Genomic DNA, 56460 nt, shown 5'->3' with positions numbered 1-56460 from the left:
CAAGGCCGACCTGATCGCCGGCTTCAACGAGTTCTTCCATGACCTGAACCGCGACGAGCGCCGGCAGATCGTCGGCGTCACCCTGCCGGCGGGCGAAAGCGAACTGGGCGATGCCGGCATGGCGACGCTGGGCAGCGAGTTGGACGGCATCGCCGGCCGGCTGTCCGGCCGCGCCGTCGACCGCATCCAGCAGGAGCATGCGCAGGAGCGGCGCGGCGCCATCTTCGCCTTCCCCTCGCAGTTCGCTTCCCTGAAGGAACCGCTGCTCGACTTCGTATCCGCCGCCTTCAAGGCCAACCGCTACGAGCCGGCGCTGCGGCTGCGCGGCATCTATTTCACCAGCGGCACCCAGGAAGGCACGCAGATCGACCGGCTGATCGGCGGGCTGGCCGAAAGCTTCGGCCTGCCGGCGGCGCCCTTCCGCGGCGGTGCCGTCGCCGCCGGGCAGCAGCGCAGCTATTTTCTGGGCGGCCTGCTGAACGATCTGGTGTTCCGCGAGGCCAACATGGTCGGATTCGACCCGGCGGCGGAACGGCGGCGCATCTGGGTTCCGCGCATCGCCTACAGCCTGTTCGGGCTGGTCACCACCGCCGCGACCGCCGCCTGGGTCGCCAGCTATCTCGGCAATGCCGGGCTGATCGACCGTGAACAGCAGGCGGTCGACGCCTATCGGCCCAAGGCGGAGGCGCTGGCCGCCGGCACCGTCGCCGACGACGACATCCGCCGCGTGTGGCCGGTGCTGAACGAGCTGCGTGCCCTGCCGGCCGGCCATGACACGCTGGCGCTGAAGCAGAAGCTGGCGCTCGATTTCGGTCTCTACCAGGGCGACAAGCTGGAGGAGGCCGGCGACACGCTCTATCGCCGCGCGGTCAACGGGCTGCTGATGCCGCGCCTGCTGGTGCGGGTGCAGCGCGACCTGCGCGACCGGCTGATGGCCGACGACGCCCCGGCGGTGGAGGCCCTGCTGCGCCTCTACCTGACGCTGGGCGGCGCCGGTCCGGTCAACGCCGACGAGGTGAAGGGCTGGACCGTCGGCTGGCTGCGCCGCGTCTCGCCCCCGCCGGGCGAGGACGAGACCAAGGCGATCCTCGGTCACATCGACGCCGGGCTGTCCGCCCCCGCCGGCCTGCCGAAGGCCAACCTGGATGCCGAACTGATCCGGCAGGCGCGCGAGGTGCTGGCCCGCACGCCGCTGGCCGCCCGCGCCTATGCCGTCGTGCGTGACGGCGAGGCGGCGCGCAAGCTGCAGGACTGGCGCCCGTCGGAGCAGGCCGGTCCGGAAGGCGACCGGGTGTTCCGCCGGTCCTCCGGTGCGCGCCTCAGCGACGGCGTTCCCGGCTTCTATACCCTGCAAGGCTTCACCTCCGTCATGCTGCCGGGCCTGCCCGGCGCGGCGCGCTCGGTGCGCGACCTCAGCTGGCTGCTTGGGCCCCCGCGCGGGGAGGAAGCCGGTCCGGAACTTGAGGCGGCGGCACTGACGCTTTACCTGCGCGATTACGCCGGCCGCTGGGACGCGCTGCTGAACGACATCACCCTGGTGCCGGCCGCCAACCCGCAGGCGCTGGCCGAGGAGGTCAACATCCTGTCCGGCCGCAGCTCTCCCCTGCAGAAGCTGCTGACGGCGGTCGCGAACGAGACGACGCTGCAGCGCGTGCCGGAGGCGCCGGCCGGCGCCTCGCCCGCGGTGGCTGCGGTTGCCGCGGCGGCGGCCGACAGCGGCGTGGCGAAGCTGGTCACGCAGATGGTGGACGACCGCTTCCGCCCGCTGAACGACTTCACCCGCAACAGCGGCAACGCCCGGCTGGAGGAGTTGCTGCGCCAGCTGGAGGCCGTGCATGCCGTGCTGGCGCGGCTGTCGCTCGGCTCCGGCGGCGGGCAGAAGCTGTTCGATCTGGCGGCCAACGGCGGCGGCGAGGTGTTCCAGAAGCTGGCCACCGATGTCGGCTATTTCCCCCAGCCGGTCCGCCGCTGGACCGAGGAACTGGTGGAGCAGGGCACGGCGCGGACGCTGAGCGGCGCCCGTGCGCAGATCAACGCTGAGTGGCAGAGCACGGTCGTGCCCTGGTGCCGGCGCGCGCTCGACAACCGCTATCCCTTCGTGAAGGGCGCCTCGGCCGATGTCGGCATGGATGATTTCGCCCGGATGTTCGCGCCCGGCGGGCTGATCGACGCCTTCTTCACCAACCGGCTGCGGCCGTTCGTCGACACGACAAAGGAGCCCTGGCGCTGGCAGCCGTCGGCCGCCGACCTCGGCATCCCGGCCGCCGTCCTGCCGGCCTTCCAGCATGCAGCGGCGATCCGCGACGCCTTCTTCCCCGACGGGGGCCGGGCGCCGTCGCTGCGCTTCGAACTGCGCCCGACCTATCTCGGTCCGGGGGTGGAGCAGGTCGATCTGGACATCGACGGCCAGCGCCTGACCTTCGCCCGCAACGCCACGCTGGCGCAGGGGCTGCAATGGCCGAAGCCGGGCGGGGCGGGCGACTTGCGCGTGACCTTCACCGGGCAGCCGACCGAACCGCCGGAGATGACCCAGCGCAGCGGAAGCTGGGCGTGGTTCCGCACGCTGGACGCCAACCGCGGCCGCAAGGGGGCGGTGCCCGACCGCATCCCGCTGAGCTTCGGCGCCGCCGGCAAGTCGGCCGGGTTCGACGTGCGCATGACCAGCGCCGTCAACCCCTTCTCGATCCGCGACCTCAAGGACTTCCGATGCCCGGACAGCCTGTGATGGGACATGCGGGCTGTTTCGGCAAACTGCCGGCGCGCGGCGATTTCTTGCTGCGCGGACTGCCGCGGACCTTCGCCGACCCGTGGCACGAGTGGCTGCTCGACGGGTTGCAGGCCAGCCGGGCGGCGCTGGGCGAGGGGTGGATGGACCGCTACCTCAACGCGCCGATCTGGCGTTTCGTGCTGGAGGCCGGCGTGTGCGGACCGCAGGCGGCGGCCGGCGTGATGATGTCCAGCGTCGACAAGGCCGGCCGGCATTTCCCGCTGACCCTGGTGGCGCTGCTCGCGCCCGGCCACTCCGCCGACGGGGTGGAGGCCGACGACCCATGGTTCGAGGCGGCGGAGGAGTTGGCGCTGTCCGCCCTGACCCACACGCTGGATGTCGAGGCCTTCGTCGGCTCCGTCGGTGCCCTGTCGGTACCGCAACCCTGCGGGCCGTCGTCGTCCGCCGCCGCCCGCTGGTGGACGCTGGGCGGCGAGGGCGTGGCGGAGCAGGGCTTCACCGGCGCCGGCCTGCCGCCCGCGGCACGCTTCGCCGATTTCCTGACCGGCCGGGCCGGGGAGGGCGCGTGATGCAGTTCGTCCAGGATGACCGCCTGCTGTCGCTGGAAACCCCGGCCGGCCCCGACGTGCTGCTGGTTGAGCGGGTCCAGGGGCGGGAGTCGCTGTCCAGCCCCTTCCTGTACCGCATCGATGCGCTGGGGCCGATCGAACCGCTGGCGCCGGAAGTCATCGTCGGCAACAGCATCAACATTGGCTTCCGCCAGCTGGACGGCGAGCGGCATTACGTCAACGGCATCGCCCGCTCGCTCGGCGTCGGCGTGCCGGTGGGGCGCGACCAGCGCTATTACACGATCGAGGTGGTGCCCTGGCTGTCGCTGCTGTCCTACACCAGCGATTGCCGTATCTTCCACAGCCTGGGCAACGGCGGCCCGATGGCGGTGCCGAAGATCGTCGAGACGATCTTCCATGAATTCGGCTTTTCCAACTTCGAATTCCGCAGCCTGACCGGCAGCTACCAGCCGCGCGAATATTGCGTCCAGTACAACGAGAGCTATTTCGACTTCGTCAGCCGGCTGCTGGAAGAAGAGGGCATCTATTATTACTTCGTGCATGAGCGCAATCGCCACAAGCTGATCCTGTCGGACAGTGCCGCCGGCTATGCCAAGCTGCCGGCGGCGACTCTGCGCTTCAACCCCAGCGGCCAATATGCCGACCAGATCGAGCGGTGGCAGCGGGTCTATTCCATCGCGTCGGGGCGCTGGGCCACCAAGGATTATGATTTCCAGGCGCCGCGCACGCCGCTCGACAGCGGCGAGGCGTCGGTCGCCAAGGTGCCGGTGTCCACCAAATACGAGCTGTTCGAATATCCCGGCCGCTTCGCCACGCGCGATGCCGGCTCCACGCTCGCGCGGCGCCGGATGGAGACGGAGGAGCGCGGGCTGGAGGGGGTGCGCGGCGTCGGCGCCTGCCGCACCCTGCATCCCGGCATGACCTTCGCGCTGACCGACCACCCGACGGCGGCCGAGAACAACCAGCCGGTCGTGGTGGCGGAGTTGGAGTTCGACGCCTGCAACGAAGGGTTCCTGCCCGGCGACAAGCGCAAGGCCTCCTACGGCAACAGCTTCCATGCCCTGCCGGCGAAATCGGTGGTGCGGCCGGCGCGGTCGACGCCGAAGCCGTCGGTGCGCGGCATCCAGACCGCCTTCGTCGTCGGGCCGGCGGGGGAGGAAATCTACACCGACAAGTTCGGCCGCATCATGGTGCAGTTCCATTGGGACCGCCGCGGCCGGTCGGACGAGAAAAGCTCCTGCTGGATCCGGGTGGCGCAGAGCTGGGCCGGGCACCAGTGGGGCATGCAGACGGTGCCGCGCGTCGGCATGGAGGTGCTGGTCGATTTCGTCGACGGCGATCCCGACCGGCCGATGGTGATCGGCGTGGTCAACAACGCCGACGCGCTGCCGACCTATGCCCTGCCCGAACACAAGACGCGGTCAGGCATCAAGACGCGCAGTTCGCCCGGCGGGCGCGGCTTCAACGAGATCCGCTTCGAGGACAAGGCGGGGAAGGAGCAGGTCTTCCTCCATGCCCAGCGCGACTACGACCTGCGCATCGGCCATGACAGCCGGACGTCGGTGGCGTCGGGCCAGCATGTGAACGTCGCCGGGGGCCTGTGGGAGTGGGTGGGCAAGAACCACCACGCCACGGTGGACGGCGACCATGTCGAATCCATCGGCGGCGGCGTATCGCGCAGCGTCGGCGTCGATGTGCACGACAAGGTCGGCACCAACTATGCCGTCCATGCCGGGACCAACCTGTGCCTGGAAGCCGGCGCCTCGCTGACCCTCAAGGTCGGCGGCAGCTTCATCACGCTGAACGCCGCCGGCATCTCGATGAACGGCACCATGGTGCTGATCAACAGCGGCGGTGCCGCCAACGGGCTGAGCGCGGCCCCGGCGAAGCCCGACAAGCCGTCGCCCGCCGACAAGGACAAGGGCGGGTCGATCAAGGCACCGCCCAAGGCGAAGCTGCCGCGCGCGGCGCAAAGTCACAGCCCGAAGGCCGCGGCGCAGGCGATGGTGATGCGCAACGCCGCGGCGTCCAACACGCCGCTGTGCGAGATCTGTCAGAAATGATGCCAGAAATGACCCACCGGACATGAACCAGGCGATGACAGGCCCATCCCCCCGCCGCACCCCGCAGGAGGTGGTTGCCCGGCTCGCGCATCATCTGTGGCCGCAGGGCGAGAGAGAGAGCGGATCGGATGGGGAGGAGCGCGGTCTCTACATGATCGTCGACGCCGCACGCGATCCCGGCCTCTATCCCGGCCTGTTGGCGCGGGAGGAGGAGGCGGAGATGCGCGCCCTCTACCAGGGCGAAACCGCGAGCGAGATGGCCGAGGTGGCCCCCTATCTGGTCCGGCTGGATCGCGGCGGCGCCGTTGCCGACTGGCTGGTCGGGGAGGGCTGGGGCCGTGGCTGGGGCATCCTGGTGCAGGCCGGCGGCGACATCGACATGGTGCGCCGGCATTTCCGCAAGCTCACCATCGTCAACGACGCGAAGGGGGCGACCTACCTGTTCCGCTTCTACGATCCGGCGGTGCTGCGCAGCTTCCTGCCGATCAGCGATGCGGCCCAGCGCGGCGCATTGTTCGGGTCCGGCATCCGGTTCATGATGGAGGACGCGGGCGCCAAGGCGCTCATCCTGTTCGAACTGGTGGACGGCGACCTGCGCCGCGTCGAAGTGCCCCTCGGCGCCCCCGCGGGTGCGGCCGGCGCCTCCCCTGTCCGCTGATGCCCGAGCCAAAGGAGATCCCAGCGGTGGAGATGGTGGAATGCTGAGGCTGAGGATCGTGTCGGACCATCGGGCGTCGCTGGGCGGCAATGCCGAGAAGACTCTGCATGGCGGCAGCCTCACCGTCGGGCGGGGGGTGGAGAACGGCTGGATCCTGCCCGATCCCGACCTGCTGCTGTCGCGCCAGCATTGCGTGATCGAAGCGGCCGGATCCGGCTTCCGGGTGACCGACACCAGCACCAACGGCGTCTTCCTCAACGGATCGGAGCAGCCGATCGGCCGCAACGCGACGGCGCCGCTGTCGTCGGGCGACCGCATCCGCGTCGGCCGCTTCATCATCGAGGCGATGGTGGAATCGCTGAACGCCCCCAGCTTCACCGAAATCACCGGGGCCTTCGCGCTGGGCGGCAGAGGCGGGGAGGCCGACCCGTTCGCTCCGGCGCCGGCCCGGCATGCTGCCGAGCAGGATCCGTTCGACGAGCTGTTCGGCGATCCGACGGCACGCCCCTTCGAAGACCAGCCGCTGCGTTCGGAGGCTGAGCCGTTCGATTCCTGGACCTCCTCCAGCAGTGGGGCGGCGGTGCGGGAGCGTGCGGACGACTGGCATTTCGGCACCGTCGACGACCATTCCGATCCGTTGAACCAGGCAGTGTCGGTCGGCGTCTCCTTCCCGGCCCCGTTCCCGGACGAGCCGCAGCGGTCGTCCGGTGGCGGCATCCCCGACGATTGGGACGACGACCTCTTCGGCATGCCGCAGCCGGCGGCCCCGGCCATCCCCGACCCGTTGTCGTTCCCGCCGCCGAAATCGGCCCAGGCGCTGCCGGACGACTGGAACATCGACGAGACGCTGCCCGATCAGGCGGCGCCGGACCTGCCGCTCAACTCCGCCGCCCCGGATCTTCCTTCGGAATCGGTCGCGCCGCCGGAACCCGACCCCCTGCCGGACGATACCGACATCGCTCCCCTTCCGGTCGCGGCAATGCCGGCTCCGGCGCCACCTTCGGCGCCCGATGCCGGTGCGGCGGTCGCCGCCTTCTACGAGGGGTTCGGCGCTCCGCTGCCGCCGGACGGGCTGCCGGATGCCACCGCGATGATGCGCAGCCTGGGCGAGGCGTTGCGCGCCAGCCTGGGGGCGCTGCATGGCAGCCTGCGGGCGCGGGCGCGCTTCAAGGACGAATTCCATCTGGAGCAGACCAGCTTCCGCCCCGCGGGCGAGAACCCGCTGAAGCGCTGCGAAACCCTGGACGAGGCGGTGTCGGTGCTGGCCAACCCGCGTCTGCGCGGCTTTCTGCCGATGGGCGACGCGGTGCGCGAGGCGGCGAGCGACGTGCAGGTTCATCACCTTGCCTATGCCGCGGCGCTGCAGATCGCGCTGAAGCAGGTGGTCGCCAAGTTCGATCCCGGCGCGCTCAGCCAGCGGCTGGAGACCCGGCTTCTCGACAGCCTCGTTCCGGCCGCGCGCAAGGCGCGCTACTGGGACCAGTACGAGGTCCTTTACAAGGATCTGGTGGTCGAGTTGGAGGAGGATTTCGACCGCGTCGTCGGCGATGCCATCGCCCGTGAATACGACCGCTTCATCCGCCGCGATGGCGCGGGCGGTGCCGACGGCGAAAAGCCCGACTGAACCCGTCCGACGCCCCGCCGCATCAACCCCCCTGACCGGACCACGCCCCTTCCATGGCCCAGCCCCCCGACGACAGCCACGAGCCCACCGCCATCCTGCCCGCCGCCGGCGCGGGGGCGGATACGGGCACGGAAACAGGGGTGGATCCCCAGGCCACCCGGCTGACGGCGCCGCCCGCAACCCCGGTGCCGTCCACTCCGGCGCCGACCTCCACCGCATCGGGTGTGGAGGCGTCGGGCGACCGGGCGGGCGTCCGGTCCGTTCCGGAACCGATCGGGCCGGGCACGCTGCTGAGCCACACCTATCGGGTGGAGGGGCTGATCGCCCGCGGCGGCATGGGCGAGGTGCACCGCGCCCGCCATGTCGACATGGACACCTGGCATGCGGTGAAGGTGATCCGCCCGGAGCTGGCGCAGGACGCCAAGATGGTCGAGCTGCTGCGGCGCGAGGCGGCGGCATTGCGGGAGATCCGGCACGAGGCGGTGGTGTCCTACGACGGCGTCTTCCGCGACGAATTCGGCCGGATTCTGCTGTCGATGGAGTTTCTCGACGGACCGTCGCTGCACGAGGTGCTGCAGGCCGGCCCGCTGGACGCGGCGTCGGTCGCCGTCCTGCTCGACCGCATCGCCTCCGGTCTGGCGGCGGCGCACCAGCGCGGCATCATCCACCGCGACATGTCGACCGACAATGTCATCCTGCCCGGCCGCGACATCGCCAACGCCAAGATCATCGATTTCGGCATCGCCAAGCAGACCGCCGCCGGGGTGGGAACCATCATCGGCGACGGCTTCGCCGGCAAATACGGCTTCGCCTCGCCCGAGCAGTTCGGTCTGTTCGGCGGGCAGGTCGGGCCGCAGTCCGACATCTACAGCGCCGGTCTGGTGCTGGCCGCGGCGGCGCTGGGGCATCCGCTCGACATGGGCCGCACGCCGCAGGCGATGATCGAGCGGCGCATGTCGGTGCCCGACCTGTCGGCGCTGGAGGAGCCGTTGCGCGGCGTCCTCTGCTCGATGCTGGAGCCGGACCCGCAGAACCGGGCCAAAACGATGGCGGAACTGGTCGGCGCCCTGACCCGCCGCGCCGCCGACATCACGCCCTTCGAACACACCTCCCTTCCGGTTTCCACGCCGGAAAAGGAGATGAAGACGGTGGTGACGCCGACGGTGGTCACGAAGGCCCAACCGGCGAATGCCCCCGGTGAGACGAAGAAGGCGCCGGTCGGCCTGATCGCCGGCGGGGTCGGCGGTCTGGTGGCGGCCGGCATCGCCGGATTCCTGCTGTTCGGGCAATCGCAGCCGCCCGCGCCTGCCAAGCAGGCCGCTACCCCGACGCCGACTGCAACGACGACGGCACCGCCGGCTTCCACCGCGTCCGCTCCGCCGCCATCGACGGGCATGACGACGGCGCCGCTCGGCACCGCCGCCTCGACTTCGGAACAGCAGCAGAAGCCGCCTCCCGTCGAGGCGACGAACCTGGACGCCCAGCCGCCCAGCCCGGTCAAGCCCGCCATACAGCCCGCCGGACCGGTCACGCCGCCGCTGCCGATCACGCCGGCGGTCCAGACCGTGACCCCGCCGAACCCGCCCCCGGCACAGCCGCAAGTTCAGCCGCAGCCGACTCCGCCGGTCCAGCAGGCGGCCCTTCCCGTCGCTCCACCGGTCCCGCGCCTGACGCCGGCCGAGGCGCGCAAGGCCGTCGAGACGGCCGCCGGTGCCTTCACCTGCGCCGGCATCCGCACGGTCGAGGCCGGGAACGGCCTGCGGATCGGCGGCTATGTCGGCACGGAGGACGATGCCAGGGTGCTGAAGGCGGCGATCACCGCCCTGCCGCCCGGCATCGACGTCGATGCGCAGGTCGCCGTGCGGCCCTGGCCGCTGTGCGAGGCGCTGGGCGCCGCCGGACTGCCGGCGCGGGCCGAGGCCCAGGGGAACGGCGCCTTGGGGCTGGGTTTCAACCGGCCGTCGATGGTCTACCGCAAGGGTGACAAGCTGGAGGTCACCGTGACCGCCGGGACATCGGGTTACCTGACCGTCGATTACATCGACATGGAAGGCAACGCGATCCACATGGTGCCGATGCGGCTGCGCCGCGACGACCGGCTGGAGGCAGGCCGGCCGGTGACGCTGGGCATCGCGAAATCGGCGAGCGACCGCGTCTATACCATCGCCCCGCCCTATGGCCCGGCGATGATCCTGGCGCTGGTGACCCGCGAACCGCTGTTCCCCGCCGACCGGGAGGAGGTGGAGCCGGCAGGCCCCTATCTGGCGAGCCTGCGCGGCGCACTGGCGAAGGCGGAGGCCAAGGGCGGCGTGGTCGCCCAGTCCGCCTTCTTCGCCACCGTCGCCGAATAGCTCCGCCGATGAAAAGTCGTGGCGGCCGGCGTCCTGCCGTCATCGCCGGCCTTCTGGCGCTCTGCGCGCTGGCCGGCGGGCTGCTCGGCCTCGGCATCGACCGGCTGACCGGTCCGACCTCTTCCCCGGCTCCGGCACCGCCGCAGATCGTGGCGGTGGAGCCGCCGCCTGCCATCCCGGCTCCTGTCCCGGCTGTCGTCCCTGCCCCTCTTCCCGCGCCGGTCCCGGCCGCCGCTCCTGTCCCGCCGGCTCTTCCGGCGCTGTCGGAGGCCCGTTGCCCGGACGGTCCGTTGCCGGTCGGGCCGGCGCCGCGCTGCCGGTCCTTTCGCGTGCCGTCCGACTGGCAGCGGGCGGACAGCCTGCCGGTCGATCTGTTCGTGACGATCCTGCCGGCGCTGAACGGTGCGCCGGCCGCCGATCCGGTGGTGCTGCTCAGCGGCGGGCCGGGGCAGGGCGGCAGCGACGATCTGCGCGGCAATGCCGCGATCCTGGCGCCGATGCGGGCCGGCCGCGACGTCATCCTGGTCGATCAGCGCGGCGCCGGCCGGTCGAAGCCCTCGCTGCGCTGTCCGGGGCTCGACCCGCTGCGCTACTGGTTCGGAGGCGTGACGGCGGAGGATGCCACCACCTGCCTGGAGCCGCTGCGCCGCGCCGGCTACCGGCTGGAGGATTTCGACAGCGGCCAGAGCGCGGCCGATCTGCCGGCGCTGCGCCGTGCCCTGGGGGTGGAGCGCTGGAACGTCGTCGCGACCTCATATGGTGGGGTGCTGGCGCAGGCGCTTCTGCGCATCGACGGGGCGGCGGTGCGCAGCCTCGTGCTGAATTCCCCGGCCACGGCTGACGCGACATGGCTCGACCTCGACCGTCTCACCGCCATCCGGCAGGCTCACCGCCGCATGGTCGAGGATTGCGCCGCACAGCCCGACTGCGCCCGCGCCTTTCCCCGGCTGGGACAGGCGGTCGACCGGCTGGCGGCGGCGCTGGAGCGACGACCGCTGGACCTGCGGCTGCGCCATCCCGTCACCGGACGGGAGACCGACCTGCGCCTGGGCTGGCCGATGCTGGCCGGCGTCCTGGCGCTGCGGCTGGGCAGCGGCGACGGGATGGTGGCGGTGCCGGCCCTGCTCGACCGGCTTGACCGCATTATCGGCGATCCTGCGGCGGCGGGGCGGGTGGACGATCCGGCCATCCTGTCCCTGGTAATGCCGCCGCCGATCTGGACCGTGCTGGACAGTCTGGCCTATGGCCTGAACCTGACCGTCGGCTGCCGCGAGAACCGGCCGCACATCGACGCCGCCGCCGCCCGCCGTGCCGCCGCCGACCTGCGCCCCTATGTGATGGCTGAGGCGGTGGAGACCGATTACGACGCCGCCTGTCCGACGTTGGGGCTGCGCCCGGTCGATGCGTCCTTCTACCGGCCGGCTACGTCGGACGTGCCGGCGCTGATCCTGACCGGCGCCTACGACACCTTTACCGCGCCGGCGCGGGCCGAGGCGATGGGGCGGAGCCTGCCGCGGGCCATTCTGCTGTCCTTCCGCGGCCTCGGTCATGACGTGCTGGGCGCCAGCCTGTGCGGCCGCACCGCCGCCGCCGGTTTCATCGAGACGCTGGCCGTGGGCGAGGCCGGCACCTGCGTCGAACGGCTGCTGCCGCCGACCTTTGCAACCCGGCCTTGACCATCCGGCCGTGATCGTCCAAGCGCAGTCTTAACGATTCCACCGCCAGCCGATCCGGCGTCCATTGCCAGACGCCGGCGCAAACACTATGATTCGTCTGCTGCAATCCGGGTGTCCGCAGGGACGGGACCCGTACCGCTTGAGACGATCGGAAGACCCGTATGGACGCTCACGACCTTTCGCTGGATGACAACCGCACGATCCAGGCCATCGGCATCCTCGCCGACGTGCTGGACGGGGTGGAGGGGCCGGGCGGTCTCGACACGGTGCTGGTGTCCAAGGCGCTGCGTCAGGTGATCGCCACCAAATCGCAGCCGGCCTTCGAATTCGCCTCCCGCGCCTTCAACACGCTGGAGCCGTCGGTCCGCCGTCAGGTGGCGGAAACCGCGGACGAGGCGGCGCACCATGCGGTCGAACTGCGCGGCCGGGTCGGCGGCTTCCTGTCCACCGCCCCGAAGAAGCCGGTTCCGCAAGGCCCGGTGGTCGGCCAGCAGCCGAATTTCATCACCGCGTTGAACCTGCGCTCCCGCCGCCGGCCCAACCAGCCGTCCTAAGCAGATTCAGCCTTCCTCCGGCGACAACGTGTCCAGCAGCGCGCAGTCCCAATAGGGGCGCGGGCCGAATCGCTGGACCAGGAAATCCACGAAAACCCGCACCTTCGGTGACAGGTGGCGGTTCTGCGGATAGACCGCGTTGACCGCCAGTTCCGAGGGGATGTGGCGGTACAGGACGCTGACCAGCTCGCCGCGCGCCAGCGCCTGACCGCACAGGAAGGTCGGCGACATGATGAAGCCGACGCCGGCCACCGCCGCTTCGCGCAGCAGGTCGCCGTTGTTGCTGCGGATCGGCCCAGAGACCCGGACGTTGCGGGGCTCGCCATCGACGGTGAAGGGCCAGAGGTCCGGCGTCGGCACGTTGGTGTAGATCAGGCAGTTGTGGTTGGCCAGATCGTCCGGCGTTTCCGGCACGCCATGTTTCTGCAGATAGGCCGGGCTGGCGCACAGAGCCATCCGCGCCGGGGCCAGCCGCCGGGCGATCAGCGAACTGTCGCGCAGCTTGCCGATGCGAACCGCCAGATCATAGCCCTCGTCGACCAAATCGACCGTGCGGTCGTTCAGGTCCATGTCGATCTCGATGGCCGGATAACGCTCCAGGAACTCCGCCACCGCCGGGGCCAGATGCAGGATGCCGAAGCTGACCGGCGCGTTCAGCCGCAGCCGGCCGCGCGGGGCGGCATGCAGGTCGGCGACCGCCTGCTCCGCCTCCTCCAGATCGGCCAGGATGCGGGTGCAGCGCTCGTAATAGGCCTGCCCCACCTCGGTCAGGCTGAGCTTGCGGGTGGTGCGGTTCAGCAGCCGCGCGCCGAGCCGGTTCTCCAACTCGCCGATGCGGCGGGAGACCACCGACTTCGACAGGTTGAGCCGGTCGGCGGCGGCGGTGAAGCTCTTGGTGTCCACCACCTTGATGAAGGCGAGCATGTCGTCGAGGCGATCCATGGCATTGTTGTACACCCGGAAACAATGAGGTGCCAAGATCCGGCAATACCGGAAAGGCCGTTGCGCCCTATGTTTGGTGTCACCCCGCGGCCATGACCGGCTGCGGCGGCCCGATGACGCAACGAAACAGGGAGTGACGGCGATGGCGAAGGTTCTGGTCCTCTATTACAGCAGCTGGGGTCATGTGTCGGAGATGGCGCAGGCGGTGGCCGAGGGCGCCCGCTCCGTCGCCGGGACCGAGGTGACGGTGAAGCGCGTGCCGGAACTCGTGCCGGAGGCCGTCCGCCAGTCCGCCCATTACAAGGACGAGAGCAACATCCCCGTTGCCACGGTGGACGAGCTGGCCCAGTACGACGCGATCGTCATCGGCACACCGACCCGCTATGGCAACATGGCCTCGCAGATGAAGAACTTCCTCGACCAGACCGGCGGGCTGTGGGCCAAGGGCGCCCTGGTTGGCAAGGTCGGCGCGGCCTTCACCTCCACCGCAACCCAGCATGGCGGGCAGGAGAGCACGATCCTCAGCACCCACACCGTGCTTCTGCATCTGGGCTTGGTGATCGTCGGTCTGCCTTATTCCTTCCAGGGCCAGATGGGCGTTTCGGAAGTGATGGGCAACTCGCCCTATGGCGCCAGCACCATCGCCGGCGGCGACGGCTCCCGCCGGCCGAGCGCGGTCGAGTTGGACGGCGCCCGCTATCAGGGCCGCCATGTCGCCGAGATCGCGACCAAGCTGCACGGTTGATGACTCGTCGCAAACGCTGAAGAAGAGGAGGGAGCCGTGGGCCTGCTGATCGACGGACAGTGGCACGACCAGTGGTACGACACCAAGAAGACCGGCGGCGCGTTCGTCCGGACGGAGGCGCAGTTCCGCGACGGGGTGTCGGCCGACGGCTCCACCCCCTACCCGGCGGAGGCCGGGCGCTATCACCTGATGGTGTCGCTGGCTTGCCCCTGGGCGCACCGCACGCTGATCTTCCGCAAGCTGAAACGGCTGGACGGGGTGATCGGCGTCAGCGTCGTCGATCCGCTGATGCTGTCGGACGGCTGGACCTTCGCCGAACCGGAACCCGTCACTGGCGCCCGCCGGCTGTACGAGGTCTATCTGAAGGCCAGCCCCGGCTACAGCGGCCGGGTGACCGTTCCGGTGCTGTGGGACAAGAAGACCGGCAGCATCGTGAACAACGAGTCGGCGGAGATCATCCGCATGCTCAACCGCGAATTCGACGCCTTCACCGACGTGCGCACCGACTTCTGCCCGCCGGAACTGGTGGAGGAGATCGACCGCGTCAACGCCTTCGTCTATGACGCCGTCAACAACGGCGTCTACAAGGCCGGCTTCGCCACCTCCCAGGACAAGTACGAGGCCGCCTTCGACGCGCTGTTCGCCGCGCTGGACGGCATCGACGCCAAGCTGGCGACCCAGCGCTGGCTGGCCGGCAACCGCCTGACCGAGGCGGATTGGCGCCTGTTCACCACGCTGGTGCGCTTCGACGCCGTCTATGTCGGGCATTTCAAGTGCAACAAGCGGCGGATCGCCGACTATCCGCACCTGTCGGGCTATCTGCGCGACCTCTATCAGGTGCCGGGCGTGGCGGAGACGGTGAATTTCGACCACATCAAGCGCCACTACTACGGCAGCCACGCCACCATCAACCCGACCGGCATCGTGCCGAAGGGGCCGGAGCTGGACCTCGACGCCCCGCACGGCCGCGGTGACCTTGGGCCGGATCCTCTGGAATCGTAACGGATCGCTTCCCCGGCGGTTGTCGATAAGAGAACGACAACCGTATGAAGGGGATACGTCCGATGCGTACAGTCATCCTGGCGGCCGCGGCCGTCCTGGCCCTCTCGTCACCGGCGCTGGCCCAGAGCGGCCAATCCCAGAATGGGCAATCGCAGAATGGATGGGGCGGGGCACTCGACCAGCTGAACCGTGCGGTCAACCCCAACGCCTACCCGCAGGACCGCAACGACCGCGCCGCGGAAGACCGCGACCTGAACCGCGACGGCCGCCGCTACGAAGGCTCCTCCGGCAATCGCCGCGGCAATGCCTACAGCGACTATTCCGACCGCGACCTGCGCAACCAGTATGAGCGGCTGAGCGAGGAGCAGCGCCAGATCCGGCAGAACCGCCGCGCCATCGAAGACGAGATGGACCGCCGCGGCATCAGCCGCTGAGCAGAGACTGCCGTCAGGGCTTGTAGCAGCGGGCCATGTCTTCCGGGTTGCCCATCGCCTCGCACTGGAAGCCGTTGGAGAATTTGAAGCGCAGCGGGCCGGTCTTGCGGACGCTGACCACCGGCTTCTTGCCCGCATCCTGGAATTCCACCCAGGCGGAGCTGTCGAAGCGGGTCTGCAGCCCATTGCTCAGCTGCACGCGGCCCTGACGGTCCTTGATGACCTGGATCCCGGTGTTGAACAGCAGATTCGGTCCGTCGGGCTTCGCCGACAGGCCGTTGGTGCAGTTCACCCCCTCCGGCTTGACCGCGACGCATTCGAAGGGATGCGGCTGGCCGGCGGTGAGGACCATGGCATAGACGGCGATTTCCAGGACATTCATCGGCATGGGCGTGCACCAGCGGGAAGGCGGCGGATCCTGTCCGTCTTACCGACCATCTGGTTACGAAAGAGATAATGTCGCGCCCGCGGTTGAATCTTGCGCATGATGCTCCGGCGGAGCGTTCTGCCGCAAGTCCACGCCGACCGGCGCCTGGACTTGCGCGCCCGGGACCGGTAGAAGCGGTGGCAAAGGCAAATTGCTTGTTCAGCCACAGGGGGCGGGCGCAAACCCATGACGTTCCAACAGCGTTTGATCCTGCTGGTCACCGGTCTGGTGCTGCTGGCGATCGCGGCGGTCACCACGACGATGGCCTGGACGACGCGCGCCGCCCTGACCGAGCGGATCGAGGCGGAGGCGCGGCTGACCGCCGGGCTGCTCGCGCGCGGGGCCGCCCAGGCCCGCGACATCCCGCAGGAGGTCGACGCCCTGCTGTCTGAACGGCTGCTGTCGGAAGCGACGCTGACCTCCCATCTGGTGGCGCTGGCGGAAGCGGCGAAGCAGTCGCCGCGCGCCATCAACGACCGGCTGAAGCAGATCGCCGAAGCCGGCGGCCCGGACGAAATGTGGATCACCGACAACCGCGGCCGGGCCTATCTGCACAACCTCGCCGGTCCCGACCCGGTCTTCGGCCAGGATGCCAAGGGCGGGCCGCGCCATGGCGCTTATACCGGCCTGCTGAACCGCTCCCCCGCGTCGGTGGTTTCCGAACCGGCGATGGAGAACGGCCGGCTGATGAAGTTCGCCGGCGTGACCGGCGTCGACAAGCCGCGCATCGTCCAGGTCGGCACCGACGTGCGGCGCCTCGCCGACATCGTGCGCAATTCCGGCACCGACGGCCTGATCGACGGGCTGCTCGCCACGCGCGCGGTGGAGGGGGCATGGCTGCTCGACCGCGACGGGCGGGTGCTGGCCCGTGGGGCGGTGATGGGTGACGGGGCCGGCGGTCCGCTGTCGGACGCCGACATCGCGGCGGCGAAGGCGGTGGTGCCGGGCGGCGACGTGGCGATCCGCGTGTCGGGCAACAGCATGCTGGCGCTGGCGCCGATCCGTTACGCCGGCCCCACCACCGCCGCGGGTTCGGCGGCGGGCGTGCCGACGGTCGCCGTGGTGCGGGTTCCCTATACGGAGCCGGGGGCGATGCTGAGCCGCCAGCTGAAGATCGGCGGTCTGGTCGGTGTCCTCGTGCTGGCGCTGGGCGTCTATGCCTGCGTGCGCTTCGCCCGCGACCAGATGGCGCCGGTGGAGCGGCTGAGCGAGGCGGTCAAGGCGGTGGAGGCCGGCCGCTTCAACCCCTTCACCCTGAACGAGGCGGCCGACCGCGACGACGAGTTCGGCCGGCTGTCGCGCGTCTTCCGCCGCATGGCGATGGAGGCGAGCGCACGCGAGGAGACTCTCGACGCCCAGCTGGTCATGCGCGGGGCGGAGCTGGAGACCAAGACGGAGAAGCTTGCCGCCGCCGAACAGCTGATCGAGGAGGAGCAGCGCGCCGCCCGCGACGTGCAGTCCAACCTGCTGCCCCGCCAGCTGCCGGTCGGCCGCGACAGCCAGTTCTACGCCATGCTGCTGCCCGGCCACACGGTCAGCGGCGACTTCTATGACGTGATCGAGCTGGACGAGCGCTACAGCCTGCTGGTCACCGCCGGCGTGTCGGGCGGCGGCGTGCCGGCGGCCTTCCTGATGCTGATGGTGCGCGGCGCCATCCGCGAAGCGGCCCGTCCCGGCGTCGGCCCGGCGGCGATCCTGACCCTTGCGAACGAGCGGCTGTGCGGCGAAAGCCCCTTCAACGGCTTCGCTTCCGTCTTCGTCGCCGTCTATGACCGTGTCGCCGGCACGCTGGTCCATGCCGCCGCCGGTCATCGCGGCGCCTGCCGCATCACCGCCGACGGCGGGGTGGAGTTCCTGACCGCCACCGGCGGCCCGGCGCTGGGCGTCCGCCGCGGCGCGCCCTATGCCGAAGCTGTGGTGACGCTGAACCAGGACGAGACGCTGTTCCTGTGCACCGACGGCGTGCTGCGCTCCGTCGACGGCCAGCGCGAGCCCTTCGGCGAGGAGCGCCTCGCCGCCGCCCTGGCCCACAGCCGCGGCATGTCCGCCCGCGACCGCACCGAACTGGTGCTGCGCAGCGTGCAGTCCCATGTGGGAGCGGACGGCCTGATCGCCGGCGATCTGGTCTGCCTTGTCATGCGCCGCCTGCTGCCGGTGACGGAGACGGCGGAGGCGGTTTGAGGTCGCAGCGTTAGACCCCCACCCCAACCCTCCCCCGCCCAGCGGGGGAGGGTTGGGGTGGGGGCATCCGAAGTCCGCACTTAACCACCCCTACCGCTTCTCCCGCGCCCGCGCCGCCGTCTCCCGCTCCAGCCTCTCGCGCAGGAAGGCCAGCACCGCGGCCTCTTCACCACTCAGCCCCGCCAGTTCGTTGCGCAGCTCGGCCTCGACCTCGCGCTTCAGCGACTCCAGCAGGTCGCCCTCCAGATAGGCGTCCAGCACCTCGGGGTGGACGTAGCTCTTGCGACAGACGCTGGGAGTGTTGCCCAGGCGGGTGGCGACCTGCTCGATGGCGCGGGTGACGTTGCGCTTGGCGGCGCTGGCGCTGTCGAAGCTCTCGAACTCGCGCAGAGCCATGGCGGCCAGCACCGTGCCGGCCCAGGTGCGGAAGTCCTTGGCGGTGAAATCGGCGCCGGTCGCCTCGCGCAGATAGGCGTTGACGTCGCCGGAGGTCACGGCGTGGCGCTGCCCGTCGCGGTCGAGATACTGGAACAGCTCGTCGCCCGGCACGTCGCGGCAGGCACCGACGACGCGGGCCAGCCGGCGGTCGCGCAGCGAGACGTTCCATTCCTTGCCCGACTTGCCCTTGAAGGAGAAGCGGACCTCCGACCCCTCGATCTCGGTGTGGCCGTCGCGCAGCGTGGTCAGGCCATAGCTCTTGTTCTCGCGGGCATAGCTCTCGTTGCCGACGCGGATCAGCGTGGTTTCCAGCAGGCGGACCACGGCGGCCAGCACCTTCTCCCGTGGCAGGCCGCGATTGCCGAGGTCGGCGTTCACCCGCTCGCGCAGATGCGGCAGGGCGCGGCAGAAATCCAGCATGCGGCCGAACTTTGTGCCCTCGCGCAGTTCGGTCCAGCGACGGTGGTAGCGGTACTGCTTGCGCCCCTTGGCGTCGCGGCCGGTCGCCTGCAGATGGCCGTCGGGATCGGGGCAGATCCAGACGTCGCGGTAGGCTGGCGGGATCGCCAGCTTTCGGATGCGCGCCAGCGTGTCCTCCTCCGTCACCTGCGCCCCGTCGGGCCACAGGAAGCGGAAGCCCTTGCCGTAGCGCCGCCGCCGGATGCCGGGCATCTCGTCGGAGCTGTAGGTCAACCCGGCGCAGGCGGCTTCCTGCTCGGGCGAGGGGGTATCCGCATCGGATGGGGCCAAATCGGGCGGGGGGAGGGTGCTGTCCATACGGCCAACAACGGCCGGCAAGGGGATTGGTTGCCGCCATCCCCTTTGGAGAGGGTTTCTTCGCAGTTGCAAAAACCCTATCCTGGCACCGCCGAACCCCGTCCAGAACCCCGAATGGAGCGCTTGAGCATGGACCGCAAGCCGGACGAAACGACGCTGACCGCCCATCTGCCGAACCTGGAAATCCAAATCCGCCACCGCGAGGCCGGCGACGACGGCGCTGAGGTGATCGCCATCCAGTTCCGCGCCACCCCGTCCTTCGACGCCGTCGCCAAGCTGCTGGCCCCCAGCCTGATGACTCCGCTGCTGCTGGCCGGCCCCGTCGGCGGCAAGCCGGGCGCCAACCCGATGGCGGCCGGCATGGCCGAGCTGTGGATGGCGCCGATGCGTCTGTGGGGCGAGATGGTGCGGCAGGCCTGGGCGCCCTGGCTCCAGATGGGACAGCGCCGTTAAGTCACGGCCACTTCACCTCGGGCGGCAGGCTCATCAGGATCGCCTCGGTGTTGCCGCCGGTCTTCAGGCCGAAGGTGGTGCCGCGGTCGTAGAGCAGGTTGAACTCCACATACCGGCCGCGGCGGACCAACTGGTGCTCGCGCTGCTCGGCGGTCCAGGGGCGGTTCATGTGCCGGCGGACCAGGGCGACGTAGGTGTCGAGGAAGGCGGTGCCGACGTCGCGGGTGAAGGCGAAGTCGGCCTCCCAGTCGCCCGACTCGAGATTGTCGAAGAAGATGCCGCCGACGCCGCGCGCCTCGTCGCGGTGCGGCAGGTAGAAATAGCGGTCGCACCACTCCTTGTAGCGCGGATAATAGTCCGGGTCGTGGCGGTCGCAGGCGGCGCGCAGGCCGGCGTGGAAGTCGGCGGTATCCCGGTCGTCCGGGATCATCGGTGTCAGGTCGGCGCCGCCGCCGAACCAGCCCTTGGTCGTCACAATGTGGCGGGTGTTCATGTGCGTCGCCGGCACCAGCGGCGAGCGCATGTGCGCCACCAGACTGATCCCCGACGCCCAGAACGCGCCGGTCTCGGCGGCTCCGGGGATGTTGGCGCGGAATTCCGGGCTGAAGGTGCCGTGGACGGTCGAGATGTTGACCCCGACCTTCTCGAACACCCGGCCCTTCATCACCGACATGGTGCCGCCGCCGCCCTCGCCGCCGCCATGATCCGGGCGAGCCCAGCTCTTGCGCTCGAACCGGCCGGGGGGCAGGTCGGCGTGGGTGCCGGTCAGCTCGTCCTCCAGCGTCTCGAAGGCGGCGCAGATGCGGTCGCGCAGCTCCTGGAACCAGGCGGCGGCGCGGGCCTTGCGGTCTTCGACGGTGCTGGGGTCGGCTGACGTGGCGGCAGTCATGGCGTTTCCGGCTGTGCAGAGAGGGGCTGGAGACCTGCGGCGGCAGTCTGCCGCAAGGCCTCACCCAACACCATCGCGGCGCTGACCGCAACGTTCAAGGAGCGGGCGGGCGGCACCATCGGGATCACCAGCCGGGCGTCGGCGGCGTCATGCACCTCGTCGGGCACCCCGGCGCTCTCACGGCCGACCAGGATGCGGTCGCCGGGGGCGAAGCGGAAGTCGGTGTAGGGAATCGCCGCCCGCGTGGTCAGCAGCACCAGCCGCCCGGCCTGCGGCGCCGCGCGGTATGCGGACCAGGAGCTGTGCCGTACCCAGTTCAGGTGGTCCAGATAGTCCATCCCGGCGCGCCGCAACCGGCGGTCATCCAGCACGAAGCCGCAGGGTTCGATCAGGTCGAGCGCGACGCCGAGCCCCGCCGCGAGTCGCATCAGGGTCCCCGCATTCTGCGGAATGTCGGGTTCGAACAGCACAAGGCGCAACGCGGGCCTTGCTTCGAAGTGTTTGTTTTGCATACAAATGTTCTTGCCCTTCGCACACGCGACAAATTGTCCCCCGGCCAAGGACTTTTCAAGATGTCGACGCGACGGTATACCGCAGGTCTGAATCCGGAGATACCCACTCCGGAAGGACGCGGCATGCCTGAGGGTTTTCCTTCCGGCGGGCGGGCAAGCCGCGTCTTGCAGTATTACGGTCCATCGGTCGTCCGGCGCGGGCAAAGGGCGTCGGGCATGCCTTGAGGAGAAACAGGCTTATGGCTCAGACCACGCATCCGCCCGGGACGGGTGGCCACGCGGCCTCCGGCGGCGAGGGGGGTTCCCGCCGCGATTTTCTGTATCTTGCCACCGGTGCGGTCGGCGTCGTCGGGGCGGCCTCGGCGGCTTGGCCCTTCATCGACAGCCTGAACCCGGCGGCCGACACCCTGGCGCTCGCCTCCATTGACGTCGATCTGGCCCCCGTGGCCGTCGGCCAGGCGATCACGGTCACCTGGCGCGGAAAGCCTGTCTTTGTCCGCCACCGCACCGCCGAAGAGATCGAGTCCGCCAAGACGGTCAATCTGGGCGACCTGCGCGATCCGGTTGCCGACGATGCCCGCGTGAAGAAGCCGGAATGGCTGATCGTCATCGGCATCTGCACGCATCTGGGCTGTGTGCCGCTCGGGCAGAAGGTCACCGATCCGCGCGGCGACTATGGCGGGTGGTTCTGCCCCTGCCACGGCTCGCACTACGACACCGCTGGGCGCATCCGCAAGGGCCCGGCCCCCGCCAACCTTGTCCTTCCGACGTACGCCTTCACCGGCGATACCAAGATCCGGCTCGGTTAAGCGGCCCAACGGTTCTGGAGACCCCGAGATGGCTCAGGTTCAAGCCACCAAGTTCAAGAATCCGGTCGTGAACTGGATCGACAGCCGCCTGCCGATCTTCACGATGCTGGATCACGAGTACAACCACTACCCGATGCCGCGGAACGTCAACTATCTGTGGGCGTTCGGTGCCATTGCCGGCATCATGCTGGTCATCATGATCGCCACGGGCCTGTTCCTGGCGATGCAGTACTCGTCGCACACCTCGCTGGCCTTCAATTCGGTCGAGCGCATCATGCGCGACGTGAATTACGGCTGGCTGCTGCGCTATGTGCACGCCAACGGCGCGTCGATGTTCTTCATCGCCGTTTACATCCACATGTTCCGCGGCATGTATTACGGCTCCTACAAGGCGCCGCGCGAGATCCTGTGGATCCTGGGCGTCATCATCTTCCTCGTCATGATGGGCACCGCCTTCATGGGCTATGTGCTGCCCTGGGGCCAGATGAGCTTCTGGGGCGCCACCGTCATCACGAACCTGTTCTCGGCCTTCCCGATCGTCGGCGATCCCATCGTCACGCTGCTGTGGGGCGGTTTCTCGGTCGACAACCCGACGCTGAACCGCTTCTTCGCGCTGCATTTCCTGCTGCCCTTCGTCCTGCTGGGTCTGGTGATCCTGCACACGGCGGCGCTGCATGTCTGCGGTTCGAACAACCCGCTCGGCATCGAGCCCAAGGGTCCGCAGGACACCGTTCCGTTCAACCCCTACGTGACGGTCAAGGACGGCTTCGCCGTGGTGATCTTCCTGATCATCTACGCGGTGTTCGTGTTCTTCATGCCGAACTACATGGGCCATCCGGACAACTACATTCCGGCCAACCCGCTGGTGACCCCGGCGCACATCGTTCCGGAATGGTACTTCCTGCCCTTCTACGCCATGCTGCGCGCGATCCCGGACAAGCTGGGCGGCGTGCTGGCGATGTTCGGCTCGATCGCGCTGCTGGTCTTCCTGCCGTGGCTCGACCGCTCCAAGATCCGCAGCTGCAAGTTCCGCCCGGTCTACCGCCAGTTCTTCTGGATCCTGGCGATCGACGCCCTGATCCTGGGCTATGCCGGTTCCCAGCCGGCTGAGGGCTCCTGGCTGCTGATCGCGCGTATCGGCACCGCCTACTACTTCTTCCACTTCCTGATCCTGCTGCCGTTGCTGGGCAAGCTGGAGCGCACGCCTCCGCTTCCCACCAGCATCTCCGAGTCCGTTCTGAAGGGCGGTGGTGGCATCGCCGCCGGCGCCCATGCCAAGCCGATGGAGAAGGCCTGATGCGCGCGTTGAAGACTGCAATCCTTTCGGCGGCGCTGGCGCTCGGCATCGCCGGGGCCGCGCAGGCCTCCGAAGGCGTGCACATCCCCAAGCAGAGCTGGCCGCATTCCGGCATCTTCGGCACCATCGACAAGGCGTCGGCGCAGCGCGGCTTCCAGATCTACAAGGAAGTTTGCTCGGCCTGCCATTCGATGCATCTGGTGCCGATCCGCACGCTGGCCGGCATCGGCTTCAAGGAAGACGAGCTGAAGGCGCTCGCCGCCGGCTATGAGGTGCAGGCCGGCCCGAACGACGCGGGCGAGATGTTCATGCGTCCGGGCGTCCCGGCCGACCGCTTCCCGTCGCCGTTCCCCAACGATCAGGCCGCCCGCGTGGCGAACAACGGCGCGCTGCCGCCGGACCTGTCGCTGATGGCCAAGGCCCGCGTCGGTGGCGAGGATTACATCTACGCCTTCCTGACCGGCTTCGAGGAGCCGCCGCCCGACGTCCACATCATGGACGGCATGAACTACAACAAGGTGTTCCCCGGCCATCAGGTCGGCATGCCGAACATCCTGCAGCCCGACGGCGTCGCCTTCGCCGACGGCACCAAGGCGACGGTGGAGCAGCAGGCGCACGACGTGGCGACCTTCCTGACCTTCGTCGCGGAACCGCACCTGGATGCCCGCAAGCAGATGGGCGTCAAGGTCATCCTGTTCCTGCTGGTGCTGGCCGGCCTGATGTACGCCGCCAAGCGCAAGCTGTGGAGCACGCTGCACTGAGCCCGACGGTTCGGTGAGGTGATGTGAGACCTGGACAGGGCGCCCCGTTGGGCGCCCTGTTCCTGTTTGGGGGTATAGCTCATCGGGCGTCAGACGCAGGGGTGGAGAGAACGATGGTGGACAAGCTGATCGACGAGATCGTCGATTTCTGGTTCGACGAGGCGATGAAGCCCTATTGGTTCCGCAAATCGGCCAGCTTCGACCGGGCGGTCGCCGATACGCTGGGTCCGCATTACGAGGCGGCGGCGCGCGGCGCGTACGATCATTGGATGGAGGATGTCGACGGCTGCATCGCGCTGTGCGTGCTGCTGGATCAGGTGCCACGCAACATGTTCCGCAACGATCCGCGCGCCTTTGCCACCGACGGCAAGGCGCGGGCCGTCAGCGACCATGCCGTCGCCAACGGCTTCGATCTGGAATGCACGACCGACGAGCGGATCTTCCTTTACCTGCCCTTCGAGCATCACGAGGACATGGCGAGTCAGGACCGCTCCGTCGCCCTGTTCACCGAGCGGGTGGGCGATGAGACGACTGTGCGCTATGCCCGGCGCCACCGCGAAATCATCCAGCGCTTCGGCCGTTTTCCCCACCGCAACGCCATCCTCGGCCGTGCAAGCACGCCCGAAGAGGATGCCTTCCTGAAAGAGCCGGACTCGTCCTTTTAAGGTTTCAGACCGGCGGCGGCGCCAGCCAGCGTTCCAGGGCGCCCAGCAGGTCGGCGCGCCGCACCGGCTTGGTCAGATAGTCGTTCATCCCGGCGGACAGGCAGCGGATGCGGTCTTCCGGCTGGGCGTTGGCGGTGACGGCGATGATCGGGATGCGGCCCCGCCCGTCTCCCAGCCGGCGGATGGTGGCGGTCGCCGTCACCCCGTCCATGTCGGGCATGGCGACGTCCATCAGCACCGCTTCGGGCGGAACCGGCGCCTGGGCGACGGCCTCCACCGCTTCCGCTCCGCCATTGGCGGTTTCGACCGAGAATCCGGCTTTGGCGAGCAGCCCGGCGACCACCATGCGGTTGGTGGCGCTGTCGTCCACCACCAGCAGCCGGCCGCCGCGCGCGCGCGCCCAATTCATCAACCGCTCGGCGTCGGTGGTGCGGGAGGGCAGGGCGACCGGCATGTCCAGCACCGCCCGCCGCATCCCGTCGGCATGGTGTTCCACCGTCATCTGGGCGCCCAGCGCCGCCAGCAGGCGCCGGGCGAGTTCCTGGCCGAAGCCGGTCTCGCCATGGCTGTCGAAGCGTCCGGTCAGTTCGGCCCGCAGGGTCACGCGCTCATCCCCCGCCGGCAGGGCCGACAGGCGCACGTCCAGCCGTCCGGGGCCGGCATTGGCGATGGCGCTGGCGGCCAGCGCGTTGCACAGCGCGCCTGCGGTTTCCGCATCGCCCACCAGCCGCGGCGGCATGCCGCTCAGCACGCTCACGTCCAGGGCGATGCCGCGTCCCTGGGCCAGGGCCGCGGTCGATACCGACAGCATGCGGGCCAGCGCTTCGGGAGCGAAGGCCGTCCCCCGCCGGTTGGGGGCGTGATGCAGATTGTCACCGTCCATGGCCCGCCATTGGCAAAATGCGAAGCAGCTTGCAGCGATCGGGCCGGAAAACGACCGAGGTCAGCGCTCCGGCCGATCTTGCGACACATTCTCAGCAAGTTACGGGCCAGCGACGCATCATTTAGCAAGCCCTGATCCACGAAGCGCGTTATCCTGCCGCCGATATACCTGGGTAGGCTGGCCGACGCCGGAGAAGTGGCTCTATGGCAGAATCGATGTCCGGGCGACCGTTGGGCCGGCTGCGGCACCTCCTGGCGGCACTTGCGGTTCCGGTACAGCTGCTGGCCAGTGCGGCGGCGCATGGCGGCGAGTCGATTCCCTATTGCACCGATCCGGACTGGCCGCCCTACGAATCGATCACCGCCGACGGAAAGCACCAGGGAATCGCCGCGGACCTGCTGTCCCTGGTTTCGCAACGCTCCGGGGTGGACCTGCGTGTCCTGCCGACCCGTGATTGGGAGGACAGCATGGCGGCGGCGCGCGATGGGCGTTGCCGCTTCCTCAGCTTTCTGAACCGGACGCCGACGCGCGAGGAGTGGCTGGCCTTCACCGAACCGCTGTTCGTCGATCCCAATGTGCTGGTGACGCGGGAGGGTCACGATTATGTCGCCGATCTCGCCGGGGTCAGCGGCGAGACGATGGTGCTCCCCAAGGGCACGTCGATCGAAGAGAGGGTGCGGCGCGATTTCCCCAACCTGCGCATCGTCCTGGTCGGTACCGAGGCCGAGGCATTTGCCATGGTTTCCCGCGGCAAGGCCGACATGACGCTGAGATCGCTGACGGTCGCCGTCTACACCATCAAGACGGCCGGCTGGTTCAACCTGAAGGTTGCGGGCCATCTGCCGGGTTATGAGAATATGCTGCGGATCGGCGTGCGCCGGGACGAGCCGGAATTGCTGGCCGCCCTCGACCGCGGGGTTCGGACGATCTCGACCGCGGAGCGTACCGTCATCGCCAACCGGCATGTCGCCATTCAGGTCCAGTCGCCGCTCGATCCGTGGACGCTGGCGAAGCTGCTGGCCATTCCGGCGGCGGTCATTCTGACCAGCCTGTTCTGGATCCTGAAGCTGATGCGGGTGAACGAGCGGCTGCGGGTGCAGTCGCGCACCGACGTATTGACCGGCCTCGCCAACCGCAGCCACCTGAACGACGTCTGCCGTTCGGAAATGGAGCGGGCGGTCCGCTATGGCAGGCCGATGTCGATCATCCTCATCGATCTGGACCATTTCAAGCAGGTCAACGACCGCTACGGCCATGTCTTCGGCGATCAGGTCCTGGTCGAGTTCGCCGGTCTGGCCCGCGAAGCGCTGCGGTCGACCGATACGGTCGGCCGGTGGGGTGGCGAGGAATTCCTGATCCTCTGCCCGGAGACCAGCCTGGAAGCCGCCTTTGCGATTGCCGAACGATTGCGGCGGACCATGCGCGCCTATGGCTTCCCCAACGGCCACCGGCAGACCGGCAGTTTCGGCGTCGCCGGCTTCCGGGACGGCGACGGCATCGACCGCCTGCTGATCCGCGCCGACAATGCGCTGTACCGGGCCAAGGGCGAAGGGCGTGACCGGGTCGTTCTCGACGGGGGTGACGATGGCGACGGGGGCGAGGCGGTCCCGACCGGCGCGAAAGTCAGCCGGACCGTGTGTCCGGCGGGTTGAACAGATAGGGCACGAAGCTGCGGTGATGCTCGTTCACCCGCAATTCGCTGCCGATCGGCGGGAAGGCGCGCTGCTGGCAATCTGTGCGCTCGCACAGGCGGCAGTTCACGCCGATCGGCACCGCCGCCTTCATGTCGGTGATGTCGATGCCGGCGGCATAGACCAGCTCCGGCGCGTGGCTCGCCTCGCAACCCAGCCCGACGGCGAACTGCCGTGACGGCTTCAGATAGGCGCCGCCGCGCTTGGTCACCGTGCGGGCGATGCTGATATAGGCGGTGCGGTCCGGCATCTGGGCGAACTGCACCAGGATCTTGCCGGGTTGGGCGAAGGCCTCGTGCACGTTCCACAGCGGGCAGGCGCCGCCAAAGCGGGCGAAGTGGAAGCGAGTCGCCGAATGGCGCTTGGTGATGTTGCCGGCCATGTCGACCCGCACGAAATAGAAGGGCAGGCCGCGCGCCCCCGGCCGCTGCAGGGTGGACAGCCGGTGGCAGACCTGCTCGAAACTTGCGGAGAAGCGGCTTTGCAGTTGCTCCACATCGTGGCGCAAGGCGCGGGCCTGCGCCGCGAAGGCGCGGTATGGCAGGACCAGCGCCCCGGCGAAGTAATTGGCGAGCCCGACCCGGCAGATCGACCGTGCGTCCTCGCTTGAGAATTTCGCCTGATCCACCAGCTCGTCGATCTGGTCGCCGAATTCCAGCAGCGCGATCTGGTTCGCCATGTGGAAGGCGCGGCTGGAACTGGTCAGCAGGGCCGACAGCCGCAGCGTGCCGGTGGTGGCGTCGTAGCTGCGCATGGCGGTTTCGCCGGCCTCGTCGGCGACGATCTTCACCCGCACGTCGTGGCGGCGCTTCAGATAGGCGGCCAGTTCGTTCAGCAGCGATCCGGAATGGATCTTCTCGGTGTCCCACAGCCGTTCCGCCGCCTCGTCCAGCGGGCCGATGTAGTTGTTGCAATAGTGGAAATAGTCCCGCACCTCTTCATACGGAAATTGCGGGCCGGCGAAGCTGTCGCCCTGTTCGCGGTTGGACAGGCTGTCGGCCAGCGACTGCACCCGCTCATGCAGCTTCTGATAGGCCTGATGCAGGCTGAGCACCCGGCGGGCCAGTTCCGGGCTGGAGCCCACCACGCTGCGCAGTTCGCCCGCGGTCAGCGGCGCGCCGACGAACAGCGGATCGGCCAGCGCCTCGCGCAGGTCGGAGACCAGCCGGCTGTCCTCGTCCTCCAGGAAGGCGGACAGTTCCAGCTCGAAGATGGCGGCGATCCGCATCAGCACCGGCAGGGTCAGCGGGCGCTGGTTGTTCTCCAACTGGTTGAGATAGCTGGGAGAAAGCTCCAGTGTCTTGGCCAGCGACGCCTGGGTCAGGCCGCGCTGTTCGCGCAGGCGGCGCAGCTTGTAGCCAAGGAATAGCTTCTTTTGCATGCGTATAAATTCCCGCCCCGGCGACGGCCTTGGAAATCCGCCGTTCTTCGCAATCTTAGCAAGCGCTAAGCCGCAATTGCAAAGGGCTTCGCAACTTCGCACGTTTTTGCGAAGAGGCTGTTTGAAGCGCTGCGAAGTTTGTGAATAATCCGCGGCGTTCCGGTGAATGATTGCGTCGCTTGCCGCCGGAGCGGGGACCGTCACTGCGACGCCAAGGATTGGAAACGCCCGATGCAAGACATTCTGGCCAAGTTGGAGTCCAAGCGCGCCGCGGCGCGGCTGGGCGGCGGTGAGAAGCGCATCGCCGGCCAGCACGCCAAAGGCAAGCTGACCGCGCGCGAGCGGATCGACCTGTTCCTCGACGAAGGATCGTTCGAGGAGTTCGACATGTTCGTCGAACATCGCTGCATCGACTTCGGCATGGAAAACCAGAAGGTCCCGGGCGACGGCGTGGTGACCGGGCACGGCACCGTCAACGGCCGCCTCGTCTTCGTCTTCAGCCAGGACTTCACGGTCTTCGGCGGCGCGCTGTCCGAAGCGCATGCCGAGAAGATCTGCAAGATCATGGACCAGGCGCTGAAGGTCGGCGCGCCGGTCATCGGCCTGAACGATTCGGGCGGCGCCCGCATCCAGGAAGGTGTCGCTTCGCTCGGCGGCTATGCCGAGGTGTTCCAGCGCAATGTCGATGCGTCGGGCGTCATCCCGCAGATTTCCCTCATCATGGGGCCGTGCGCCGGCGGTGCGGTGTACTCGCCGGCCATGACCGACTTCATCTTCATGGTGAAGGACAGCTCCTACATGTTCGTCACCGGCCCGGACGTGGTGAAGACCGTCACCCACGAGGTCGTGACCGCGGAAGAGCTGGGCGGCGCCGTCACCCACTCCACCAAGTCGGGCGTGGCCGATCTGGCCTTCGAGAACGACGTCGAGGCGCTGCTGCAGCTGCGCCGCTTCGTCGATTTCCTGCCGTCCTCCAACCGGGAGAAGGCGCCGGTCCGCCCCTGCAGCGACCCGCTCGACCGCGAGGACTTCTCTCTCGACACGCTGGTGCCGGAGAACCCGAACAAGCCCTACGACATGAAGGAGCTGATCCTCAAGATCGTGGACGAGGGCGACTTCTTCGAACTCCAGCCGGAATACGCCAAGAACATCCTCATCGGCTTCGCCCGCATGAACGGCTCCACGGTCGGCATCGTCGCCAACCAGCCGATGGTTCTGGCCGGCTGCCTGGACATCGACAGCTCCAAGAAGGCGGCGCGCTTCGTCCGCTTCTGCGACGCCTTCGAAATCCCGATCCTGACCCTGGTCGACGTTCCCGGCTTCATGCCCGGCACGTCGCAGGAGTACGGCGGCATCATCAAGCATGGCGCCAAGCTGCTGTACGCGTACGCCGAGGCCACCGTGCCGAAGGTGACCGTCATCACCCGCAAGGCGTACGGCGGCGCGTACGACGTGATGTCGTCCAAGCATCTGCGCGGCGACCTGAACTATGCGTGGCCGTCGGCTGAAATCGCGGTGATGGGCGCCAAGGGCGCGGTGGAGATCATCTTCCGCAGCGACATCGGCGACGCCGAGAAGATCGAGGCGCGTACGGAAGAGTACAAGCAGAAGTTCGCCAATCCCTTCGTCGCCGCCTCGCGCGGTTACATCGACGACGTCATCATGCCGCACGGCACCCGCCGCCGCATCACGAAGGCGCTGTCCATGCTCAAGAACAAGCAGCTCCAGAACCCCTGGCGCAAGCACGACAACATTCCGCTGTGAGGGCCGGCAGCATGTTCGAGAAGATCCTCATCGCCAATCGTGGCGAGATCGCCTGCCGCGTCATCCGCACGGCACGCCGCATGGGCATCAAGACCGTCGCGGTCTATTCCGACGCCGACAAGAACGCCCTGCATGTCGAGATGGCCGACGAGGCCGTCCATATCGGCGCCGCCCCGTCGGCCCAGAGCTATCTGCTGGTCGACCGCATCGTCGATGCCTGCAAGAAGACCGGCGCCCAGGCCGTCCACCCCGGCTACGGCTTCCTGTCGGAGAAGCGCGAGTTCCAGGAGGCGCTGGCCGCCGCCGGCATCGCCTTCATCGGTCCGGACGCCCACGCCATCCAGGCCATGGGCGACAAGATCGAGTCGAAGAAGCTGGCTAAGGCGGCCGGCGTCTCCACCGTCCCCGGCTATCTCGGCGTCATCGCCGACGACAGCGAGGCGGTGACCATCGCCCGCGACATCGGCTATCCGGTGATGATCAAGGCGTCGGCCGGCGGCGGCGGCAAGGGCATGCGCGTCGCCTGGAACGACGAGGAGGCGCGCGAGGGCTTCCGGTCCGCCCAGAACGAGGCGCGCTCCAGCTTCGCCGACGACCGCGTCTTCGTCGAGAAGTACATCCAGCAGCCGCGCCACATCGAAATCCAGGTCCTGGCCGACGGGCAGGGCACCTGCCTGTATCTGGGCGAGCGTGAATGCTCGATCCAGCGGCGCCACCAGAAGGTCATCGAAGAGGCCCCGTCGCCCTTCCTCGACGCCGCCACCCGCAAGGCAATGGGCGAGCAGGCGGTGGCCCTGGCCAACGCGGTTCAGTACAAGTCGGCCGGCACGGTGGAGTTCATCGTCGACGCCGAGCGCAACTTCTACTTCCTGGAGATGAACACCCGTCTTCAGGTCGAACATCCGGTCACCGAGCTGATCACCGGCCTCGACCTCGTCGAGCAGATGATCCGCGTCGCTTACGGCGAGAAGCTGTCGATCACTCAGGACGACGTGAAGCTGACCGGCTGGGCCGTCGAGGCGCGCGTCTATGCCGAGGATCCCTTCCGCAACTTCCTGCCCTCCACCGGCCGCCTGACCCATTACCAGCCGCCGGCCGCCGATCCGCATGTCCGTGTCGACACCGGCGTGTTCGAGGGCGGCGAGATCTCGATGTACTACGATCCGATGATCGCCAAGCTCTGCACCTGGGGCTCGACGCGCGACGCGGCGATCGCCGGCATGCGCGAGGCGCTGGACCAGTATTACATCCGCGGCGTCAGCCACAACATCCCGTTCCTGGCCTCGCTGATGGCGAACCAGCGCTTCGTCGACGGGCGGCTGACCACCAACTTCATCGCCGAGGAATATCCGAACGGCTTCCATGCCTCCGACCTGCCGCCGGAAGACCCGGCCGTGCTGATCGCGGTCGCGGCGGTGATCCATCGCAGCCTGAACGACCGCGACATCCAGATCTCCGGCAAGATGCCCGGCAGCAAGGTGGCGGTGCGCGACGACTGGGTGGTGGTGCTGGACGGCAACCAGCATCCGGTGCATCTGCACCCGGCCGACGGCAGCCCGCAGCGCATCGGCTACACCGTAGACATCGACGGCAAGCACCACACGGTGTGGAGCGATTGGCAGATCGGCGAGCCGCTGTTCCGCGGCACGGTCAACGGCCAGCATGTCTGCGTCCAGATCGACCGCGTCGGCGTCGGCTATCGCCTGCACCACAGCGGCTCGCAGGCCATCGTCAAGGTGCTGACGCCGAAGGCGGCCAAGCTGGACGCGCTGATGCCCGTCAAGGCACCGCCGGACATGTCGAAGTTCCTGCTGTCGCCGATGCCGGGCCTGCTGGTGTCGCTGGCGGTGTCGGAAGGGCAGGAGGTCAAGGCCGGCGAGGTGCTGGCCGTGGTCGAGGCCATGAAGATGGAAAACATTCTGCGCGCCGCGCAGGACGGAACGGTCGCGAAAATCCACGCAGCCCCGGGCAGCAGCCTGGCGGTCGATCAGAAGATCGTGGAATTCGCGTAACCGTATAATAAGAAGAACAGTACCGAGAGGAAGCGTACCACCCCTTGCCCCCACCCCAACCCTCCCCCGCTGGGCGGGGGAGGGGGAGATCCCCTCCCCTGCGACAGCGGGGGAGGGTTAGGGTGGGGGCAATGCTCCACCACGCCCATAAGAAGCCATCAGGAGGCGTCGATGACCGAGTTCCCGAAGAAGACCCTTGCCGATTGGGACAAGCTGGCCGCCAAGGATCTCGGCGCCGACGGTGACCTTTCCAAGCTGGTTTGGAAGACCCCGGAAGGGCTGGACGTCAAGGCGCTCTACACCGCCGCCGATTTGGAAGGGATGGAGCTGGACACGCTGCCCGGCTTCCCGCCCTTCACCCGCGGCCCGCGCGCCACGATGTACGCGGTGAAGCCCTGGACCATCCGGCAATATGCCGGCTTCTCCACCGCCGAAGAGTCGAACGCCTTCTACAAGGCCAACCTCAAGGCCGGCCAGATGGGCCTGTCGGTGGCCTTCGACCTCGCCACCCACCGCGGCTATGACAGCGACCATCCGCGCGTCGTCGGCGATGTCGGCAAGGCCGGCGTAGCGATCGACAGCGTCGAGGACATGAAGGTTCTCTTCGCCGACATCCCGCTCGACAAGATGTCGGTGTCGATGACCATGAACGGCGCGGTGCTGCCGATCCTGGCCGGCTACATCGTCGCGGCGGAAGAGCAGGGCGTCAGCCAGGACAAGCTGAGCGGGACCATCCAGAACGACATCCTCAAGGAGTTCATGGTCCGCAACACCTACATCTACCCGCCCGAACCCTCGATGCGGATCATCGCCGACATCATCGAGTACACCTCACAGCACATGCCGAAGTTCAACTCGATCTCGATCTCCGGCTATCACATGCAGGAGGCCGGGGCGACGGCGGTGCAGGAGCTGGCCTTCACCATCGCCGACGGTCTTGAGTATGTCCGCGCGGCGATGTCCAAGGGCTTGCCGGTCGACAAGTTCGCGCCGCGCCTGTCCTTCTTCTTCTCCATCGGCATGAATTTCTTCATGGAGATCGCCAAGCTGCGCGCCGCGCGCCTGCTGTGGTCCTCCCTGATGCAGGAGAAGTTCCAGCCGAAGGACGCGCGGTCTCTGGCTCTGCGCACCCACTGCCAAACCTCCGGCGTCTCGCTGACCGAGCAGGACCCCTACAACAACGTCATCCGCACCACCATCGAGGCGATGGCCGCGGTGCTGGGCGGCACCCAGTCGCTGCACACCAACGCCTTCGACGAGGCGCTGGGCCTGCCGACCAAATTCTCCGCCCGCATCGCCCGCAACACCCAGCTGATCATCGCCGAGGAAGCCGGCGTGACCAAGGTGGTCGATCCGCTCGGCGGCTCCTACTACATCGAGCATCTGACCCACAGCCTCGCCAACGCCGCGCTGGAACTGATCGGCCGCGTCGAGGAGATGGGCGGCATGACCAAGGCGGTCGAGAGCGGCATGCCCAAGCTGCTGATCGAGGAGGCCGCCGCCCGCCGTCAGGCCGCCATCGACCGCGGCGAGGAGGTGATCGTCGGCGTCAACAAGTACCGTCCGGAGAACCCCGAGGGGGTGGACGTGCTGGACATCGACAACACCGCGGTCCGCGAGGCGCAGATCGCCCGCCTGAAGCAGATCCGCGCCAGCCGCGACGAGGCGAAGTGCCAGGAGGCTCTGGCTGCCCTGACCAAGGCCGCGACGGAGAAGACCGGCAACCTGCTGGCCCTGTCGGTCGAGGCCACCCGCGCCCGCGCCACCGTCGGCGAGATTTCCGACGCGCTGGAGAAGGCCTTCACCCGCCATGTCGCCGTCATCCGCTCGGTGTCGGGCGTCTACGGCTCTGCCTATGAGGGCGACGAGGGCTTCAAGCGCATCCAGGAAGAGGTCGCTTCCTTCGCCGCCGAGGAAGGCCGCCGGCCGCGCATCCTGGTGGTGAAGATGGGCCAGGACGGCCACGATCGCGGCGCCAAGGTGATCGCCACCAGCTTCGCCGACATCGGCTTCGACGTCGACATCGGCCCGCTGTTCCAGACCCCGGACGAGGCGGCGCGGCAGGCGGTGGAAAACGACGTCCACGTCATTGGCGTGTCGTCCCAGGCGGCCGGCCACAAGACGCTGGTGCCGCAGCTGATCGAGGAACTGCGCAAGCAGGGTGCCGGAGACATTCTGGTGGTGTGCGGTGGCGTGATCCCGCCGCAGGACTACGACTTCCTCTACAAGGCCGGCGCCGCGGCGATCTACGGCCCGGGCACCAACATCCCGAAGGCGGCGTCCGACATCCTCGGCATCCTGCGCAAGCAGAAGGCGGCGGCTTGACGAGCGGAAGCGGGAAGGGCGCAGGTCCTTCCCGCTCCTGATTGCGACGGCCCTGAACTGGACAGGCTGGAGCCGCGGCACTATTCTTAGCTCAGTGATGCATGTTCGGGAGCCGTTCGATGTCCAGGATCGATCCAGCCAAGAAGAATGAGCTTCCCGTTTCCGATACGCTGGAAAATGCATCGCGTGTGTCTGCCATCGAAGCCGAAAAGAAGAAATGGATGGAGGACAATCGGGCGGCGTTTGCCGCCTACGATGCGTTGGTGGACCGACTGGGCCTTTTTGGTGAAGAGTACCGGAATTTCGAATGAGATTTCTGGACGTCTGTCTCAACCCGGCGGCGAAGGGAAAGAAGACTCACCCCATTCCCTATCTCTTGATCGTTCAGGGTGATTATGTCGGCATCGACAGAACCCGTGTCGTCGTTCCGTTGATCCGGTCATCCGAAGTTGAACATCCAATTCCCAAAATCATGCCGTCGATCATGGTCGGCAACGAGGCATTCGTCGTCGCGACACCGCAGATCGTCGCATTGCCCGTTACGCAAATCGGCACTGTCGTCGCATCCGCATCCGACGCTCATTCCGACATTCGCCGTGCCATTGATGTTTTGACAGGCGACTTTTGACCGTCACCGCAGAAACCGACCTCTACGCGCCCGTGAAGGCGTTCCTCGAAGCCCAGGGCTATGACGTGAAGGCGGAGATCCATGGCTGCGATCTCGTCGCCACGCGCGGGGCCGAGCCGCCGGTGATCGTCGAACTGAAGAAGCGCTTCACGCTCGACCTCGTGCTGCAGGGGGTGGACCGGCTGGCGGTCAGCGACAGCGTTTATCTCGCCGTGCCTCAGCCGGGGCGCAAGGCCACCGGACCGTCTCCACTGGACGGTGACGTGAAGAAGCTCTGTCGCCGGCTGGGTCTCGGCCTGCTGATGGTCGATCCGGGGCTGGCGGAGGACTGCCGCGTCACCGTGCTGCTCGATCCCGTTCCCTATACCCCGCGCAAGGACAAGAAGCGCACCCATCGCCTGCTGGGCGAGCATGCCCGCCGGGTCGGCGATCCCAACCGGGGCGGGTCCACCCGCGTCGCCATCGTCACCGCCTATCGCCAGGACGCGTTGCGCATCGCCCGCCTGCTGCGCGACGGGCCGTTGACTGTTGCCGCCCTTCGCAAGGCGGGGGCGCCGAAGGATGTCGGGCCGATGCTGCAGCGCAATGTCTATGGCTGGTTCGAGCGGGTCGGGCGCGGCACCTATGCGCTGACCCCGGCTGGCGTGCAGGGAGTGGATGCGTTCGCCCACGCGCTGGCCGAGGGGTGACACCCCGCACCGCCAAGCCTATGATCGGTGCCGCAATTCCATAATCACATAAGGCTGGAGCCCGCTTTGTCGGACTACATCAGCAATCTCGTCGTCTTTTTCGTCGTCGTCGATCCGCCGGGGCTGGTGCCTCTTTTCATCGCGCTGACCCGCGGCTTCGATGACCGGCACAAGCGGATCATTGCGCTGCGCGGCAACGCCATCGCCTTCGTGGTCCTGGTCTTCTTCGCCTATTTCGGCAAGGTCGTGCTGCAGACGCTGTCGATCGAAATGCCGGCCTTCCGCATCGCCGGCGGCGCGCTTCTGTTCTGGATCGCCTTCGAAATGCTGTTCGCCAAGCGCTCCGAACGCAAGGAGCGCGACACCGGCGAGGCGATGACCGACGAGGACGCGCACGATGTCGCCGTCTTCCCGCTGGCGGTCCCGCTGATCGCCGGGCCGGGCGCCATCACCTCCATCCTGCTGCTGATGGACCGCGTCGGCACCACGGTGGCGGGGCAGGTCAGCGTCCTGGGCGCCGCAGCGACGGTGATCGGCGGGGTGACGCTGATCCTGCTGGGCGCCGACCGGGTCGGGCGCCTGCTGGGCCGCACGGTGATCCACACGGTCAGCCGCGTGCTGGGCATCGTGCTGGCGGCGCTGGCCGCTCAAACCGTGATTTCCGGCATAACGGCGGTTTATCCACCGCATTGATCGGGCCGCCCCACTGACCAGATCGTCCAAAGGGGCAGTGCGCGCAGCAAAGCGCATCCTCGCTACCGCTTCCCGTAGTCCGGCTCAAGCCCGAAAGACTAGTCCCCTTTCCGGCCCAATCACTCACCCTACATGGGGTCTTGCCACAGCCGCGCCGGGTTCCGCCCGGCGAACGGCATTCCACGCGCCCAAACAAATGAGGCGGCGGCCATGGACCTCGATCCATTGATCCTGTCGCGAATCCAGTTCGCGTTCACGATCTCCTTCCACATCCTGTTCCCCAGCTTCACGGTTGGACTTGCCTGCTGGATCGCGCTCTTGGAGGCGCTGTGGGTGGGCACCGGCAAGGGCATCTACCGCAGCCTGTCGGAGTTCTGGACGCGGATCTTTGCGCTGTCCTTCGGGCTGGGCGTGGTGTCGGGCATCGTCATGTCCTATCAGTTCGGCACCAACTGGAGCCGCTGGTCCGACACGGTGGGCAACGTGCTGGGTCCGCTGATCCAGTACGAGGTCGTGACCGCCTTCTTCCTTGAGGCCGCCTTCCTCGGCATCCTGCTGTTCGGGCGCGACCGGGTGCCGCGCGGCATCCATCTGATGGCGGCCTGTCTGGTGGCGCTGGGCACGCTGTTGTCGTCCTTCTGGATTCTGTCGGCCAACAGCTGGATGCACACCCCGGCCGGCTTCGAGATCCGGGACGGCCGTTACTTCGTCACCGACTGGTGGCAGGTGGTGTTCAACCCGTCCTTCCCCTATCGCCTCGCCCACATGGTGACGGCGATGTTCCTGACCACCAGCTTCGTCGTCGCCGGCATCAGCGCCTTCTACCTGCTGAAGCGCCGGCATTTCGACCATGCGAAGCTGGGGCTCGGCATGGCGCTCGCCCTCATCACCGTTCTGGCGCCCTTGCAGATCTTCCTCGGCGACGAGCATGGGCTGAACACGCTGGAATACCAGCCGGCCAAGATCGCCGCGATGGAAGGCAACTGGGAAGGCGGCCCGCGCGCGCCGCTGGTGCTGTTCGCCATCCCCGACGTGGAGAAGGAAACCAACCATCTGGAGATCGGCATCCCGGCCCTGTCCAGCCTGATCCTGACCCACGATTTCAACGGCACGGTGCCCGGCCTGAAGCAGTTCCCGGCCGACGAGCGCCCCGATCCGCGCATCATCTTCTGGACCTTCCGCCTGATGGTCGGCATCGGCCTGTTGATGCTGACGGTGGCGGTGGTTCACCTGGTGTTGCGCTTCCGGGGCCGGCTGTACAACAGCGACTGGTTCAACCGCATTCTGGTCGGCTGCATGCCCATCGGCTTCGTCGCCATCCTGGCCGGCTGGTTCACCACCGAGATCGGGCGCCAGCCCTATGTGGTCTACGGCCATCTCAAAACGGCCGACGCGGTTACCCCGTCCCTGACGACGGAGGCTGCGCTGATCTCGCTGCTGTCCTTCGTCGTCGCCTACACCATCATCTACGGCGCCGGCACCTATTACCTGATCCGCCTGCTGCGCACCGGCCCGACGCACATCCACGATGCCCCCCAGCCGCCGGAGGCGCAGAGCCCGAAACGGCCGCTGTCGGCCACCGACCAGTCCCTCGAAGCGGCGGAGTAAGCCCGATGCAGGAAATTGCGGAAGGAAGCCTGCTGACCCTGATCTGGGTCGGGATCGTCGGCTTCGCGGTGTTCATGTATGTGCTGATGGATGGCTTCGACCTCGGCATCGGCATCCTCTATCCCTTCGCCCCGACGGAGGAGGACCGCGACACCATGATGAACACGGTGGCGCCGGTCTGGGACTTCAACGAAACCTGGCTGGTTCTGGGCGGGGCGGGGCTGTTCGCGGCCTTTCCCATCGCCTATGCGGTGGTCCTGCCGGCGATGTATCTGCCGCTGCTGGTCATGCTGATCGCCCTGATCTTCCGTGGCGTCGCCTTCGAGTTCCGCTTCAAGGCGCGGGCGGGGCGGCATTGGTGGAACCGCTCCTTCTTTCTCGGCTCGTTGCTGGCGACCTTCGCGCAGGGTGTCGTTCTGGGATCCTTCATCCAGGGGATTCCGGTCTACGGGCGGCAGTTCGTCGGCGGCATGCTGCACTGGCTGTCGCCCTTCAGCCTGTTCTGCGGGGTGGCGCTGGTGGTGGGCTATGCGCTGCTCGGAGCGACATGGCTGATCTGGCGGACCATCGGGCCGTTGCAGGACTGGTGCTTCCGCATGGCGCGTCTGCTGATGCTGGTGGTGCTGGCCGGCGTCGCGGTGGTCAGCCTGTGGACGCCCTTCCTGCTGCCGCAGATCGCCCAGCGCTGGTTCTCCATGCCCAACCTGATCTTCCTGTCGCCGGTGCCCATCGTCACGGCGGTGCTGGCCGTCGCCCTGTGGCGGGCCATCGACAAAAGCCGGGATGTGGCGCCCTTCGTGCTGTCGATGGCGCTGTTCGGCCTGTCCTATCTCGGCCTCGCCATCAGCCTGTGGCCGCACCTGATCCCGCCGGGCGTCACCGTGTGGGAGGCGGCGGCCCCGCCGGAAACGCAGGTGTTCCTGTTGGTCGGCATGGCCTTCCTGATCCCGGCGATCCTGGGCTACACCGCCTATTCCTACTGGATCTTCCGCGGAAAGGTGACGGGCGCCTTCGGTTACCATTGAGCGGGCGGGGCGCCCCGGCCTAAAAGGGGCTCCGTCGTCAGGGAGGAGGGCTCTGCCATGGACATCGACATCAGCTTTGCGGAGGCCGTGCTGCGCCGCGGCGCCGGCCTGCTGGAGGCGGACGCTGAAGCGGCTGAGGCGGGCAGCGATCCCTTCGCCGTGCTGGCCCGGCTGCTGGCCGCCGCGGCGGCGACCGACGCCCCGCTGGTGGTGCTGAGCGAGGGCGGCAGCCACCCCGCCCTGTTCGACGAAGCCAACCGCCGGGCTGGGGAGCCGCTGACCACGCGCCTCGCCGGTCTCGCCGCCACCCGGCAAAGCGAACGCGCCGCCATGTACGAGTTCGACGGCACCGGCCCGCTGACCGGCAACCGAATCGTCGCCGCGCTGCTGCGGCCGGAGGACCGGCCCGACCTGCTGCACGTCTACATCGCGGTCGGGCGCCTGCGCGGGGGCGAGGCGCAGATCACCGTGCCGCCCGCCCTGCTGCGCTTCGACGCCGCGGCGCTGGGCCAGACTCTGGGACTGCTGGGGGACGCGGTGTCGCGCAGCGCGAACGCCGCCACCGCCGCGCTGGCCCATGCCGCCGCCATCCTGCCGATGGAAGGCCATGAGGAAGGCGGCATGCCGGCGGCCCTGCTGGACCTCTATTGGCATGCGCTGACGCTGGCGTCGGTGCGGGCGGATGGAGGGCTGGCGACGATGACGCCGGAGGGGAATGCGTAAGCACCCTCTTTTGCAAATCGTTTGAAACTCTTTCCCGCGCTGCCGATCTGGTGACAGAGTTAACGTCAGTGAAATACTGCGTCACATCGTCACCAGTTCATCGGGAGCAGCCATGCGCCAGCGCCTCCGCTTCTATCTCGGCGACGAGCTTCGGGAAATCGACGCGGTCGATCCCACCCTGACGGTGCTCGACTGGCTGCGGCTGTCGGAACGGCGGGTCGGCACCAAGGAAGGCTGTGCCGAGGGCGATTGCGGCGCCTGCACCGTGGTGGTCGGGCGGCTGGACGGCGATACGCTGCGCTACGAGGCGGTGAACGCCTGCATCCGCTTCCTCGCCACGCTGGACGGCTGCCGGCTGCTGACGGTGGAGCATCTGAAGGGGCCGGATGGCGCGCTGCACCCGGTGCAGCAGGCGATGGTCGATTGCCACGGCTCGCAATGCGGATTCTGCACGCCGGGATTCGTCATGTCGCTGCTGGCGCTCTACCTGAACGAGGAGCGGCCGGACGGGCGGAGGATCGACGACGCGCTGGCCGGCAACCTGTGCCGCTGCACCGGCTACGAGCCCATCGTCCGCGCCGCCCATGCCATGTACGACATCGGTGACCGGGCGGCCGACCGCTTCGCCGACCGCGAGGCGTGGGCGGAAAAGCTGACAACCCTGCGGGACGAGGAGATCCTCAGCGTCGGCGTCGGTGGGCGCCGTTTCCTGGCGCCGGCCACCGCGCCGCAGCTGGCGCAGCTCCTGCTCGACAACCCCGGCGCCACCATCGTGGCGGGGGCGACCGATGTCGGGCTATGGGTCACCAAGTTCCAGCGCGTGTTGGCGACCGTGATCTACACCGGCCGGGTCCGCGCCCTGCGGCGGATCGAGGATCGCGGCGACGCGCTGGTGATCGGGGCCGGCGTGACGTACAGCGACGCGGTGGAGCGGATCGCCGCGCTCTATCCCGATTTCGGCGAGCTGATCCGCCGCATCGGGGCGGAGCAGGTGCGCAACATGGGCACCATCGGCGGCAACATCGCCAACGGTTCCCCCATCGGCGACACGCCGCCGGCGCTGATCGCCTGCGGCGCCACCCTGCGGCTGCGGCGCGGCGCCCAGACGCGCGAACTGCCGCTGGAGGAGTTCTTCATCGAATACGGCAAGCAGGACCGCCGCGAGGGCGAATTCGTCGAGGCGGTGATCCTGCCCAAACCGGCGTCGCGCGAGCGCTTCCGTGCCTACAAGATCGCCAAGCGCTTCGACCAGGACATCTCCGCCGTCTGCGGCGCCTTCCGCCTGACGCTGGACGGCGAGGGGCGTGTCGCCGACATCCGCATCGCCTTCGGCGGGATGGCCGGCACCCCGAAACGCGCCGCCGGGGCGGAGGCGGTGCTGCTCGGCCGTCATTGGACCGAGGATACCGTGCGCTTGGGGATGGAGGCGCTGGCGGACGATTACGCGCCGCTGTCGGACTGGCGGGCCAGTGCCGGCTATCGGTCGGCGGTGGCCGCGAATTTGCTGATGAAGCTGTATGTCGAGACCAGCGACCCGGCGGCCGAGACCCGTCTGGTCGGCGACCGGAGGCTTGCACATGCCTGATTCCATGGCGCCTGACGTCACGACCCCAATCGCTCCTATCACCGCTCCGGACCGCATCCAGGGCGCCGTCCATGACTCCCGTAGGCACGAGAGCGCGCACAAGCATGTCAGCGGCGAGGCGGTCTATGTCGACGACATCGCCGAGCCGGCCGGCCTGCTGCACGTCTATCTGGGGCTGAGCGGCCGGGCGCATGCGCGCATCCGTTCCATCGACCTGTCGCCGGTCAGGCAGGCGCCGGGCGTGGTGGCGGTCTTCACCGCCGACGACGTGCCGGGGGTGAACGACATCGGCTGCATGGGCAAGCATGACGAGCCGCTGTTCGCCTCGACCCTGGTCGAGCATGTCGGCCAGCCGATCTTCGCCGTCGCCGCCGAAACCCGCGATCAGGCCCGCCGCGCCGCGAAGCTGGCGGTGATCGAGTATGAGGAACTGCCGGCCGTCCTGACCATCGCCGCCGCCCGCGACGGCGAGCGGACGCTGGTCACCGCGCCGATGACGCTGCGGGTGGGCGACGCCGATGCGGCGCTGGCCGAGGCGCCGCACCGGGTGGAGGGCAGGCTCGCCATCGGCGGGCAGGAGCATTTCTACCTGGAAAGCCAGATCGCCATGGCGGTGCCGGGCGAGGACCAGGAGGTGCTGATCCACGTCTCCACCCAGCACCCGACGGAGGTGCAGCACATCGTCGCCCATGTTCTGGACCTGCCCAGCGCCGCGGTGACGGTGGAGGTGCGGCGGATGGGCGGCGGCTTCGGCGGGAAGGAGACGCAGTCCAACCTGTTCGCCGCCTGCACCGCGCTGGTCGCCAAGCGCACCGGCCGCGCCGCCAAGCTGCGCCCCGACCGCGACGATGATTTCCAGATCACCGGCAAGCGCCATGATTTCGAGATCGACTATCGCGTCGGCTTCGACGACAGCGGGCTGATCCAGGGCGTCGACATGCTGTTCGCGGCCAAGGCCGGCTATGCCGCCGACCTGTCCGGCCCGGTGACCGACCGCGCGCTGTTCCACGCCGACAACGGCTATTTCTATCCGGCCGCAAGGTTGGAATCCTTGCCGCTGAAGACCAACACGGTGTCCAACACCGCCTTCCGCGGCTTCGGCGGCCCGCAGGGCATGGTCGCGGCGGAGCGGGTGATCGACGAGATCGCCTTCGCGCTGGGCAAGGACCCGCTGGAGATCCGCAAGCGGAACTTCTACGGCAGTGACGACCGCAACCTGACGCCCTATCACCAGACCGTCACCGACAACATCCTGCCGGAATTGATCGCGCAGCTGGAGGAAAGCAGCGGCTACTGGGCGCGGCGGGAGGAGATTCGCGCCTTCAACGCAACCAGCCGCATCCTGCGCAAGGGGCTGGCGCTGACGCCGGTGAAGTTCGGCATCTCCTTCACCGCCAGCCACTACAACCAGGCCGGCGCGCTGGTCCATGTCTACACCGACGGCAGCATCCAGCTGAACCATGGCGGGATCGAGATGGGGCAGGGGCTCTACACCAAGGTCGCCCAGGTGGTGGCGGAGGAGTTCCAGGTCGACATCTCCACCATCCGCCCGACCGCCACCAACACCGGTAAGGTGCCCAACACCTCGGCCACCGCGGCGTCGTCCGGCTCCGACCTGAACGGCAAGGCGGCCCAGGCGGCGGCCCGCACCATCCGGGAGCGGCTGGTCGCCTTCGCCGCGGAGAATTGGAGCGTCGCGCCCGACGCGGTGCGGTTCGAGCGCAACCGTGTGCTGGTCGGCGACCGCGACATGAGCTTCGCCGATCTGGTGCGTGCCGCCTATATGGCGCGGGTGCAGCTGTCGGCCACCGGCTTCTACAAGACGCCGAAGATCCATTGGGATCGCGCGGCCGGACGCGGCACGCCCTTTTATTACTTCGCCTATGGCGCGGCCTGCGCCGAGGTGACGGTGGACACGCTGACCGGCGAGTATGTCGTCGACCGGGTGGACATCCTGCACGACTGCGGCCGCTCGCTGAACCCGGCCATCGACCGGGGGCAGATCGAAGGCGGCTTCGTCCAGGGCATGGGCTGGCTGACCATGGAGGAGCTGTGGTGGGACGCGCAGGGGCGCCTGCGCACCCACGCGCCCAGCACCTACAAGATCCCGGCCTGTTCGGACCGGCCGCGCATCTTCAACGTCGCGCTGCTGGAGAATGCGCCGAACCGCGAGGACACCATCTTCCGCTCCAAGGCGGTCGGCGAGCCGCCCTTCATGCTGGGCATGTCGGTGCTCCACGCCCTGTCCGACGCGGTGGCGAGCGTAGCCGACCACCGCGTCTGTCCGAGGCTGGACGCGCCGGCGACGCCGGAGCGGGTGCTGGGCTGCATCGCGGCGTTGCGGGAGCGTGTGGCGGCGAGCGGCGAATGCCCCCTCCCTAACCCTCCCCCGCCTCTGGCGGTGGAGGGGACTGCCGCCGCTTCGCAGAAGGCACCCTCTCCCACCGCAGGTGGGGGAGGGTCGGGGAGGGGGCATGACACCTCGCCATTCTCCCCTGAACCGGTATGACATCCCTCTCCACCACCCTCTCTGACTGGCTGTCCCAGGGCGCCCCCGCCATCCTCGTCACCGTTGCCGAGGCGCGCGGCTCCACCCCGCGCGAGGAGGGGGCCGGCATGCTGGTCGGACCGGAGGCCTGCGCCGGCACCGTCGGCGGTGGCCGGCTGGAATGGACCGCCATCGCCACCGCACGGCGGATGCTGGAGGACGGCACTCACCTTGAGGCACTAGACCTTCCGCTGGGTCCGGCAACCGGGCAATGCTGCGGCGGGCATGTCGTGCTGCGGCTGGAGCGCGCCGATGCCGGCACCCTCGCCGCTTTGCAGGAGCGAGAGCGCCGGGCGCTGGCGGCGCGTCCCACCCTGCTGCTGTTCGGTGCCGGCCATGTCGGGCGTGCGATGGCGGCGGCCTTCGCCCCGCTGCCGCTGCGCCTGCTGTGGATCGACGGCCGGGCGCAGGAATTTCCTGAAACGATCCCGGCCGGGGTGGAGCGCATCCTGACCGACAGCCCGCTCGATCCGCTGGCGAACGCCCCGGCGGGGGCCGGCTATCTGGTGCTGACCCACAGCCACGCGCTGGATTTCGAGATCGCCGAGGCGGCTCTGCGCCGGGGCGATGCCGCCTATGTCGGCATGATCGGCTCGGCGACCAAGCGGGCGAAGTTCGAGCGCTGGTTCCGGGCGCGGGGGCGGGACGCGGGTGCGTTGGCCGGGCTGACCTGTCCCATCGGTGCCGCACTGACCGGCGACAAGCGGCCGGAGGTGATCGCGGCGCTGGCGGCGGCGGAACTGTTGACGGCGTTCGCGCGCCCTCTCACCCCATCGCCTCCGCCCCCGACACCAGCTCGATCAGTTCATTCGTGACCTGTTCCTGGCGCAGGTGGCGCGCGGTGGCGGTCAGTTCGTCCAGCGTGGTTTCGATGTTGTGGCGGGCGGTCATCATGGTGGTGAGGCGGGCGGCATTCTCCGCGGCGAAGCTCTCCATTGCGGCGTCGGCCAGCAGGGCGAAGACATACTCGTCCACCAGCCGGGCGATCAGCTCGCGCGGCGGCATGTTGATGAGCGGCGGCACCGGCCGGGCACCGTCCCGCGGCAGGCCGAGCGGCAGCAGCGGCCGGCGCACCAGCTCCGGCGGCGCGCCGGCGTTGGTGCGGCCATAGAGCAGCTCCACCCGGCCCAGCCGCCCGTCCGCCGCCGCGCGATAGAGCGCGTCGGCGATGCGCCGGGCGGTGGTGGTGACGGCGTCGGTGTTGGTCGCCATCGCCGCGCACCAGGCGGGCGGACGGCCACGTTCGTCCAGCAGGGCGGCGCCGCGCTGGCCCACCACCCACAACGCACAGCCGGGCGGAGCGGCGAGCGCTGCTTCGACCAGCCGTTCGGCGAAGGCGCCGACGAAGCCGTGTTCCGGCGCGAACAGCACGAGCGCGGAGTGGCCGCGTCCGTTCGCCGGCCACTGCATCGGGGCGTCGTCCAGCAATGTGGCTGCCTGGGCCAGCGTCCCGGCGATCACCTCGGCATAGGCGCGGGTGCCGGCGAGCGTGCCGAGCGCCTGCTGCAGCCGCATGGCGGCGAGCGAGCGCATGACATCGGTCACCGCTCCCAAATCCTGCACGCTGGCCCGCCGCGCTTCGACCTCCGTCAACCGTTCCGTCATGGCGTGGCTCCGCCAAGGCCGACGACCGCTTGCGCGATCAGGTCGCGCAATGCCGTCTTGGTGGCGTCGTCCAGCTTCTCGCCGATCTTTGGCGGGCGGGCGGCGGCCAGGGTGGCGAGTGCCGCCTGGAAGCGGGGGATCGCCTCCAGCGGCAGGCCATCCAGCGTGCCGTCGGCCAGCGCCAGCAGTTGCGCCGCCTGGACCGCCAGCGGGCGGGGCGACAGGTGGCGCTGGGCCAACAGGGCCCGCATGCGCTGGCCGTGCGCAACCGCCTTGCGCGTCCGCTCGTCCACCAGTCCGCCGAAGCGGGTGAACACCTCCAGCTCCAGGAACTGGGCGTAGTCGAGCCGCAGCGGTTCGGCGAGGTTGCGCAGCACCGGCGGCTGGGCCTTGCCGCCGACGCGCGACACGCTGCGGCCGATGTCCACCGCCGGCTTCTGCCCCTCGTAGAACAGCTTGGCGTCCAGGCAGACCTGCCCGTCGGTGATGGAGATCAGGTTGGTCGGAATGTAGGCCGATAGGTTGCCGCTCTGGGTTTCTGCAATGGGCAAGGCGGTCAGCGAGCCGCCGCCCTTGGCGGCGCTCAGCTTGGCCGCGCGTTCCAGCAGGCGGCTGTGCAGGTAGAAGACATCGCCGGGATAGGCCTCGCGCCCCGGCGGGCGGCGCAGCAGGAGGGAGATCTGGCGGTGGACCGCCGCATGCTTCGACAGATCGTCGACGATGACCAGGGCGTGACGGCCGCTGTCGCGGAAATATTCGGCCATGGTGAAGCCGGCATAGGGCGCCAGCCATTGCAGGCCGGGGGCGGAATCGGCGGCGGCGATGACGAACAGGGTGCGCGCCGCGGCCCCGCCCTGGCGCACCGCCTCGATCGCCGCACGCACGCCCGACGCCTTCTGGCCGATGGCCACATAGACGCAATACACGTCGCCGTCCGTCTGATTGAGGATGGCGTCCACCGCGATGGCGGTCTTGCCGGTGGCGCGGTCGCCGATCAGCAACTCGCGCTGGCCACGGCCGAGCGGGAACATGGCGTCGATGACCACGGTGCCGGTCAGCAGCGGTTCCGATACCGCCGCGCGCTCCGCGATGGTGGGGGCGGGGCGCTCCACCGGTTCCCACCCTTCGGCCTCCACCGGAGGGCCGTCGTCCAGCGGGTTGCCGAGCGGGTCGACCACCCGCCCCATCAGCTTGTCGCCGACCGGAACGCGCAGAACCGTCCCGGTGCCGTGGACGGTGCCGCCGGCGGTGACCTGCGCGGCGTCGCCCAGCAGGACGCAGCCGATCTGCTCGTCGAGATCCATAGCCAGCCCGGCGACACCGCCGGGGAACAGCAGAAGTTCGTCCACCCGGACGTCGGGCAGCCCGGAGACGTGGGCGATGCCGTCGCCGACCGACTCCACCCGTCCGACCGATTCCAGCCGCGCAGCCGTATCCAGCCCATCCAGCCGGCGCAGCGCGCCCGGCATCCAGGCGTCGAGCGCGTCCTCAAGCGAGGGCGTCGGCATCGCTTCTTGCGGAGTCATGACGGGTCATCTCCTCCTTCGCCTCGGCCAGCGTCTGTTTCCAACTGCGGCGGACGACGCTGTGGGCAAAATGCAGCTCTACCCCGGCGATCAGCGACGGGTCCTCGACCTGCTCCAAGGCCACCGGACGGCCGAACGCCGCCGCCAGCCGGTCGCGCGTCCGGGCGGCGTCCTCCGTCGGCAGCAGTCCCGCGGCGGCAAGGCGCACCGGCACCGGATCGATGCCGTCAACCAGTGCATGGCGTTGGGGGGCGCTTAGAGCCTCCACCGCGGCGCAGGCCTCTTCCAGCAACGGGCTGGTCAGCACGTGCGCCGGGGCGTCACGCAGCAGCCGGGTCGCCAGTTGGGTGCCGAGATCGGCGGCATGGCGCTGCAGCGCGTCCAAAGCCTGCGCCCGCTCGTCGGCCAACCGGCTGCGGGCCTCCTCCAGCGCGTGGTCGGCCTCGGTCCGCGCCTTCTCCAGCAGGGCGGCGCGTTCGGCCTCCGCTTCGGCGCGGGCGGCGGCGATCAGGCGGTCGCGTTCGGCGGGCAGGGCGGTGCGCTGCGCCTCCAGGGTCTGGCGCGCGTCCTCGGCGGCCTGCCGCGCGGCCTCGGCCTCGGTGCGGACGCGCTCGGTGGCGGCCTGCCGCTCGGCGATCACCGCCAGGATCGGGCGGTAGAGGAAGCGGCGCAGCAGCCAGACCAGGATCAGGAAATTGACCGCCTGGAGCAGAAGCGTCCAACCGTCGATGTGCATGACGGACCTCGGGATTGCGGCACTCAGGCGAACGGGTTGGCGAACAGCAGAAGCAGCGCCACGACGAGGCAGTAGATCGCCATGGTCTCGATCATCGCCAGACCGACGAACAGGGTGCGTGACAGGGTGTTGGCGGCTTCCGGCTGGCGGGCGATGGCCTCCATCGCGGCGGCGACGGCGCGGCCCTCCGCCAATGCCGGGCCGATGGCGCCGACCGACACCGCCAGTGCGGCGCCCAGGATGCTGATAGCATGGACGTCCATGGTTCTTAGCCTTTCTCGATTGTTCCGACGGCGCCGCCGATGAAGACCGCGGCGAGAATGGTGAAGATGTACGCCTGGACGAGGCCCAGCAGCAGTTCCAGCGCCATCAGCGGCACTGGCACGAACAGGCCGGCCAGCGACAGCACGATGGCGATGACGAACTCCCCGCTCATCACATTGCCGAACAGGCGGATCGACAGCGAGAAGGCGCGCGTCAGCTCCGACAGGATGTTCAGCGGCAGCAGCAGCGGGGTGGGGTGGGCGAAGCCCTTCAGATAGGCCCACAGGCCGCGGCGGCGGATGCCCAGCGCCTGCGATGCCAGCAGCACGACCAGCGCCAGCGCCACCGCCGTCTCCAGGAAGGCGGTCGGTGCCTTCATGCCCGGCACCAGCCCCGACAGGTTGGCGACCGCCAGATAGAGGAACAGCGTGCCCAGCAGCGGCAGGAAGGGGGTGGCGTCGGTCTGCATCGTCTCGGCGATCTGCCGGCGCAGGGTCTCCACCACCAATTCCAGCACGGTCTGGACCGGGCCGGGCCGTTCAACCCGCAACCGCCGGGTCGCCAGCGCGGAGCCCAGCGCCATCACCGCCATCAGCCCCCAGGTGGCGACGACCGGCAGCGTGACCGGGACCGTACCCAGCAGGAAGACCACCGGCGTCGTCAGCGGCGATTCGGTCATGGCGTCCCCTCCTGCGCCCGCCTTTCCCGGCGGACCACGATGGTGCGGGCCAATTGGAAGCCGGCAAGCATCGCCAGCAGCGCCTCCGCCCCGCCCCAGAGGGCGGCGATGGTGAATCCGGCGGTGGCGCCCGCCAGCCGAAGCAGATAGAGCGGCACCGCCCGGCGGACCCCGCCCAGCGCATAGAGCCGTGCCGTCGCGGCCAGCCCGCGGAAGAACAGGACGCCGAGCGCCAGACCGGCCAGCGCCCCGGCAACGACGGGGACAAGGAAGGGGACGGTCGTCATGTCAGCGTTCCTGTTCGATGCGGTTCCAGGCGAGCCATCCGCCGAGCACCACGCCCACGAACAGCAGCGCCGCGGTCCAGAAAATGCCGCCGCCGGCCCGCTCGTCGAGCCAGCGCCCGGCGAACAGGCCGGCCAGCGTCGGCACGATCACCAGCCACCCCAGCGCTCCGATCAGGGCGAGATTGCGGCCCATCGGCCGTTCGCCCTCGCGCAGCCAATGCTCCCGCCGTTCGCGCTGGCGGCGGACGCTGTCGGGAAGCGGATCCTGCTCGTCGGTCATGGTGCTTCCTCCCCGCCGTCGGGGGTGGGTGCGAAGGGCCCGCCAGGATTCTCCGAACGGCGGCGGTCCGGGCGCAGATAGGCCAGGATGTGGCGGATCGCGGCCAGATGCATGCGGCGGGCGCCGGACCGTGCCTCCCCCTCCTCCTCCACATTGCGGCGGAAGCGGGCCAGCACGTCGCGCTCCAGCGCGCGGAGGTCGTCGCCCGGCACCGCCTCGCGCGTCGCCACCGCGATCTTCGCGCCGTCGCGGATGGTCAGCACCCCGCCGCGCACCGCGCAATGGCCCTCCCGCCCATCGGCGCCGCGCCAGCTGATGACGGAGATCGCCAGGGCGGTCAGCAGGTCGGCATGGCCGGGCCAGATGCCGAAGGCGCCGCTGGCATCCTCCGCCCGCAGATGGCGGAGGCCGGTGAGCTGGGCGGCGACGGAGGTCGGCGTGGTGATGATGAGGGAGAGGTCGCTCATGCCCCCCTCCCGGCGCTGTCGCGCTCACGGACCTGATCCAGGGTACCGGTCATGAAGAAGGCGCTTTCGGCCCAGTCGTCGCAGTCGCCGTCCAGGATGGCGCGGCAGCCCTTCAGCGTCTCCTCCAACGGCACGCTGACGCCGGCATGGCCGGTGAAGGCCTCCGTCACCATAAAGGGCTGGGTCAGGAAACGCTGCAGGCGGCGGGCACGGCGCACGGCCAGACGGTCGGCGGCGCTCAGCTCCTCCATGCCCAGCAGCGCGATGACGTCCTGCAATTCGCGGTAATGGGCGATGGTCTTGCGCACCTCCTCCGCCAGCCGGTAATGCGCCTCCCCCACCACCAGCGGGTCGAGCAGGCTGGAGGTGGAGGTCAGCGGATCGACCGCCGGATACAGCCCCTCCGCCGCCATGGCGCGCGACAGCACGATGGAGCTGTCGAGGTGGCTGAACAGCTCCGCCACCGCCGGGTCGGTGAAATCGTCGGCCGGGACATAGACCGCCTGGATCGCCGTCACCACCGCGCCGGGGGTGGAGGCCACCCGCTCCTCAAGCTCCGCGATCTCGCTGGCGAGCGTGGGCTGATAGCCGACGCGCGACGGCAGGCGGCCGAGCAGGCCCGACACCTCGGCACCGGCCTGGACGAAGCGGAAGACATTGTCCATCAGCAGCAGGACGTCGCGCCGCTCCTCGTCGCGGAAGTGCTCGGCGATGGTCAGAGCGGTCAGGCCGACGCGCCAGCGTGCACCCGGCGGCTCGTTCATCTGGCCGAAGACCAGCGCGGTGCGGTCGAGCACGCCGGAGCGCTGCATCTCCTCCCAAAGCTCCTGTCCCTCGCGGGAGCGTTCGCCGATGCCGGCGAAGACGGAGATGCCGGTGTGGCGCTCCACCATCTTGCGGATCAGCTCCATCACCAGCACGGTCTTGCCGACCCCGGCGCCGCCGAACATGGCGGCCTTGCCGCCACGGGCCATCGGGGCCAGCAGGTCGATCACCTTGATGCCGGTCTCCAGCAGGTCGCGGCGTGGGCTGCGGCGGGCGAGCGGCGGCGGGGCGCGGTGGATCGGCGCGCGCGGGGTATCGGGCGGCAGTTCTGGCCCGTCGTCGCGAGCCAGCCCCATGACGTCGATCAGCCGACCCAGCACCGCGTCGCCCACCGGGGCGGTCAGCGGACTGCCGGTGGAGCGGGCCGGCGTGCCGCGCTGCAGGCCCGACGTGCCCTGCAGGGCGATGGCCCGCGCGGTTCGGGCGTCGAGATGGCTCTGCACCTCCGCCACCAGCCGTTCCGGGCCGTCCCACAGGATCTCCACCGCATCGAACAGCGGCGGCAGCGCCGCTTCGGGAAAGCGGAGGTCGATGACCGAGCCGCGGACGGCGACCACCTGTCCGGTGGCCGGATTCGCGGCGGCAGGGGCGGCAGGTCGGTCGGCGGACGTTTGCGTGGAAGGCTGAACGGACATGGTCACTCCGGCCGGTTGGGCGGGACGGGAACCGTGCGGGATGGTGGCGGCCACGGCAGTGCCGCGGGAAGAGGCCTCCCCGACCTTCCCCCGGCGGGCGGGGGAAGGGGCGCCAGGATGCCTCCTTTGGACGTTTCCGCCGGGGAAACAACCGCCGGGGGCGGCGCCATCGGGGTGGAGGACAATACGTCAACCAGATCGACCACCAGACCTCAGCATAGCCCCCTCCGCCGTGTCGCTGCATTGCGTCAAATCAAACCCTGCCCCTATTGAATCGCTCTGACGGGCTCGTGGCCGGCGGGAATGCCGTCGGCCTGGATGGTGATGGCGACGCGGCGGTTGCGTGCCAGCGATGCCGGATCGCTGCCGGCGGACAGTGGCCGGGTATCGGCGAAGCCCACCGCCGACAGCCGGTCCGGCGGCAGCCCCAGCTGGATCAGGCGGCGGACCACGCTGGCCGCCCGTCCGCCCGACAATTCCCAGTTGGAGGGGAAGCGGCGGTTGGCGATCGGCGTGGAGTCGCTGTGCCCCTCCACCACCACCTCGCCGCGGGTCGCCGCCAGCGTCGGGGCCAGCCGACGCAGCAGCCCGTCGCCGCCCGGTGTCAGGTCGGCCTGTCCGGGGGCGAAGAGGATGCCGTCGCCGATGACGATGCCGACCCGGTTCTGCCGCACATCGACCGCCACGCCGGGCGGCACGCCCAGCTTCGCCAGGGCTTCGCGCCACCGTGCCGCGACCAGATCGGGGGCGGTCACCGCCACCTCGTCGTCGTCCAGGCGCGGGCGCGGGTCTGGCGGTTGGATGATGGGCTCTGGCGGAACCGGCCGGGGAACCATGGCCGGTTCCGGCTCGTCGAACAGGGGCGGGTTCGTCGTGGTCGTGTGGAGCGCGACGGCGGGCGTTTCCGGCTGCGGTGTGGTCGGAAGCTGGTCCTTGAGCGTGGTGATCGCCAGCAGCATGACGAACACCGACAGCAGGAGCGTAACGAGGTCGGAGTAGCTGAGCAGCCAGATCTCCTGGTCCTCATCCGCCGCTGTGGGCAGCAGGCCGCCGTTCGATCCGAAATTGGTCGCCCAGGTGGGGGTGGCGAGGTCCTGCGCGTCGTCCGGCGCCAGATCCTGGTCCCGCACCCCGTCGTCAGGAGGTGCCATGGAGTTCGTCCCCGCGCTCACGCACGAACTCGGCGAGCGCTTCGGCGATGACCGTCGGCGAGCGGCCGAGACGCACCAGGATGATGCCTTCCAGCAGCACGTTCAGCATCGCCACACGCCGCGCCGTGCGCTGTTCCAGCTTGATGGCGATCGGCTTGAAGACGAGGTTGGCCAGCACCACGCCGTACAGCGTCGCCACCAGCGCCACCGACATGTGCTCGCCCACCTGCGAGATCGTTGCGGTGCCGAGTTGCGCCATCATGCCGATCAGCCCGACCAGCGTCGCCAGCAGCCCGAAGGCGGGCGCCAGTCCGGCCAGGGTGCGGTACAGGCGCGACTGCACCGACTCGCGCTCGATCAGCTTCTGGATGCGCCAGTTCATCACATGGAGGATGTCGTTGACCGGCGTGCCGTCGGCGATCAGCTGCAACCCCAGCCGCAGAAAGGGACTGCCGGCCCTGGTCCCCTGTTCCTCTGCCCTTTGGATCTGCCCGCGCTGATAGAGGCGGGCGAAGGCCACCAGCTCCGCGATGTCGGGGGCGATGGACTCGTCGTCACGGAAGATCGCGCGGAGCGAGGCCAGGGCGGCGTGCAACTCGCTGGCCCGGAAGGCCATCAAGGCGGCAACGGTAATGCCGCCGGCGATGATGACAGCGCCGGTCGGGTTCCACAGCGCCTCCATCCCATGGCCGATGCCGATGTAGGACAGCAGCCCGAAGGCCCCGGCAAGCCCGAAAACAGTGGCGTTCAGCAGGCGGGGAGAGCGGGAGGTCGCCGCGGCGGGGATGGGCTTCGCGGGTGTTTGGCTGGGCGCTTGGACAGACATCCGACGCCTTCGTTGTTTGTTAGCATTTTAACTATTAGGAACCCGTAATGACCGGCTGTCAATCGCGGGGCGCGGATGCCTGCACTGTGCGGCCGTCAGCCGCGCCCCATTAGCCGGCCGAGCAGGCCAGGGCGGGACGGGGGTGCCGGCTCCACCATTTCCGCCATGGCAGGGGCGGCCTCTTCCGGTTCTTCCGGTTCCTCGGCGACAGGGCGGGGCTGGATCTCGGGCAGGCCGCGGGGAGAGGCGGCGGCGGCATCGGCCGCGCGGCCTTGGAACAGTGTGACCCCGGCGGTGCGCCCGGTGTCGAGGGCCATGGGCTCGTCGCAGCGCCACAGCACAAGCCGCCCGGCACCGAAGCGGGCGACCGCAGCGGAGAGTTTGTCAGCGGCCCCTGCGGCTTCGTGGAACCATTGCGTCTTGATGAAGATGGGTTCCAGCCCTGCCAGATCGAGACTGTCGAGGGCCGCCATCGGCATATGGTCCAGCGCCACCGTGAATCCGGCATCGGCAAGACGCCCAGCCGCCGCGACCACCTGGGACGGAGCGAGGGTGAGTTCCCAACAGGGAAGCTCGGCGGTGATCCGCCCCCGCATCTCCGTCGGGATGGCGCGGGCCAGCTCCTCGAAATTGTCGTCCAGCACCGTCGCGGTGTGCAGATCGACAGTGAAGGCACGGGGGTCGTGGGCGCGGTCGCGGGCGATATGGCGCAACAGGCCGCGGTCGAGCCGCACCGCCACCTCGTGCCGCAGCCAGGAATCGCACCGAAGCGACAGGGAGAGGCGGGATTCCAGCTCTTCCAGCGACACCGCCAGTTCGGTGGCGACCACTGCGGCACGGTCGGCGGCGAAGGACCACACCGGCTGTTCGCGGACGATGCTGTCGACATCGGCGCCGTGCAGCACCCGCTCCACCTCCAGCAGATGGGCAAGCGCGGCGGTGGGCGCGCGTTCTGCCGCCTCGCGCAGGGCGGCGGTGGCGTCGTTGGGGAACAGGTCGGCGAAACGCCGCTCCGCCTCCGTCGCTATGTCGTAGCGGGCGACGTGGAGCGTGCCGAAGCCGTGGGACAGCAGCATGTGGCCCAGCGCCTTCGCCCCAGCGTCGAGCAGCGGGCCGGCATCGGCCGGCGCCAGGATCAGCAGGCGGGGGCCGGCCAGCCGGAACACCTCGCGTGGCTGGCTGCCCAGCCAACTTTCCAGATAATGGTCGAGCGTCATGGCAAAGCGGGGATCGCCGCCATGTTCGATCCCGCGCAGGTCGGCCAGCAGGGCCGCCAGCGGTTCCGGCGCCGCCCGCAGGGCTTGCAGGCGTGCCAGAACCGTATGCCCCGCAGCGTCCGCCATCGCTCCCTCGATCTCACCTTCGCTACCGGAGTGTCGCGCCGGGCGAAGCGGGTCGCAAGGGGCGATGACGCCGCGGAGGTCGAGACTCAGCCGTCGATCAGCCCATGATCTCGAACTTGATGCCCTGGGCGAGCGGCAGCGCGGAGGAGTAGTTCACCGTCGCGGTCTGGCGGCGCATGTACGCCTTCCACGAATCCGACCCGGACTCGCGGCCGCCGCCGGTCTCCTTCTCGCCGCCGAAGGCGCCGCCGATCTCGGCACCACTGGGGCCGATGTTGACGTTGGCGATGCCGCAGTCGGACCCGGCGGCCGACAGGAAGCGCTCCGTCTCACGGATGTCGGTGGAGAAGATGCAGGAGGACAGGCCCTGCGGCACCGCGTTCTGCAGCGCGATGGCCTCCTCCAGCGTGTCGTAGGTCATGACGTAGAGGATCGGCGCGAAGGTCTCGTGACGCACCACCTCAGTCTGGGCCGGCATCTCGACAATGGCGGGGGTGACGTAATAGGCGTTGGGGAAGCGGTCGGTCAGCGTGCGCTCGCCACCGGTCACCGTGCCGCCCTCGGCCTTCGCGGAGTCCAGCGCGCGCTGCATCGCCTTGAAGGCGTCGGCATCCACCAGCGGACCCATCAGCACGCCGGTCTCCAGCGGGCTGCCGATCGAAACCGAGGCGTAGGCAGCCTTCAGGCGCGGCAGCAGCTGGTCCTTGACCGAGCGGTGGACGATCAGCCGGCGCAGCGTGGTGCAGCGCTGGCCGCAGGTGCCGACGGCGGAGAACAGGATGGCGCGCAGGGCCATGTCGAGGTCGGCCGACGGAGCCACGATCATGGCGTTGTTGCCGCCCAGCTCCAGGATCGAGCGGCCGAAGCGTTCCGCCACCACCTTGGCGACCTCGCGGCCCATGCGGGTGGAGCCGGTGGCCGAGACGATCGGGAAGCCGGGGTGGGCGACGAGCGCCTCGCCGATCTCACGGCCGCCCTGGACGATTTGGGACAGGTTGGCCGGCGCGTCGCCGAAGCGGGCGACGGCGCGGTCGAAGATGACCTGACAGGCGGCGGCGGTCAGCGGGGTCTTTTCCGACGGCTTCCAGACGACCGGGTCGCCGCAGACCAGCGCCAGCGCCGCGTTCCACGACCACACCGCCACCGGGAAGTTGAAGGCGGAGATGACGAGGCAGGGGCCGGCCGGGTGCCAGGTCTCGCGCATCGAATGGCCCGGACGCTCCGACGCGATGGTCAGGCCGTAGAGCTGGCGCGACAGGCCGACGGCGAAGTCGCAGATGTCGATCATCTCCTGCACTTCGCCCAGGCCTTCCTGGTAGATCTTGCCGGCTTCCAGCGAAACCAGACGGCCGAGATCCTCCTTGGCGGCGCGCAGCTCCTCGCCCAGCAGGCGGACCAGCTCGCCGCGGCGCGGGGCCGGCACGGAGCGCCACGCCTCGAAGGCGCGGGCGGCGTTGGCGACGATGTCCGACACCTGCGACGGCGCGGTCTCCGCCACCGTGGCAAGCGTGGCGCCGTCCACCGGCGACCGGGCGGTGAGACCGGCTTCGCTGGAGGTCAGGCCGAAACGGGAGAGGATGTCGCTGTGCTGCACCGGGGTGGCTCCTTGGGTCTGTATAGAACTCCCCCTCTCCCCCCCGGGGAGAGGGACGGGGTGAGGGGGATGCGTGGCGGGACTTTTGCGAAAATCCTGCGGTGCTTCCCCCTCACCCTAACCCTCTCCCCC

General features: G+C 69.0%; 51 protein-coding genes (1 of these 51 only partly in view). 31 read left to right on the top strand and 20 right to left on the bottom strand.

The window, feature by feature from the left end:
* The 8 genes from tssM to TSH20_RS15160 all read left to right on the top strand — a co-directional run.
* Positions 1–2725, top strand: the 3' portion of a protein-coding gene (tssM, locus tag TSH20_RS15195; protein ID WP_109075530.1) for a type VI secretion system membrane subunit TssM. 785 nt of this gene lie to the left of the window's left edge; the window shows 2725 of its 3510 coding nt (coding positions 786–3510); its start codon lies off the left edge, out of view; it ends in the stop codon at positions 2723–2725.
* Positions 2707–3297: a type VI secretion system-associated protein TagF gene (gene tagF / locus TSH20_RS15190; RefSeq protein ID WP_109075529.1), complete on the top strand. Its 591-nt coding sequence runs from the start codon at positions 2707–2709 to the stop codon at positions 3295–3297. Before tssM ends, tagF begins: the two co-directional genes overlap by 19 nt.
* A complete protein-coding gene (tssI, locus tag TSH20_RS15185) occupies positions 3297–5360 on the top strand; it encodes a type VI secretion system tip protein TssI/VgrG (protein ID WP_109075528.1) in 2064 nt (687 codons plus the stop codon). Before tagF ends, tssI begins: the two co-directional genes overlap by 1 nt.
* Positions 5361–5394: 34 nt before the next feature.
* Positions 5395–6018 (top strand): DUF4123 domain-containing protein, encoded by a 624-nt coding sequence (locus tag TSH20_RS15180; protein ID WP_247871229.1) that lies wholly within the window; start codon positions 5395–5397, stop codon positions 6016–6018.
* A gap of 40 nt (positions 6019–6058) precedes the next feature.
* Positions 6059–7642 (top strand): type VI secretion system-associated FHA domain protein TagH, encoded by a 1584-nt coding sequence (tagH, locus tag TSH20_RS15175; RefSeq protein ID WP_109075526.1) that lies wholly within the window; start codon positions 6059–6061, stop codon positions 7640–7642.
* A 53-nt stretch (positions 7643–7695) separates the two neighbouring features.
* Positions 7696–9993 carry a serine/threonine-protein kinase gene (locus TSH20_RS15170; protein ID WP_109075525.1) on the top strand — a complete coding sequence of 766 codons (2298 nt, stop codon included), beginning with the start codon at positions 7696–7698 and terminating at the stop codon, positions 9991–9993.
* Positions 9994–10001: 8 nt separating this feature from the next.
* Positions 10002–11669 carry an alpha/beta fold hydrolase gene (locus TSH20_RS15165; protein WP_109075524.1) on the top strand — a complete coding sequence of 556 codons (1668 nt, stop codon included), beginning with the start codon at positions 10002–10004 and terminating at the stop codon, positions 11667–11669.
* Positions 11670–11830: 161 nt separating this feature from the next.
* The gene (locus tag TSH20_RS15160; RefSeq protein ID WP_085086012.1) at positions 11831–12223 is read left to right on the top strand and encodes a hypothetical protein; all 393 of its coding nucleotides are present in this window, start codon (positions 11831–11833) and stop codon (positions 12221–12223) included.
* Positions 12224–12229: 6 nt separating this feature from the next.
* Here the strand turns inward: TSH20_RS15160 and TSH20_RS15155 are convergent, their stop codons facing one another.
* On the bottom strand, positions 12230–13165 hold the full coding sequence (locus TSH20_RS15155) for a LysR family transcriptional regulator (protein WP_109075563.1): 936 nt from the start codon (positions 13163–13165) through the stop codon (positions 12230–12232).
* A 142-nt stretch (positions 13166–13307) separates the two neighbouring features.
* Here TSH20_RS15155 and wrbA point away from each other — a divergent pair, with 142 nt between their 5' ends.
* The 3 genes from wrbA (at position 13308) to TSH20_RS15140 (ending at position 15346) form a co-directional block, all read left to right on the top strand.
* Entirely contained in the window at positions 13308–13910 is a 603-nt protein-coding gene (wrbA, locus tag TSH20_RS15150; RefSeq protein ID WP_109075523.1) for an NAD(P)H:quinone oxidoreductase, read from the top strand.
* Between the two features lie 36 nt (positions 13911–13946).
* Positions 13947–14912 (top strand): glutathione S-transferase family protein, encoded by a 966-nt coding sequence (locus tag TSH20_RS15145; protein ID WP_109075522.1) that lies wholly within the window; start codon positions 13947–13949, stop codon positions 14910–14912.
* Between the two features lie 62 nt (positions 14913–14974).
* The gene (locus tag TSH20_RS15140; protein ID WP_109075521.1) at positions 14975–15346 is read left to right on the top strand and encodes a hypothetical protein; all 372 of its coding nucleotides are present in this window, start codon (positions 14975–14977) and stop codon (positions 15344–15346) included.
* A 13-nt stretch (positions 15347–15359) separates the two neighbouring features.
* Here TSH20_RS15140 and TSH20_RS15135 read toward each other — a convergent pair whose 3' ends face one another.
* Positions 15360–15734 carry a hypothetical protein gene (locus TSH20_RS15135; protein ID WP_109075520.1) on the bottom strand — a complete coding sequence of 125 codons (375 nt, stop codon included), beginning with the start codon at positions 15732–15734 and terminating at the stop codon, positions 15360–15362.
* A 225-nt stretch (positions 15735–15959) separates the two neighbouring features.
* Between TSH20_RS15135 and TSH20_RS15130 the strand changes: the two genes are divergently transcribed.
* Complete coding sequence (locus TSH20_RS15130) at positions 15960–17954, top strand: SpoIIE family protein phosphatase (protein WP_109075519.1); 1995 nt, start codon at positions 15960–15962, stop codon at positions 17952–17954.
* Positions 17955–18044: 90 nt separating this feature from the next.
* Here the strand turns inward: TSH20_RS15130 and TSH20_RS15125 are convergent, their stop codons facing one another.
* Complete coding sequence (locus TSH20_RS15125) at positions 18045–19169, bottom strand: DNA topoisomerase IB (RefSeq protein WP_109075518.1); 1125 nt, start codon at positions 19167–19169, stop codon at positions 18045–18047.
* 129 nt (positions 19170–19298) lie between these two features.
* Between TSH20_RS15125 and TSH20_RS15120 the strand changes: the two genes are divergently transcribed.
* On the top strand, positions 19299–19622 hold the full coding sequence (locus TSH20_RS15120) for a hypothetical protein (protein ID WP_109075517.1): 324 nt from the start codon (positions 19299–19301) through the stop codon (positions 19620–19622).
* A 1-nt stretch (position 19623) separates the two neighbouring features.
* On the opposite strand, the gene hemF is transcribed toward TSH20_RS15120, so the two are convergent.
* On the bottom strand, positions 19624–20511 hold the full coding sequence (hemF, locus tag TSH20_RS15115) for an oxygen-dependent coproporphyrinogen oxidase (RefSeq protein ID WP_109075516.1): 888 nt from the start codon (positions 20509–20511) through the stop codon (positions 19624–19626).
* The gene (locus tag TSH20_RS15110) at positions 20508–20990 is read right to left on the bottom strand and encodes a tRNA (cytidine(34)-2'-O)-methyltransferase (RefSeq protein WP_109075515.1); all 483 of its coding nucleotides are present in this window, start codon (positions 20988–20990) and stop codon (positions 20508–20510) included. Before TSH20_RS15110 ends, hemF begins: the two co-directional genes overlap by 4 nt.
* 272 nt (positions 20991–21262) lie before the next feature.
* On the opposite strand from TSH20_RS15110, the gene petA reads away from it, so the two are divergent.
* The 4 genes from petA to TSH20_RS15090 all read left to right on the top strand — a co-directional run bounded on the left by petA (position 21263) and on the right by TSH20_RS15090 (position 24555).
* Complete coding sequence (petA, locus tag TSH20_RS15105) at positions 21263–21832, top strand: ubiquinol-cytochrome c reductase iron-sulfur subunit (RefSeq protein WP_109075514.1); 570 nt, start codon at positions 21263–21265, stop codon at positions 21830–21832.
* A 28-nt stretch (positions 21833–21860) separates the two neighbouring features.
* The gene (locus TSH20_RS15100) at positions 21861–23129 is read left to right on the top strand and encodes a cytochrome b/b6 (RefSeq protein WP_109075513.1); all 1269 of its coding nucleotides are present in this window, start codon (positions 21861–21863) and stop codon (positions 23127–23129) included.
* The gene (locus tag TSH20_RS15095) at positions 23129–23890 is read left to right on the top strand and encodes a cytochrome c1 (protein WP_109075512.1); all 762 of its coding nucleotides are present in this window, start codon (positions 23129–23131) and stop codon (positions 23888–23890) included. Before TSH20_RS15100 ends, TSH20_RS15095 begins: the two co-directional genes overlap by 1 nt.
* A 113-nt stretch (positions 23891–24003) precedes the next feature.
* Positions 24004–24555 (top strand): DUF924 family protein, encoded by a 552-nt coding sequence (locus tag TSH20_RS15090; protein ID WP_109075511.1) that lies wholly within the window; start codon positions 24004–24006, stop codon positions 24553–24555.
* A 4-nt stretch (positions 24556–24559) separates the two neighbouring features.
* Here the strand turns inward: TSH20_RS15090 and TSH20_RS15085 are convergent, their stop codons facing one another.
* A complete protein-coding gene (locus tag TSH20_RS15085; protein ID WP_109075510.1) occupies positions 24560–25438 on the bottom strand; it encodes a response regulator in 879 nt (292 codons plus the stop codon).
* A gap of 203 nt (positions 25439–25641) precedes the next feature.
* On the opposite strand from TSH20_RS15085, the gene TSH20_RS15080 reads away from it, so the two are divergent.
* On the top strand, positions 25642–27090 hold the full coding sequence (locus TSH20_RS15080) for a diguanylate cyclase (RefSeq protein WP_109075509.1): 1449 nt from the start codon (positions 25642–25644) through the stop codon (positions 27088–27090).
* Here TSH20_RS15080 and TSH20_RS15075 read toward each other — a convergent pair.
* Positions 27062–28510 carry a short-chain fatty acyl-CoA regulator family protein gene (locus tag TSH20_RS15075; RefSeq protein WP_109075508.1) on the bottom strand — a complete coding sequence of 483 codons (1449 nt, stop codon included), beginning with the start codon at positions 28508–28510 and terminating at the stop codon, positions 27062–27064. The genes TSH20_RS15080 and TSH20_RS15075 overlap by 29 nt on opposite strands.
* A gap of 231 nt (positions 28511–28741) precedes the next feature.
* On the opposite strand from TSH20_RS15075, the gene TSH20_RS15070 reads away from it, so the two are divergent.
* From TSH20_RS15070 to xdhC, 13 genes are all read left to right on the top strand, one after another.
* A complete protein-coding gene (locus TSH20_RS15070; RefSeq protein ID WP_109075507.1) occupies positions 28742–30274 on the top strand; it encodes an acyl-CoA carboxylase subunit beta in 1533 nt (510 codons plus the stop codon).
* An 11-nt stretch (positions 30275–30285) separates the two neighbouring features.
* The gene (locus TSH20_RS15065) at positions 30286–32286 is read left to right on the top strand and encodes an acetyl/propionyl/methylcrotonyl-CoA carboxylase subunit alpha (RefSeq protein WP_109075506.1); all 2001 of its coding nucleotides are present in this window, start codon (positions 30286–30288) and stop codon (positions 32284–32286) included.
* 171 nt (positions 32287–32457) lie between these two features.
* Positions 32458–34611, top strand: coding sequence for a methylmalonyl-CoA mutase (gene scpA, locus TSH20_RS15060; protein WP_109075505.1), 2154 nt, complete (start codon positions 32458–32460; stop codon positions 34609–34611).
* Between the two features lie 119 nt (positions 34612–34730).
* Positions 34731–34922 (top strand): type II toxin-antitoxin system CcdA family antitoxin, encoded by a 192-nt coding sequence (locus TSH20_RS15055; RefSeq protein ID WP_158282002.1) that lies wholly within the window; start codon positions 34731–34733, stop codon positions 34920–34922.
* Positions 34919–35239, top strand: coding sequence for a CcdB family protein (locus TSH20_RS15050; RefSeq protein WP_109075503.1), 321 nt, complete (start codon positions 34919–34921; stop codon positions 35237–35239). Before TSH20_RS15055 ends, TSH20_RS15050 begins: the two co-directional genes overlap by 4 nt.
* Entirely contained in the window at positions 35236–35928 is a 693-nt protein-coding gene (locus TSH20_RS15045; RefSeq protein ID WP_109075502.1) for a DUF2161 family putative PD-(D/E)XK-type phosphodiesterase, read from the top strand. Before TSH20_RS15050 ends, TSH20_RS15045 begins: the two co-directional genes overlap by 4 nt.
* Positions 35929–35994: 66 nt before the next feature.
* A complete protein-coding gene (locus TSH20_RS15040; protein WP_109075501.1) occupies positions 35995–36621 on the top strand; it encodes a MarC family protein in 627 nt (208 codons plus the stop codon).
* A 210-nt stretch (positions 36622–36831) separates the two neighbouring features.
* The gene (locus tag TSH20_RS15035; RefSeq protein WP_109075500.1) at positions 36832–38229 is read left to right on the top strand and encodes a cytochrome ubiquinol oxidase subunit I; all 1398 of its coding nucleotides are present in this window, start codon (positions 36832–36834) and stop codon (positions 38227–38229) included.
* Between the two features lie 5 nt (positions 38230–38234).
* The gene (gene cydB, locus TSH20_RS15030) at positions 38235–39254 is read left to right on the top strand and encodes a cytochrome d ubiquinol oxidase subunit II (RefSeq protein WP_109075499.1); all 1020 of its coding nucleotides are present in this window, start codon (positions 38235–38237) and stop codon (positions 39252–39254) included.
* Positions 39255–39311: 57 nt separating this feature from the next.
* On the top strand, positions 39312–39977 hold the full coding sequence (locus TSH20_RS15025; RefSeq protein WP_109075498.1) for a hypothetical protein: 666 nt from the start codon (positions 39312–39314) through the stop codon (positions 39975–39977).
* Between the two features lie 112 nt (positions 39978–40089).
* Entirely contained in the window at positions 40090–41562 is a 1473-nt protein-coding gene (xdhA, locus tag TSH20_RS15020; RefSeq protein WP_109075497.1) for a xanthine dehydrogenase small subunit, read from the top strand.
* Positions 41555–44071: a xanthine dehydrogenase molybdopterin binding subunit gene (gene xdhB, locus TSH20_RS15015; protein ID WP_247871231.1), complete on the top strand. Its 2517-nt coding sequence runs from the start codon at positions 41555–41557 to the stop codon at positions 44069–44071. The genes xdhA and xdhB overlap by 8 nt, the downstream gene beginning before the upstream one ends.
* Positions 44068–44925 carry a xanthine dehydrogenase accessory protein XdhC gene (gene xdhC / locus TSH20_RS15010; RefSeq protein ID WP_109075496.1) on the top strand — a complete coding sequence of 286 codons (858 nt, stop codon included), beginning with the start codon at positions 44068–44070 and terminating at the stop codon, positions 44923–44925. The genes xdhB and xdhC overlap by 4 nt, the downstream gene beginning before the upstream one ends.
* Here xdhC and TSH20_RS15005 read toward each other — a convergent pair.
* From TSH20_RS15005 to TSH20_RS14945, 13 genes are all read right to left on the bottom strand, one after another.
* The gene (locus TSH20_RS15005) at positions 44876–45715 is read right to left on the bottom strand and encodes a FoF1 ATP synthase subunit gamma (protein ID WP_109075495.1); all 840 of its coding nucleotides are present in this window, start codon (positions 45713–45715) and stop codon (positions 44876–44878) included. The two genes, xdhC and TSH20_RS15005, sit on opposite strands and share 50 nt — an antisense overlap.
* The gene (locus TSH20_RS15000; RefSeq protein WP_109075494.1) at positions 45712–47241 is read right to left on the bottom strand and encodes a F0F1 ATP synthase subunit alpha; all 1530 of its coding nucleotides are present in this window, start codon (positions 47239–47241) and stop codon (positions 45712–45714) included. Before TSH20_RS15000 ends, TSH20_RS15005 begins: the two co-directional genes overlap by 4 nt.
* Positions 47204–47977 carry a hypothetical protein gene (locus TSH20_RS14995; protein WP_109075493.1) on the bottom strand — a complete coding sequence of 258 codons (774 nt, stop codon included), beginning with the start codon at positions 47975–47977 and terminating at the stop codon, positions 47204–47206. Before TSH20_RS14995 ends, TSH20_RS15000 begins: the two co-directional genes overlap by 38 nt.
* 23 nt (positions 47978–48000) lie before the next feature.
* The gene (locus TSH20_RS14990) at positions 48001–48240 is read right to left on the bottom strand and encodes a F0F1 ATP synthase subunit C (protein WP_012977203.1); all 240 of its coding nucleotides are present in this window, start codon (positions 48238–48240) and stop codon (positions 48001–48003) included.
* A gap of 5 nt (positions 48241–48245) precedes the next feature.
* Positions 48246–48920, bottom strand: coding sequence for a F0F1 ATP synthase subunit A (locus TSH20_RS14985; RefSeq protein ID WP_109075492.1), 675 nt, complete (start codon positions 48918–48920; stop codon positions 48246–48248).
* Entirely contained in the window at positions 48917–49207 is a 291-nt protein-coding gene (locus TSH20_RS14980; protein WP_109075491.1) for an ATP synthase subunit I, read from the bottom strand. The genes TSH20_RS14985 and TSH20_RS14980 overlap by 4 nt, the downstream gene beginning before the upstream one ends.
* Before the next feature lies 1 nt (position 49208).
* Positions 49209–49487: an AtpZ/AtpI family protein gene (locus TSH20_RS14975; protein ID WP_109075490.1), complete on the bottom strand. Its 279-nt coding sequence runs from the start codon at positions 49485–49487 to the stop codon at positions 49209–49211.
* On the bottom strand, positions 49484–49954 hold the full coding sequence (locus TSH20_RS14970) for a F0F1 ATP synthase subunit epsilon (protein WP_109075489.1): 471 nt from the start codon (positions 49952–49954) through the stop codon (positions 49484–49486). The genes TSH20_RS14975 and TSH20_RS14970 overlap by 4 nt, the downstream gene beginning before the upstream one ends.
* A complete protein-coding gene (atpD, locus tag TSH20_RS14965) occupies positions 49951–51414 on the bottom strand; it encodes a F0F1 ATP synthase subunit beta (RefSeq protein ID WP_109075562.1) in 1464 nt (487 codons plus the stop codon). The genes TSH20_RS14970 and atpD overlap by 4 nt, the downstream gene beginning before the upstream one ends.
* Before the next feature lie 266 nt (positions 51415–51680).
* Positions 51681–52565 (bottom strand): OmpA family protein, encoded by an 885-nt coding sequence (locus TSH20_RS14960; RefSeq protein WP_109075488.1) that lies wholly within the window; start codon positions 52563–52565, stop codon positions 51681–51683.
* A complete protein-coding gene (locus tag TSH20_RS14955; protein WP_109075487.1) occupies positions 52552–53391 on the bottom strand; it encodes a MotA/TolQ/ExbB proton channel family protein in 840 nt (279 codons plus the stop codon). Before TSH20_RS14955 ends, TSH20_RS14960 begins: the two co-directional genes overlap by 14 nt.
* Before the next feature lie 95 nt (positions 53392–53486).
* On the bottom strand, positions 53487–54734 hold the full coding sequence (locus TSH20_RS14950; RefSeq protein WP_109075486.1) for a hypothetical protein: 1248 nt from the start codon (positions 54732–54734) through the stop codon (positions 53487–53489).
* A 97-nt stretch (positions 54735–54831) separates the two neighbouring features.
* Positions 54832–56328 carry an aldehyde dehydrogenase family protein gene (locus TSH20_RS14945; RefSeq protein ID WP_109075485.1) on the bottom strand — a complete coding sequence of 499 codons (1497 nt, stop codon included), beginning with the start codon at positions 56326–56328 and terminating at the stop codon, positions 54832–54834.
* Positions 56329–56460 lie beyond the last annotated feature (132 nt).

The organism is Azospirillum sp. TSH20 (assembly GCF_003115935.1).
Classification (GTDB): domain Bacteria; phylum Pseudomonadota; class Alphaproteobacteria; order Azospirillales; family Azospirillaceae; genus Azospirillum.
The sequence above is the reverse complement of the archived record's forward strand: the minus strand, read 5'-3'. Positions and strand labels throughout refer to the sequence as shown.

Excerpts from the sequence above, each read along its gene's own strand:
- tagF (WP_109075529.1), top strand. The coding sequence starts at position 2,707 with ATGCCCGGACAGCCTGTGATGGGACATGCGGGCTGTTTCGGCAAACTG.
- tssI (WP_109075528.1), top strand. The coding sequence starts at position 3,297 with ATGCAGTTCGTCCAGGATGACCGCCTGCTGTCGCTGGAAACCCCGGCC.
- TSH20_RS15180 (WP_247871229.1), top strand. The coding sequence starts at position 5,395 with ATGACAGGCCCATCCCCCCGCCGCACCCCGCAGGAGGTGGTTGCCCGG.
- tagH (WP_109075526.1), top strand. The coding sequence starts at position 6,059 with ATGCTGAGGCTGAGGATCGTGTCGGACCATCGGGCGTCGCTGGGCGGC.
- TSH20_RS15170 (WP_109075525.1), top strand. The coding sequence starts at position 7,696 with ATGGCCCAGCCCCCCGACGACAGCCACGAGCCCACCGCCATCCTGCCC.
- TSH20_RS15165 (WP_109075524.1), top strand. The coding sequence starts at position 10,002 with ATGAAAAGTCGTGGCGGCCGGCGTCCTGCCGTCATCGCCGGCCTTCTG.
- TSH20_RS15160 (WP_085086012.1), top strand. The coding sequence starts at position 11,831 with ATGGACGCTCACGACCTTTCGCTGGATGACAACCGCACGATCCAGGCC.
- TSH20_RS15155 (WP_109075563.1), bottom strand. The coding sequence starts at position 13,165 with ATGGATCGCCTCGACGACATGCTCGCCTTCATCAAGGTGGTGGACACC.
- wrbA (WP_109075523.1), top strand. The coding sequence starts at position 13,308 with ATGGCGAAGGTTCTGGTCCTCTATTACAGCAGCTGGGGTCATGTGTCG.
- TSH20_RS15140 (WP_109075521.1), top strand. The coding sequence starts at position 14,975 with ATGCGTACAGTCATCCTGGCGGCCGCGGCCGTCCTGGCCCTCTCGTCA.
- TSH20_RS15135 (WP_109075520.1), bottom strand. The coding sequence starts at position 15,734 with ATGCCGATGAATGTCCTGGAAATCGCCGTCTATGCCATGGTCCTCACC.
- TSH20_RS15130 (WP_109075519.1), top strand. The coding sequence starts at position 15,960 with ATGACGTTCCAACAGCGTTTGATCCTGCTGGTCACCGGTCTGGTGCTG.
- TSH20_RS15125 (WP_109075518.1), bottom strand. The coding sequence starts at position 19,169 with ATGGACAGCACCCTCCCCCCGCCCGATTTGGCCCCATCCGATGCGGAT.
- TSH20_RS15120 (WP_109075517.1), top strand. The coding sequence starts at position 19,299 with ATGGACCGCAAGCCGGACGAAACGACGCTGACCGCCCATCTGCCGAAC.
- hemF (WP_109075516.1), bottom strand. The coding sequence starts at position 20,511 with ATGACTGCCGCCACGTCAGCCGACCCCAGCACCGTCGAAGACCGCAAG.
- petA (WP_109075514.1), top strand. The coding sequence starts at position 21,263 with ATGGCTCAGACCACGCATCCGCCCGGGACGGGTGGCCACGCGGCCTCC.
- TSH20_RS15100 (WP_109075513.1), top strand. The coding sequence starts at position 21,861 with ATGGCTCAGGTTCAAGCCACCAAGTTCAAGAATCCGGTCGTGAACTGG.
- TSH20_RS15095 (WP_109075512.1), top strand. The coding sequence starts at position 23,129 with ATGCGCGCGTTGAAGACTGCAATCCTTTCGGCGGCGCTGGCGCTCGGC.
- TSH20_RS15090 (WP_109075511.1), top strand. The coding sequence starts at position 24,004 with ATGGTGGACAAGCTGATCGACGAGATCGTCGATTTCTGGTTCGACGAG.
- TSH20_RS15085 (WP_109075510.1), bottom strand. The coding sequence starts at position 25,438 with ATGGACGGTGACAATCTGCATCACGCCCCCAACCGGCGGGGGACGGCC.
- TSH20_RS15080 (WP_109075509.1), top strand. The coding sequence starts at position 25,642 with ATGGCAGAATCGATGTCCGGGCGACCGTTGGGCCGGCTGCGGCACCTC.
- TSH20_RS15075 (WP_109075508.1), bottom strand. The coding sequence starts at position 28,510 with ATGCAAAAGAAGCTATTCCTTGGCTACAAGCTGCGCCGCCTGCGCGAA.
- TSH20_RS15070 (WP_109075507.1), top strand. The coding sequence starts at position 28,742 with ATGCAAGACATTCTGGCCAAGTTGGAGTCCAAGCGCGCCGCGGCGCGG.
- TSH20_RS15065 (WP_109075506.1), top strand. The coding sequence starts at position 30,286 with ATGTTCGAGAAGATCCTCATCGCCAATCGTGGCGAGATCGCCTGCCGC.
- scpA (WP_109075505.1), top strand. The coding sequence starts at position 32,458 with ATGACCGAGTTCCCGAAGAAGACCCTTGCCGATTGGGACAAGCTGGCC.
- TSH20_RS15055 (WP_158282002.1), top strand. The coding sequence starts at position 34,731 with ATGTCCAGGATCGATCCAGCCAAGAAGAATGAGCTTCCCGTTTCCGAT.
- TSH20_RS15050 (WP_109075503.1), top strand. The coding sequence starts at position 34,919 with ATGAGATTTCTGGACGTCTGTCTCAACCCGGCGGCGAAGGGAAAGAAG.
- TSH20_RS15035 (WP_109075500.1), top strand. The coding sequence starts at position 36,832 with ATGGACCTCGATCCATTGATCCTGTCGCGAATCCAGTTCGCGTTCACG.
- cydB (WP_109075499.1), top strand. The coding sequence starts at position 38,235 with ATGCAGGAAATTGCGGAAGGAAGCCTGCTGACCCTGATCTGGGTCGGG.
- TSH20_RS15025 (WP_109075498.1), top strand. The coding sequence starts at position 39,312 with ATGGACATCGACATCAGCTTTGCGGAGGCCGTGCTGCGCCGCGGCGCC.
- xdhA (WP_109075497.1), top strand. The coding sequence starts at position 40,090 with ATGCGCCAGCGCCTCCGCTTCTATCTCGGCGACGAGCTTCGGGAAATC.
- xdhB (WP_247871231.1), top strand. The coding sequence starts at position 41,555 with ATGCCTGATTCCATGGCGCCTGACGTCACGACCCCAATCGCTCCTATC.
- xdhC (WP_109075496.1), top strand. The coding sequence starts at position 44,068 with ATGACATCCCTCTCCACCACCCTCTCTGACTGGCTGTCCCAGGGCGCC.
- TSH20_RS15005 (WP_109075495.1), bottom strand. The coding sequence starts at position 45,715 with ATGACGGAACGGTTGACGGAGGTCGAAGCGCGGCGGGCCAGCGTGCAG.
- TSH20_RS15000 (WP_109075494.1), bottom strand. The coding sequence starts at position 47,241 with ATGACTCCGCAAGAAGCGATGCCGACGCCCTCGCTTGAGGACGCGCTC.
- TSH20_RS14995 (WP_109075493.1), bottom strand. The coding sequence starts at position 47,977 with ATGCACATCGACGGTTGGACGCTTCTGCTCCAGGCGGTCAATTTCCTG.
- TSH20_RS14990 (WP_012977203.1), bottom strand. The coding sequence starts at position 48,240 with ATGGACGTCCATGCTATCAGCATCCTGGGCGCCGCACTGGCGGTGTCG.
- TSH20_RS14985 (WP_109075492.1), bottom strand. The coding sequence starts at position 48,920 with ATGACCGAATCGCCGCTGACGACGCCGGTGGTCTTCCTGCTGGGTACG.
- TSH20_RS14980 (WP_109075491.1), bottom strand. The coding sequence starts at position 49,207 with ATGACGACCGTCCCCTTCCTTGTCCCCGTCGTTGCCGGGGCGCTGGCC.
- TSH20_RS14975 (WP_109075490.1), bottom strand. The coding sequence starts at position 49,487 with ATGACCGACGAGCAGGATCCGCTTCCCGACAGCGTCCGCCGCCAGCGC.
- TSH20_RS14970 (WP_109075489.1), bottom strand. The coding sequence starts at position 49,954 with ATGAGCGACCTCTCCCTCATCATCACCACGCCGACCTCCGTCGCCGCC.
- atpD (WP_109075562.1), bottom strand. The coding sequence starts at position 51,414 with ATGTCCGTTCAGCCTTCCACGCAAACGTCCGCCGACCGACCTGCCGCC.
- TSH20_RS14960 (WP_109075488.1), bottom strand. The coding sequence starts at position 52,565 with ATGGCACCTCCTGACGACGGGGTGCGGGACCAGGATCTGGCGCCGGAC.
- TSH20_RS14955 (WP_109075487.1), bottom strand. The coding sequence starts at position 53,391 with ATGTCTGTCCAAGCGCCCAGCCAAACACCCGCGAAGCCCATCCCCGCC.
- TSH20_RS14950 (WP_109075486.1), bottom strand. The coding sequence starts at position 54,734 with ATGGCGGACGCTGCGGGGCATACGGTTCTGGCACGCCTGCAAGCCCTG.